This is a genomic window from Bacteroides oleiciplenus YIT 12058, assembly GCF_000315485.1.
GTDB lineage: Bacteria > Bacteroidota > Bacteroidia > Bacteroidales > Bacteroidaceae > Bacteroides > Bacteroides oleiciplenus.
Map to the genome: position 1 here is coordinate 207,452 of NZ_JH992944.1, position 57,671 is coordinate 265,122.

Here is a 57,671-nt window from a genome sequence, read left to right on the forward strand (position 1 = left end):
GTAACCCACCACCACTACTTCTTCCAAAGCCTGGGCGTCATCCAGCAGTACTACATCAATCGTACTCTGTGAACCTACCACAATTTCTTGTGCCACATATCCTATATAAGAAAAAACAAGAGTGATTTTTCCTGAGGGAACAGGCAAAGTATACTTACCATCCATATCGGTAATTGTTCCTACGCTTGAATTACCCTTTACAGTAACATTCACACCAATCAGCGGCTCTTGCTTCGAGTCAGTCACCGTTCCCGTAATTGTCTTGTTTTGTGCGTACAGGCATTGTGTCAATATCAATGCCAATACCAAACATAACTTTCTAAAATCAAAATGCAGTTTGTTTTTCATATTAATACATTTGGAGTTAATAAATAAAGATTCAAAGTTTCTCTATAAGGTTTTGTCTTTCACCTTGCCATGCAAAGGAGGGGATTATCTTGATTTTTAAGGTGAAAAATATGCTCAAATCGGTTAAAAAAATAGTCCAACTGGCTTGGAGCATCTTTATAGAGGGGATTTAAACAATTATTCCACATGTTTTCTGCACTTTTTTACCCTTCGGCAATCGATTATTCTACAACGGAAGAATTTATAAAAAATCCTCTCCGGTATATTTTCAAAGAAAGTATATCAGAGAGGAAAGAACATAGAATAATTCCTGTTTATTTCAGGTGTTTCAATATCCACTTCAACTGCCCGTATTCTGTGTCATTGGAAGTCCAATGTTCATTAATCGGAGTAATCAAAGCTTCTTTCGGACAACCCAACGTATTATAAACAGCGTAACTGGTGGTAGGCGGACATACATCGTCGTTATATCCCCAGGTTATGTAAGTAGGCACCTTTATCAGACGGGCAAAGTTCACCACATCATAATATGCCATTGTTTTCAGTTTATCAGGGGTATCCATACCTCCCGTCCGGAAGAAGTGGGGATAGCCGCCTGCACGTCCGGCTTTATAACCGGCCATATCACTCAAAGCAGGATGATTGGCAACACAAGCGGTAACACGGTTATCCAAACCTGTAGTAATCAGAGCCAAAGCTCCACCCTGGCTACCACCCTGGACAATGACATTCTTGCCATCCCATTCCGGTAATGAAGTCAGCAGATCAATGCTACGTACACAACCCAGATAAACACGCTTCATATAATAATTATCACGATTATCCAGCCCATTGTTCAGATAACCGTTTTCTCTACCGTTAAAGGCATTACTGATTTCCTTGAATTCTTCCTCAGACATTGTCGGGTTCAGTCCATGTATCTCGATTTCAAAACGGATGCATCCTTCTTCCGCATAATACTTATGACGCAGAGGTTCCTTGATGGTTTTGATACCTGCTCCCGGAGGGCAAAGCACAACCGGACAAGAACCTTTCGCTGCGTTTTTCGGATAGAAAAGATAGCCATAGATACTCTGCCCACGGTTATTCAACATCAACTTAATAAGGTAACAATCCACTTTATCAGTGCAATAGTCCTTTGCCAGCTCTTTCGTATAAGTCAATGGATACCTGGCAGCTTCCGCTTTATTGTTATCCCAGAACTCATTAAAGTCTTTGGGCATCTGCGTATAAGGCTTGATGTTTTCCGGAGAAAAACCGACTTTCACGTGATGCTTATAACTCTTTCCATCCACAGTTGCCGTCATCCGGCAGTCACGAAAGCCCGGTTCTTTCATTGTTCCGATAGAAATTACGGCTTTACCCTGTTTCAAGGTAACAGAGCCAGAGGTTTCAGCAGGCATCATGTCTCCACCTATCTCATAAGATACGGTCACACCATCCTGTGGAATACCATATTTATAGAATTGCACTTCAACCGTAGCTTTTTCTCCGGTCTTATAAATCCAGTCAGCATGATTGGGCACAGTAACCCAAAGCACATCGCTCCGGTACGGGTAGTTCTCCGCAGATACAAACGACAGCGGAAATATCAAGGCGAACAACAGTACTAATAAACTCTTCTTCATCATTGTGTTCTAATGTTTTTCAGATTTTTAATTGATTTCAGTTCTAATCAGCGTTTTATATCCAATAGTTCATTACCGTTTTTCACCGGATTCCATCCGTCGTTTCCGGCAAGAATGGTTTCTATCTCATAACCTTTGATACTTTTCAGTTGATGAGAGAAAGGTGCACGCGCCTTCGGATTGGCTCCTTCACCCGTACTTTCATATTCAGCATAAAACACGGTTTTCTCAGCTTCTTTCTTCCCCCAATTATTCCAACCGGCAGGAACAATATGCTTACCTAAATAGCAACGGATAAAGACAGCCTGCGCATACGAACGCCAAGGACGTGATAGATACACCTCCGTTACACCCTCGTCAGCCGTCAGCCGGCAATCATAGAATACATAACCATACTTCTGCCCCCGGTCAGTAGAAGGTGCCGTCACATAACCACCTCTTTTGCTATGGATATGGCAACGGTTGAACACTGCCGTAGACCAACCAAAAATGAAATCGACCGTACCTTCTATGTAGCAACCTTCATAATACTGACGACAATCTTTTCCGTAAGTATAGAGCGTATCCTGGAAACCGAGGAAACGGCAGTTCTTGAAGTAAACGCGATCAGCACTTATAAAACAGGCCACAGCCTGCCCCACCGGTCCGGAAGAATTTTCGAACGTGATATTCTCCGCATAAAAATCGGGAGCGTAAATATAGCAGGAAGATGAACCGGAAGTACCTTTTTCCTCACCGAAGCAATTCTTCTTCTGTGCGTAATCATCATAAGAAAGTACTGCTCCCTCCTGTCCAATCAGGGAAATATTAATTTTACTTTCCGGAACTACAATTTTTTCTTTATACACACCTTTGCGAACCAGTATAGTAGTGCGCACATTCTTACGGAAATCAGGCACGGCATCAATAGCCTCCTGTACCGTGAAGAAATCTCCGCTACCATCCTGTGCCACCACGAAATCATAGTGGCGGACATACTTCGCCAGTTCCGGAACTTCCTTGGCAACCGCATCCATAGCCAGACCAGCCACTACACGACCACCATAAACATTCAGGTGCGTGTTATCTTCGCGGCCTTTCGGTATGGCAGCAACCTGATTGGCAGGCACCCACATGAATAATTTCTTCGACTCTACCGGCCCCATGCCTTCCACAAAGTCATGGGTAACCTTATTCATATCCACAAAAGCCACACCCAACTCTTTCGCCACCTTCCGCGGAGAGTCCAGATAAGCTCCGTGCGTATCAATCAATTTGTTTCCGTCTGCCGTACCGAAGTTACGGCGCACGATGGAATTGAACAAAACCGGAATACCACCTTTGGCACGCGTTTCGTTCACAAAGCGTTTCAGGTTCTCATCAAAAGTAGTACCCGGAGCTGTATATCGTTTCGGGTCCGACTTCTCATCATTGTGCCCGAACTGGATAAATACATAGTCCCCCTTCTTCACCTGCGAGATCACCTTTTCCCATCGCCCTTCATCAATGAAGCTCTTGGAACTGCGTCCATTCACAGCATGATTGTCCACGCGGATTTCCTCCGAGAGATAGCCGGGCAACATCTGTCCCCAGCCACGCTCGGGGTTCCCACCTGTCAGTGACTTATCAGCCATAGTGGAGTCACCAATCATAAAAATAGTAATCACAGGTTTATCAGCTGTGAAAGCCGAGAGCAGAAAGAACAACCCCAGCAGTAATGTCAACTTATGTTTCATAGTTCATAATATATAAATAGTATTATTATTTTCCGGGTGCAATATTACCTAAAAACAGAGGGTTTGAAGTGTAAAAAAAGTCGCAATCGGTAGAAAAATTAATATTAATCGTATATTTGCCAACAAAATAACTAATCTGACTGGCAAAATGAAAAAGACAAGAAGTAACACCTTCATTCTCGAAAAAGAAATCGCCTGGGAACCCGCAGGCGAAGGAATAGTGCGCCAAATCATGGGCTACGACGGACAAGTGATGCTTGTAAAAGTGAAATTTGAGCAAGGTGCCATCGGCACACCGCACACCCATTATCATACACAAACCACCTATGTGGCAAGCGGTAAATTTGAATTTACCGTGAACGGTGAAAAACAAATAGTAGAAACCGGAGACGGCGTCTACATTGAACCGGATGCAGAACATGGCTGTGTATGCTTGGAAGCAGGTATCCTGATAGACTGTTTCAGCCCCATGAGAGCCGATTTCCTAAAGCACTAATACCTTGTCGACAAGAAGTTAAGAATTTGTCAACAGACTCTTAACTTTTTGTCGACAAACTCTTAACTCCTTGTAAGAGGCTGATAACTATCACTTCGCAGGCTTCCAGTCGCTACACATTCCATAGATGTAGCTTAGCTCACTATATGGGGCTACTTCCTTTTTAGTCAACTGCTTCGCCCACTGCACACGACCAGCCACCGAAGCACCTTCTCCCGTACTTCCATACTCTGCATAGCGGGCTGTTTTCTCATTTTCCACATTCCCCCAGTTGTGCCACCCTTCGGGACGGATATGTTTTCCCATCTCACAGTTGATGAATACGGTAGCGGCATAAGGTCGCCAAGGACGCCCCAGGTATACTTTGTCCACTCCCGGTTCGGCAGTCAGCCTGCAATTTCTGAAAACATAGCCTACTGCAATATCCTTAGGGGTGGAAGCTGCCGTCACATAAGAATTGGTTTTACTACGGATTTCACAATTCTCAAATAAGGCGGTAGAAGGGCCGAAGATGAAATCGGTGGTTCCTTCAATGTAGCAATCCACAAAATAGAGGCGCGTACCTGCAACACCAGTATAGATAGTATCCTGATTTCCCAAAAGGCGGCAATTTATAAATACCAGTTTGTCACCCTCCGTATGGAGTGCAACGGCCTGCCCCAGTCTGGCTGCATTATTTTCTATAGTCAGGTTCTTAAAAGTGATGCTGTTGCCCTGCACCTTCACCGTATAGGTACGGAAAGTTCCCATCTTATTTATATTGGCATGATCATCATAAGTGATAATGGTATTTTCCACGCTTTCACCGATGAAATCCACATTCTGAATCCAAGACGGGATAACCACTTTCTCTTTATAAATACCATTTTTTACCAGCACCGTTACTTTATAATCCATAAAGGCGCGGATACCTTCCATTGCTTCTGTCAGCGTACGATAGTCACCCGAACCATCGCGGACCACTACAATCGTATCCTTCCATTGAGTCTGTGCCGACAGCGGCATAACGCTCACAAGGAAAAGAGCTACACCGCATAAATAATATGTCAGTCGTTTCATTGTCTTATTTTTGATTTACAATTTCCCTTACTTGTTGCAGACGCTCCCACTCCAAGCTTGCCATGATAAACGGACCTACTGCTTTGGGGTCGTTACTGCGGATTGTTTCATTAATATAATAGGTGTAGTCACCCATACGGTAGTCCTTACCACCCAAACCGGCAACAGCACAAGCTTTAGTAATGGTCACAACACCGTCTTTATCCACTTCGATGAAATTATCGAGAATACCTTTATAGCCTTTCAGAGCCACTTCCAGATAAGATTTATCAATATAGCCTTTACGCACAGCCTTGAACAAGGCATATACGAACATGGTAGAACAGGAAGACTCCAGATAGTTGCCCTTTTCACCACTCTTATCCAGCACCTGATACCATAAACCTGTCTTCGGATCTTGTATACGCTTCAATTGGGTAGCTATATTATTAAGGATAACCAACATGGAATCACGTCCAGCCTCATGCTTCGGAATAAAATCCAACGCATCTACAAATGCCATAGCATACCAGCCCATAGCACGTCCCCAACTGTGTTGCGATTGTCCCGTCACAGAATCTGCCCAACGCTCCTTGCGACTTACATCGCAAGCATGGCGATAAAGTCCGTTTTTCGGGTCGTATGTATGGCGCGCCACGGTAATGAACTGATTTACAACGTCCGGATAATCCTGCACGCGATCATTGCGGAAAGCATATTCAGCATAGAACGTTGACCCCATATAGATGCCATCCAGCCACATCTGGTTCGGATAAATCTTTTTGTGCCAAAAACCACCATCTTCATTACGCGGATGCGTATCGAGTTGGCTACGTAGCAAGTCAATAGCTTTCTTGTATTTCTCATCCTTCGTCTGTTCATAGATACGGAACAGAAACTTTCCCGAATTCAAGCGGTCAATGTTATATTCATGCAATTTATAAGTTTCAATGCTTCCATCCTTGTGTATCATTGTGTCTGCATAAGCCAAGGCATAGTCGAACATTTTCTTGTCCCCATACGTATCATATACATCCAGCATGGCTTGTAATTCCAGTCCGTGACAATAATCCCATTTCAGTTTCGGTTGGAAATCCAACTGCCAGGATTCCGGGCAACGAATCATTTCCGATTCTACCATACGTACCGACCACGGTTGCTTATCGCTTACCTTCTGAGCGGCCAAATGGGTGGAGCAAATCAGTGCTCCCATAACAAAAGTTTTACAAAGCAGATTGTTCATCATTCTGTTCTTGTTTTTAGGTATATAGATTATTTTAAGTAATGTGACAAAGATAGCGGTTCTCCCCTAATCCGTTGTGTACTTTTCGACCGAAAAGGTGCATTATTTATTTTCGTCCTCCACAAGCTTAGTTTTTCGTGTACGAGAACAACCGTTTTCGTGCGCGATAACGAGTTTTTTTGCCATTTATTTGCATTTGGAACAAAAAATGCAGGAAAATAGACGAAATTTGTATTGATATACATCAAATAATGTGTATTTTTGGCCCCAGAAATAAGAATTAATAATTTTAAATCAACGTATCATGAGTTTAAATCAAAATGCAGTGGGAAAGATGACCAACTACAGATGGACCATCTGTGCCATGTTATTTTTTGCGACAACAGTAAACTACCTTGACCGTCAAGTGTTGTCATTGACGTGGGATGAATTTATCAAACCCGAATTCCACTGGGACGAATCACACTACGGAACAATCACTTCTGTCTTCTCTATTGTTTATGCAGTCTGCATGTTATTTGCCGGTCGCTTTATTGACTGGATGGGTACTAAAAAAGGGTTCCTCTGGGCTATTGGTGTATGGTCGGCAGGTGCTTGTCTTCATGCTCTTTGCGGTATTGTAACCGAGCATTTCGTAGGTTTGCACAGCGCAGCCGAACTAATGGGAGCTACAGGTGATGTAGTGGTAACAATTGCAACTATCAGTATGTACTGTTTCCTTGCTGCACGTTGCGTACTGGCACTCGGTGAGGCTGGTAACTTCCCCGCAGCTATCAAAGTAACTGCCGAATATTTCCCAAAGAAAGACCGCGCGTATGCTACTTCTATCTTTAATGCCGGTGCTTCTATCGGTGCTTTGGTTGCTCCGTTGACTATTCCTTTGCTTGCCAAAGCTTGGGGCTGGGAAATGGCTTTCATTGTAATTGGTGGTCTCGGATTTATCTGGATGGGATTCTGGGTATTTATGTATTCCAAACCTTCTGAAAGCAAGCACGTGAACAAAGCTGAGCTTGAATACATCGAACAGGATAAGCATGAAGAAGGTGCGGCTCCAGTTGTAGAAGAAAAGGATGAGAAAAAGATGAAATTCTGGCAATGTTTCAGCTATAAACAAACCTGGGCATTTGCTTTCGGTAAGTTCATGACTGACGGTGTATGGTGGTTCTTCCTATTCTGGACTCCTTCTTATCTGAATACACAATTTGGTATCAAAACTTCCGAAGGATTAGGTATCGCACTAATCTTTACTCTGTACGCCATCACAATGCTTTCAATCTATGGTGGTAAACTACCTACCATCATTATGAATAGAACCGGATTGAATCCCTATGCAGCGCGCATGCGTGCAATGTTGATTTTCGCATTCTTCCCGCTGGTAGTGTTATTAGCACAACCTTTGGGTACAATTTCACCTTGGTTGCCGGTTATCATGATTGGTATCGGTGGTGCAGCTCACCAATCCTGGTCTGCCAATATCTTCTCTACTGTAAGTGATATGTTCCCGAGAGCAGCAATTGCAAGTATCACTGGTATCGGTGGTATGGCTGGTGGTTTTGGTTCTATGATCCTCCAGAAAGTAGCAGGTAACTTGTTTGTATACTCATCCGGAAGTACGATAGTAGACGGAAAAGAAGTAGAAATGACTCATGACTTATTAGAGCAAGGTGCACAGTTCGTACGTCCCGCCATGGAATTCATGGGATTCTCCGGTAAACCGGCAGGATACTTCATTATTTTCTGTGTATGTGCAGTAGCTTATCTGATTGGTTGGATCGTAATGAAGGCATTAGTTCCGAAGTACAAACCTATTACATTATAATATTATACCGTAATAGTATAAAATAACAAAAGGTGCTCCTCATAGGGGCACCTTTTGTAGTATATATAAATAAGAAACGTACAGGTACAAAAAAAGCCCCTTCTCACGAAGCGACTCTCTTCTGCACTCTCCCGTGAAACATATGAACCTCGGCATACTTTAGCAAATTTACCTCAAACAGCCCATATAGATACAGGAGCGCAATAACTTTAAGATGAAAAAAAGGGAAGTCTCACGACTTCCACAATTCTTCTAACCTTAAATCTAAATCTCTATGAAAAAAACGTTCGGCAAATATAGGGGTTTATCATATATCAAGATATTAATAAAAGATATAAAGAAATGAGGAACATTTAAGATTTACTAAATGGGAGCAATAAAGCCTTAGAGAACCGTATCCAACAGGTCGGCGTAGATAGGATTTTGTCGTAACAAATGAGGTACTCCTGTCATAAACAGTTGCTTACGGGCACGGGTAAGAGCTACGTTCAATTTACGGTCAATCCAGACTCCCCCTTCTTCCGTAAGATTGGCAAGGAATTTTAGTTGATAACTACGGTTCACACAGAAGGAATAAATAATCACATCCCGCTCGCTCCCCTGAAAACGTTCGACAGTATCCACCAAAATATCATCCAAAGCCGGAATACCTAAAGCAGCTATCTCGCTCTTAATAAGAGCTATCTGACTACGATAGGGAGTAATGACACCCAACGTCAAAGCAGGCTGAAAGTCAAAACCGGCAGCCTCGTATTGCCGATAGACAGCGATAGCTAACCGAGCTACGAGCTGGGCTTCGAAATGATTCGTCTTTGCCGATTGTGAAGCAGCCTCCGCCACAGAGGGGAGGAAAGCCACGCGACGCACCAGTATATCCGCAAATTCATCGTCTTCCAATCCCGGAGCAAGAGTAAGTTCGCCTTGTTGGTGGGGCAAACCGACAATTTCCAATAGTCCGCCATAAAAAGCACGGTTGGGAAACCGGGCTACTTCCACATTCATGCGCCCCTGGCGACAAAGAATGTCATGGAAGTGATTAGTGGTAAGTGATAGGTGATTAGTAGTACTGGCAACCTTCCGATAGAGGCGTTCAAAAAGGGAATCTTTCAGGTTGTGCAGGCCGATGCTATGCAGACAGTCCTCACAGACTTCGGATTGAGATTCGGATTGGAGCACAACGGCAGGCAGTTGTTTATGGTCACCAATAAGAATAAACTTACCGATAGCATTTTCACCGGCCACATTCCGCGCACAGAGAAGCCCTAACAGTTGCGGTTCCAATATCTGGGTAGCCTCATCCACAATAGCCACATCAAAAGTCTTCAAGCGGAAAAGTTCTGTTTTAGAAGAGAATGTGGAAACAGTGCCGACAAAAACACGACAACGGTCTATCCGCACATGTACTTCACGGCGTGTGGAACAGGGTTCCAGCACATTCTCTATCAAATGGGAACGGAAAGGAGTATCACAGGACAGTTCACTTCCGATACGAATAAAGTCGATCCCGGGCGTTATGGCAGAGAGGGTTTTACAGATTTCATCTACTGCACGGTTCGTATATGAGAGCAGTAATATTTGTTTTCCTTCCCGATAGAAGGCTTCCACCATGCCTCTCAGGGCACGGGAGGTTTTTCCGGTGCCCGGAGGACCTACCAGAAGGAAATAATCTTTTGCTGCCTGGGCTTTCAGGGTGATACGTGAGAAATCATCCGGAGCAGCCGCAATTCGGGCATCGAAAGAGGCATCAAACTCTGGTTCACGCTGAAATAACAATAAATCCCTACGATTCTTGTTTGCAGAGAGAAAAGCGGAAAGCCCCAGATACATACTGCGGAAAGAAGTATCCATAAAATCGTGCTCTATGGCATAACGGCTGTCAAGAGGAAGCACGGAAGTATTTTGTTGCGAAGCACGAAGGCGGATACGAATGTCCCGGTCGGTGATTCGCTCTATATTTCCTTTGAACACCATTTTATTGGTTACATTGTCCGCATCGTTGTTGCGCTGATACAGGACGATGGCATCACCCTCGCGGAAATTCGGCAGGGCTTGCGGGGAGCAGGCAAATGATGATTCGCTCCTGCAAGTTCCGTGTTCGGCATCATGATTCGTCCGTGCCAATATAAGATATGCTTTATGCAAATCTGCGGCATGGTTTTCTTTGATTGTCAGGTCATATAATATCTCTCCCGATTCACATTTCTCTTCGAGCGTAGAAAGCCACAAGGCAGCAGCACCTGCACGCCCCTCATAGTCAATATCTCCCGATTTGGAGGTATACAGTTCTTTTGTGATAAAGTTATACAGCGTATAAAAATAGCACTGTTCCAGCGGAGTAAGTGTCCGAATGCGTTGCGCCACGGCATCGATAGACGGATAAAGGAAACGCTTCCACAGCGTATTGTCCAAATGGCGTTCATTTAGTGTATCCGGATTAATATCTTTCAACCGCTCCGCCGTGTAATGCGGACTGTTACGCAATTGCATGCCATATTCATTCGCCACAATCCGATTGCGTACATCCATCACGCGCCGCACCATCGCCCACGACGGGCGGGCAGGATACAATAACGGATAACGTGTATATAGCAGATATGCCTTTACCTTGCGGTGGTCCATTCCCATGGAATATTCCAGCACCGCCTGATAGAGCAGCATCTGCACTTTATTATTTTCTTTCGGTTCCACTTTGCCCCGGATGGAATATTCGTCCGCTTTACCCGACTTCATTTCTATGAAAGAAGACATGTCGCGCTGCATATAGTCCAAACGCCCTTGCAGGCCCAGTGCTTCGCAAATATACGTAGGTTCCAGCACCGCATCGGTCTTGTCCAGTTCATAGCCGGGAGCACGGAATGTCTCCGTTACTGTCTGCCTGATATGGTCAAAGTGCCGCTTACAATCGGCAAAAAATTCCTTTTCTTTCTCCCTGTCCAGCAAATCGGCACAAGCAGCCAGCTCGATGGAATAAGTACGGAAGGCTTTTTTCATGCAAGTCAGATAGTCCGGTTCCTCTTTGGCATAAATCCATTCGTCCAGAAAAAGATTGGCAATGTTACCAAGTAAGAGAGGACGCGTATTGTCAGGAGTCTGCAAACGTGCCAGCAGATAATTGGCAGGATGGTGCCCATAGTCTTTGAAGCACTCTGCAAGTGAACTGATATCCAGCAGATAATCAGGTTCGAGAATAATGAAGGAAGGCGTCAGTATGCCCGCCTCGTCCACAGCCACATCGAGCAGGTTGACCTGTGCATGGCGCCATAGCAGTTGGCAGGTTTCGGCAAACTCCTCATTCACCTGCGGCACATTATAGCGCACGCGCAACGGTTCGTCGGCAACGGTATCTACGGGAGATACATATAAATAGGTGTCGTCAGCACACTGGAAGCAGACGCGCATCCGGCGTATCCGTTCTTTGGCAGGGGGAGCAACAATATAAGTAGCATCCGCACGGGGAAGCAGGCGATAGAGTGCAACGGGAATATCTTCTCCTGTCAGACGTTTCACAAAGAAAGCCAGCGTCTTGACGTCCCGCAAGAGGTTTTCGCGCAATGGTTCGGCCTGTCGGTTCAGTACGGCATTGGAAGTCAGGCGAAAAGTGTGCAGGCGGTTCTGTTCCACTACGGATAATCCGGCTTTGGAAGCCACAAAACTGATGCGTGCGGAAAGGTCGGTCATTTGCAGACTGCCATCCGGCATTTGTGTGCGACAAAGACGTTCCAGAAACTCACGAAGCTGGCGGTAAGCTGCCGTCAACGGGATGTTTTCGTCCTGACAGACAGTGAGTAAGAAGTGGTAGTCTTCTTTCATTCTTCCTCCTCGACTTCATCAGCCTCGTCCGCGTCGGTCTTCTTGTCCTTAATCATCAGGATACTCAACTCATAAAGCAGATAAAGCGGAACGGAAACCACGGTCAGGGTGAAGGGGTCGCCAGTCGGTGTAATGATGGCTGCGACAATCACGATAATCACTATCGCATGGCGTCGATATTTACGCAGGAAGGATTTATGCACCACTCCCAGGAGCGAGAGCAGCCAGGTCACCAGCGGCAATTCGAAAGCCAGTCCCATGCAAAGCACCAGCATCATGAAATTGTCGATGTAAGAATTAAGGGAAATCTGATTTTCGATAGCCGCACTCAGTTCATAGGTAGAAAGAAAACGCAACGTGAGCGGATAAACCATGAAATAGCCCAGCAATACGCCGAGGAAAAACATCGCCGTACCGATACAAAGGGCTTTCTTCACACCGTGACGCTCGTTAGGATAGAGCGCAGGACTGATAAATCGCCAGATTTCAAAGAAAATATAAGGCGTAGCCGTCACCACAGACATCAAAAAAGCGGTGGACATGTGCACAAAGAACGGGGCGGCCAGATTGATATTGATAAGTTTGATATGAAATTCCTGCGTAAAGAATTCATCGTGAAGGTCAAAGACCTTGCCTACGTAACGCAACAGGTCATAGAAGATGAAATCGTTGTGACAGGGTGCCAGTATTACGTTATCAAACAGCCACGGCATTGCAATGAAGTAACCGACAGCCAATACAAACCACACACCAAGTACGCGAAACAGCACACGGCGCAATTCGTCCAAATGGTCCCAAAAGGTTAGTTCTTTATTTGCCATAATTGAGTGATGAGTACAAACTACGGGGCTACGAGCTACAAGTGCTGTTCAGCCTCAATAGCACAGCCACTTGTAGCCCGTAGCTTGTAACTCGTAGCTAATTTATTTGCCTTTCGATGCCGGCTCGTCTATTTCCTCTTTGGTTTTATTGATTTCTTCTTTTGCTTCGTTCACACCGTCCTTGAAGCTCTTCACACCCTTGCCAAGTCCTTTCATCAGTTCGGGAATTTTCTTGCCACCAAACAACAAGAGGATTACCAGAGCGATAATAATCCATTCGGAACCGCTGGGCAGGAAGCCTAATAAAAGTAAGTTTGTCATATCCGTAGTCTTTTTAAAATTTGTTGCAAATATAATAGTTTCACCACAGAATACACGTTTTTGAATGAATTAAAACGAAAACAATGGAGATGAAACCGAAAAACAATGCTATCGTTTACCTAATATCAATCCTGATAATACACTCTTTTCACCCGCGTCGAAATGCTTGTCAACACTTCGTAAGGAATGGTTTCAAGTATATCAGAAAGCACCGTGATGGGTAAGTGGTCACCAAAAATCTCTACCGTATCCCCTTCCTTGCAATCTATATCCGTCACATCAATCATGCAGACATCCATGCAGATATTGCCTACATAAGGTGCACGTTGCCCATTCACCAAACAGTAGGCATGACCGTTGCCAAGATGGCGGTTCAATCCGTCGGCATACCCGATAGGCAATGCAGCAATGCGCGAATCACGAGTCAAGTGTCCCTTGCGGCTATATCCCACTGTATCTTCTCCGGGAACCTCCCGTATTTGCAGGATAGTCGTTTTCAGCGTACTGACATTGTTTTTAATGCTGTTATCAATCGGACTGACACCATACAACCCGATACCCAGACGCACCATATCAAACTGTGCTCCCGGGAAACGCTCAATACCTGCCGAGTTGCAGATATGCCGGAGTATCTTATGAGGAAATGCTTCCTGCAACTGCATGGATGCCACCTCGAACGTGTCTATCTGTTCACGTGTAAACGCATCGAACTGCGATGCATCACTGCCCACAAAGTGGGAGAACACCGACCGTGCAATCACTGCATCCTGCCCCTTCAACCGCTCAATGAGCCGCGGCATATCTCCGGCAGCAAATCCCAGGCGATGCATCCCCGTATCCAATTTGATATGAATAGGGAAATTAGTGATACCTTCTTTCTCAGCCTCCTTAATTAGCGCATCCAGCAGATGGAAGCTATATACTTCCGGCTCCAGTTTATAGTCGAACATCGTCTTGAATGCCGTCATCTCCGGGTTCATGATGATAATACTTGCCGTGATTCCCGTCTTGCGTAGTTCAGAGCCTTCGTCCGCCACAGCCACAGCCAGATAATCGACATGATGTTCCTGCAATGTCTTGGCAATCTCATACGAACCCGCACCATAGGCGGAAGCCTTCACCATGCACACCATTTTCGTCTCCGGTCTCAACTGGCTACGATAGTAGTTCAGGTTGGCTATCATGGCTCCAAGATTCACCTCGAGGATAGTCTCGTGCACCTTCTTTTCCAGTTCTTCCGTCAACGCATCGAAACCAAACTGGCGGGCGCCTTTTATCAATATAATCTCATTTTCCAGTCGCAATTCTCCGCGTGAGATGGCATGCAACAATGCCTCTGTGTTAGGATAGAAAGCCTTTTCCATATCAAACCGTGCGGCGCACGAAGATATTTCACCACCCACACCGATGATGCGTTCAATGCCACGGCTACTTGCCAGTTGCGAAACTTTCCGATAGAGTGTCGGCGCATTCTGCCCCGTCTCCAGCATATCCGAGAGAATGAGTGTACGTTTCAGTCCGTTGCTCTGCGAGCGGCGGTAAAGAAAGTCGAGCGCAATATCCAGCGAAGCAAGATCACTGTTATAACTATCATTTATCAGCAGACAACCGTTTTTGCCTTCCTTCACTTCCAAACGCATAGCCACCGGTTCCAGGGTCGTCATACGCTCCGTAATCTTTCCGGCAGGAAGCATCAGATAGAGGCAAGCCGCCAGGCAGTTCAGCGAATTTTCAATAGAAGCATCGTCAATGAAAGGTAACATAAATGTGTTGTCCATATCCAGGTAACGATAGGAAATAACGGTACAATCCTCCTTTTTCTCCACCTTACTTATAAATAACGGACGCTCCATATCCTTCCGGCTCCACGCTATTTCACGGGCGCTGAGCATGGACTTCGCTACACAATTGCTGATGAACTCATCGTCTCCGTTATAGATAATCACATCACAGTTCTTGAACAGGGTCAGCTTCTCCATGCACTTTTCTTGCAGAGAAAAGAAATTCTCCTGATGAGCACCACCGATATTGGTCAGTATACCAATAGTAGGTTTGATAATATTCTGTAGGGCACGCATCTCTCCCATTTCCGAAATGCCCGCTTCAAAAATAGCGAGTTCAGACTGTTCGTTCATTTGCCAAACGGACAGAGGTACGCCAATCTGAGAATTGTAGCTACGCGGCGAACGAACAATCACACGTTCGGGACTAAGCAATTGGTGTAGCCATTCCTTTACAATGGTCTTTCCGTTGCTGCCCGTAATACCAATTACCGGTATCTGGAACTGCTCACGATGTTGCTCAGCCAACTTCTGCAAAGCTTTCAACGGGTTAGAAACAACTAAGAAGTTGAGAGTTGAGAATTGCCCCAACTCTCCACTCTCCACTTTTTTATAGGTTTCCTTGCTGACCACAAAGTTGCGGACGCCACGTGAATATAAATCAGGTATATAGCGGGCGCCATCATTGCGCTTGGTGGTTAAAGCAAAGAACAACGTTTCTTCGGGGAAACTCAAGGAACGGCTGTCGGTAAGTAACCAGTCTATGGTTGCCGGCGTGTCCCCCACACGTCGTGCACCGATGCGTTCAGCTATTGTTTCAATCGTATATGACATATTTCTTTCTCGTTTTGGAAATCTAAGTACGGGTATTTTTTGTTAAGTCGGTCTATTTTTAACACAATTTGTCCTAAAAAACGCTTATACTCGTCTGACTCCGGATGGAAAGGCTTATGAGATAGCGCTTTATTGATATTTTCACTTTCCTGCATAATCTCTAACGCATCCTCGGAGAGGCAGGTCTGCACAAACTTCTCCCATACGTAGCGTACCGCCTGGGGGGACGGGTGCACCATGTCGTCAGCGTAAAAACGATAGTCGCGCAACTCATCAAGAAGAAGTTCGTAAGCCGGAAAATAGAAGACATGTTCGGGAAAAGCAGCTTGTAGCTGGTCAATAGCAAGCAGAAGGATAGCTTTGCTCAGTTGGTTGGCATGCATGCCGTCGCGCACGTGTCGGATGGGGCTGACAGTGAAAATGACTTTCAACTTCGGGTTCCGGGCTATCAGACCGGAGAACAGGGAGGTATAGTCCGATACGATCTCCTGCACGCTGAGTTGGCGGCGAGTGAAAACAGACTCCGGCTGTTTATGACAGTTTGCCACAATGTGTCCTGTTTGTTCGTACACCCACGACGTGCCGAAAGTCAGCAGCAGGCACTCCAATTGATGGATGCGTGCGTGTGCCGCCTGCAGACGGGTATTGATACGCTGCAATGCTTCTTCCGCCGAGGGCGAAGAGAAGTCTCCGTGATGCATCGGACTATGCCAACATTCACGGAAGAAGAACAAATCCTCTTCTGTATAAATCTTGCCTGCCGCCACCTCGCGCAAGGCTGCCGAAACGGACAGCGGATTATAAAGAACACCGAAAGGATTGATATCCGGACGAAACTTGGCATCCGCCAGCAGCGCGCCCATGTTGGTGGCAAAGCAAGAGCCCATCAACAAGAGTTCGTCCGACTGGGTCAACAGAGGTAAACCGGAAGGTAATTCAACAGGAGTCAGAAAATTCATAAATAAATCGTAAGAGTTGGATGTAGCCTACATCATCATATTTTTCCGGATAGAGAACTTCACGATAGCCATCGCCTGGATGGAAGTGAACGGAATATCCATCGGCTCATGGTGCGGGTTGTAGCTCACCAGTTTGATGCAACCTTCCACATCGGAACGGTTTATGTATTTCGCCGCCAAGTATTCATCGCCATCAATATTGAATGAGACCAGATACATCTCACCATAAATGACGCTGTTGAAGTTGCTGATTTCCTTGAAACCTACAATGTCCCCCGACTTCAAGATGGGATACATACTGTCTCCACTGATATAGAGCGCACCATCGCACATAGGGATGCTGGGAATTTGTATCTTTCCTACTATATACTGATGCTTATTGGCAAGCAATGTGCGCAGGTTGGCAGCGGCAGTGATATCATACAACGCCACGCTGCGGTCTTTCATCGCATCGGGCGTTTTGGGATTGTGTATCATCTCAACCTCGCCGTATACCAATTCACCATTGTAGTTTCTTGATTGAGGCATGGGCCTCCCTTTTCCCAGCAGCAACCAGTTATAGTCCACGTCTTTCAGTTTACTCAGCAGCAACGGGAAGTCAATGCTATTGCGCGCAACCCAGTTGCTGAGTGTGGAACGCGACACACCCAGATAGCCGGCCAGGTCGGCATCAGTCTTAAAGTTCAATACGCGTTTGGCGCGTTTCACAATGTCTGCTACGTTAAATAAGAGGTCTTTTTCTTTTTCCATTTTAAATCAAGTTCTAATGCCTGTTGTTTTCTGTACGAAAACCAAATTATATTTGCAGCAACAAAACTAATCAATTTGTTCCTAACCAAGCAAACAAAAGTATGAAAGTTCTGAAAAAGAAAAAGTGTTTCATCAGATACCTGGAAGAAACAAGTAGGTACAAAAAATCACCTGCCATGGTTTTCAGACCATAAATAATGGTCTTAGAACCATGACAGGTAACTAACAAACTCTTAGAAAAAAGAGAAAACAGTCTAGTCAATTCTTGCTATTAACAATTAATGTTGCGTGGGAGATATATAAACCCACTTTGGAAATTCTTTATAAACGTTTATAATATCGCAACCTTCTACCCCCAACCCATTTCTACAGGGTGGTTAATACTACCAAGGCTTGATATAAAGATTAGCATTTGGGGTTAAATATTGATTTCTGTACCATACAATATTATCGACATTATTCACTAAATCGTCACTACCTCTTTCAATCCACTCGCTAAATTTCGGATAAACCCCTGTTATATCCTGACGTTCAACAGGCCAAGCTATTTCTTCAGGAACTTTCAGCCCCCACACAAACCGCTTATCACTGCAATAGTAGATACCTGCAGAAGTTGTTGCACCAGCATCTTTATCATAAGTCGTATACAATTCTGTAGGCATCCAATCTATCAAATGTATCTCACGGTTGGAACCGTCTGTTTTCTGCAAGAAATAATCGAAAGCGGATTGGGCGCCAAAACCGTCAAAGAAAGGTCTTCTCCTCGGGTTCTCTGTCTTATGTCTCTTTTCATCAATCTTCAAAGTAAAAGTTATGGTCGGAACTTCCCCAGTATACAAGTGCGTCTTTTCTGTATTATAGAAGCTACCTCCATTTATTCCTCTTAATCCATCGAATCCGTTAAGCGCGAGAATCACATATTTAGTACCCTCAATTAACTCCACACTTCCACCGCCAAAATTACTCTTAACTCCAGTAACTTCTATTATATCCTTTCTAAGGATTTCCATTGATGTTTCACTTAGTGTCCCGGGGGCAGCATCTGTAGCAAGCCTATGTCCTATCTGCATACAGAATCTATAAGGCAAACTTCCTCCCATAGCACGAATCTTCAAGGTCACAGTTAAATTGGTATAATCAAGACTTTCATAATTAGAAGTAGGCACCCCTTGAGCCTTTATATTATAATTTACTACAAAGTCATTAAAATCATAGTCTGCCGTCTCAGGCCAACGGTCTTCAAACATAAGAGTCCCAAAACCATTCTTAGACGGTTGATAGTACACATAATTAGGATAATTAGCTTCTGAAGCATCAATTTTGTCAGGGAATATTGCACTGGCAGCCCACGTCGCCGCATCAGCTCTTGTTACAGTCTTTTGAATAGGCACCTCCATAACTTCCTTTCCTCCGGAGGCCAAAGCATATTCAAACCAAATACTGGAGTTTGCCTTAGGAACTTCCAGCGTTATGGAGCTTTTACCTTCCGCCACAGGCAGTTCGGCTATTTGCTGAGTACAGGATTTATCAGTGTAAACAGCCACTGAAGCTGCATGAGGAGAAGTCATAGCAACAGTCACATCTTGTGAGGTTTTCCAGTCAAATCCTTCCGGCACAACCAAGTCTTCGGTCTTCTTCGGTGCCTTATCGGGATCATACACATCATTTTTTACGCAAGAGGCGAGCATCATAATGCTACTGCCTACAAGCAACATGTTTAATAAATAATTCTTAGCGTTCATGTGTCAGCTTATGTTAATTGATTAATTAATGCCGTTGTATTAAAGGCATAACGATATTCTAATATTTCATTTGTCGTTAAAGGCATTCATCGTGTCATTTAATGGCGTAGCATATCAATATCGTCAGTATTCATTGCAAATATAAAGGCTTATTTCCAACACGGCAATCATTAGAATAGGGTAATTGAAATTATATTCAGAAAGTTGCAAATTTAGAATACTATTGATAAAGAATAGAACATCTGCCTTCATGATCTTCACTCTGCTTAAGCCACATTTGTTTCTATTTGTGCGGAAAGGAACAAAAGTGATTAGTGATTAGCGTTTAGTGATTAGTGATTAGTAATGAGGCAAATGATAAACAGCACTATCTCAATTCTCCTCCTCCAACTGGAGGAGGGGAGTTAAGATAGTCCGCCTAATTAATTGAGATACTCAGTAAATCATCATTTCATTCAAAACCGCTACAGAAAGAAACTAATCCCGACATTGCAAGAAACTAATTCCTCGTGTGCTAACAACTAATATTTTCCTTGCATCTTATTATTCATACGACAATTACATAAGTTTCCTACAATAACTGTTGTAAGAAACTTCTATAGATATTGTAGGAAATTATCATATCTGTTGTATGAATAATAAGATGCAAGGAAAATATTAGTTGTTAGCACACGAGAGATTAGTTTCTTGCAAGCACAGGAATAGTTTTCAGTACCACGCAACTTGATTGCCAGCGAGCCACCTTTTCTTCACACAAACCGCACCCCACGAAGCACCGGAGAAGTTAAAGAACAGAGGATTGAGTTTTTTTTCCCGAAAAAGGAAATACCTTCCGTTTTCTTTTACTAATTTTGCAATTTGTAATCCTCAGAACGAGATGAAGACAGAGCCAACAACATATAACTTGCTAAATTCTATTTTTGACCCCGAAGACCTGCGAAAACTTAGTGTCGAGCAACTTCCGGAAGTCTGCAAAGAATTGCGGCAGGACATTATAAAAGAAGTTTCGTGCAACCCGGGACACTTTGCAGCCAGTTTGGGAACGGTAGAACTAACCGTTGCCCTGCATTATGTGTTCAATACCCCCTACGACCGCATTGTGTGGGACGTAGGCCATCAGGCTTACGGCCATAAAATACTGACCGGACGCCGGGAAACATTCTCTACAAACCGGAAACTCAAAGGCATCCGTCCCTTCCCCTCCCCCGATGAAAGTGACTATGACACTTTCACCTGCGGACATGCGTCGAATTCCATTTCGGCCGCGCTGGGCATGGCAGTGGCTGCCGCCGAAAAGGGTGAAGAAGACCGCCACGTGGTTGCCGTAATTGGCGACGGCTCAATGAGCGGCGGTCTGGCTTTCGAAGGACTGAACAACGCCTCCACAACTTCAAACAATCTCCTCATTATCCTCAACGATAATGACATGGCGATAGACCGTAGCGTAGGCGGCATGAAACAGTATTTGTTCAATCTGACGACTTCCAACCGCTACAACCAGTTGCGTTTCAGAATATCCAAGATGCTCTTCAAAATAGGTATCCTCAACGAGGACCGCCGCAAGGCACTCATCCGCTTCGGAAACAGCCTGAAGTCGATGGCCGCCCAGCAACAGAACATCTTCGAAGGAATGAACATCCGATACTTCGGTCCCATCGACGGACACGACGTTAAGAATATCGCACGGATTCTGCGGGATATAAAGGACATGAAGGGCCCGAAAATCCTGCACCTGCACACCATCAAAGGAAAAGGCTTCAAGCCTGCCGAAATAGCACCGGGCATCTGGCATGCACCGGGCAAGTTCGACCCCGAAACAGGCGAACGCTTCACGGCGGATACACACAACCTGCCCCCACTCTATCAAGACGTGTTCGGTGAAACCCTTGTGGAACTCGCCAAACAAAACCCACGCATTGTCGGTGTTACTCCCGCCATGCCTACAGGCTGCTCCATGAACATGCTGATGCAGGCAATGCCCGACCGCGCCTTCGATGTAGGTATTGCCGAAGGCCATGCAGCCACCTTCTCGGGAGGTATGGCGAAGGAGGGAATGCAGCCATTCTGCAACATCTATTCCTCGTTCATGCAGCGCGCTTACGACAACGTGATTCACGATATTGCCATCCTCAAACTTCCCGTCGTACTCTGCCTTGACCGCGCCGGACTGGTGGGTGAAGACGGACCGACGCACCACGGTGTGTTCGACCTGGCATACTTCCGCCCCGTACCCAATCTGACCATATCCTCACCCATGAACGAACACGAGTTGCGCCGACTGATGTACACGGCACAATTGCCGGACAAGGGCCCATTCGTTATCCGCTATCCACGTGGACGGGGTGTACTGACGGACTGGCAATGCCCGTTGGAAGAAATACCCGTAGGCAAAGGGCGCAAGTTGAAAGACGGCAAAGATCTTGCCATTATCACCCTCGGTCCAATAGGTAATGTCGCCACAAAGACCATAGAACAGGCAGAAAAAGAAAAGAACATCTCAATAGCACATTATGACCTGCGCTTCCTCAAGCCGCTGGATGAGGAGATGCTGCACGAAATAGGACGCTCATTCTCCCGCATCATCACCATTGAAGACGGCATACAGAAAGGCGGTATGGGTACTGCCATACTGGAATTTATGTCGGACAATGGGTATACACCACATGTAGAACGCATAGGTGTACCGGATAAGTTTATTGAACACGGAACGGTACAGCAGTTGCACCACTTGTGTGGAATGGATGAAGAAGGAATAATGGCTGCGATAAATAAGTAAAAATATAAAATGGCTACAGTTTGTTGCCAGTTGAATAGAGTAAAAGAAGAGCAATGAAAATCATTATTGCCGGTGCCGGCGCAGTAGGCACACACTTGGCAAAATTGCTGTCCCGCGAGAAACAGGACATCATACTGATGGACGACAACGAGGAAAGGTTGAGTACGCTCAGTTCCAACTTCGACTTGATGACGGTTACAGCATCGCCTACTTCCATTCAGGGATTGAAGGAGGTAGGAGCTAAAGAGGCGGACTTATTTATAGCTGTCACTCCTGATGAAAGCCGTAACATAACCGCTTGTATGCTCGCCACCAACCTGGGTGCGAAGAAAACCGTTGCCCGCATCGACAATTACGAATATCTCCTGCCCAAGAATAAGGAGTTCTTTCAGAAACTGGGCGTTGATTCGCTGATTTATCCCGAAATGCTTGCCGCCAAAGAAATCGTATCTTCCATACGTATGAGTTGGGTGCGCCAATGGTGGGAGTTCTGCGGCGGCTCACTGATACTTATTGGTACCAAGATGCGCGAAAAGGCGGAGATACTGAATATTCCCCTGCACCAGCTTGCCGGAACAGACAAGCCCTATCACGTGGTAGCCATCAAGCGCGGTAATGAAACGCTCATCCCCCGTGGTGACGATGTAATCAAACTACACGATATTGTTTATTTCACCACCACCCGCAAGTACGTACCTTATATACGTAAGATAGCCGGCAAGGAAGATTATGCCGACGTGCGCAACGTGATGATTATGGGCGGAAGCCGCATTGCCGTGCGCACCGCGCAATATGTGCCCGACTATATGCAAGTGAAGATTATAGATAATGACTTGAATCGTTGTAACCGCCTGACGGAAATTCTTGACGACAAAGTCATGATTATCAACGGAGACGGACGAGACATGGATTTGCTTATCGAAGAAGGTCTGAAAAATACGGAGGCTTTCGTTGCCCTGACTGATAATTCGGAAACGAACATTCTTTCCTGCCTTGCCGCCAAGCGCATGGGTGTCAGTAAAACGGTGGCAGAAGTAGAAAACATAGATTATATAGGTATGGCGGAGAGCCTCGACATCGGTACGGTAATCAACAAAAAAATGATTACTGCCAGTCACATCTACCAGATGATGCTGGATGCCGACGTCAGCAACGTGAAGTGTCTGACTTTTGCCAATGCCGACGTTGCGGAATTCACCGTGAAAGCCGGTTCCAAAATCACTAAACATCAGGTGAAAGACCTCGGACTGCCGAAGGGAGCCACCATCGGAGGATTAATCCGTCAGGGCGAAGGTGTCGTGGTGATGGGTAATACACAGATATTGCCAGGCGACCATGTGGTGGTATTCTGCCTGAATATGATGATTAAGAAGATTGAGAAATACTTTAATTAAATGAAGAACTAAAAAATATTCTTCATTCATATAATATGATTAATTTCAAAACGGTTATACGGATTATCGGCATCCTCCTATTGCTGGAGACAATGATGCTGTTGATTTGCTCGGGGGTTTCATTCTACTATCAGGATGAGGCACTGGTGGACTTCTGGGTATCGGCAGGTATCACAGCAGGTGCCGGATTGCTTCTGGCAGCCATGGGCAAAGGCGGTAACCGGCAATTGACACGCAGGGATGGCTATGTACTCGTCAGCTTCGCCTGGGTGGCATTTTCTCTTTTCGGCATGCTGCCATTTTATATCAGTGGATACATACCCAGCATCACCAATGCTTTTTTCGAAACAATGTCCGGCTTCAGCAGTACGGGCGCCACCATACTGGACGATATTGAAGCGCTGCCCCACGGATTGCTCTTCTGGCGCAGCATGACGCAATGGATAGGTGGTTTGGGAATTATCATGTTCACCATCGCCATACTTCCGATATTCGGTGTCAGTGGTTTGCAGGTATTTGCCGCCGAAGCCAGCGGACCGACGCACGACAAAGTGCACCCGCGTATCGGTATCACCGCCAAATGGATTTGGAGTATCTATGCAGGTATCACCTGTATCCTTGTGGCTTTATTGATGCTGGGTGGAATGAACTGGTTCGACAGTGTTTGTCATGCCTTTGCCACTACCGGAACAGGCGGATTCTCAACCAAACAGGCCAGCGTAGCCTATTATAACTCTCCGTATATCGAATACGTCATATCCATCTTCATGTTTATTTCGGGAATCAACTTCACATTGCTGCTGTTCTTCGTCAACCGGAAATTCAAGAAAGTCATCAATGACGCTGAGTTGAAATGGTATTTCTGGTCGGTGGTGCTATTCACCGGAGTAATAGCAGTGATACTTTTCTATTCCAAACCGATGGGAATAGAAGAATCGTTCCGCCAATCACTGTTTCAGGTGATTTCCCTACATACCTCCACCGGATTTGCTACTGCCGACTATATGCTATGGCCTGCTGTGACGTGGGGATTACTGACCATCGTCATGCTGATGGGTGCCTGTGCGGGAAGTACGACAGGCGGTTTGAAATGTATCCGCATGGTTATCCTCGGCAAAGTGGCCCGCAATGAATTCAAACATATCCTCCACCCGAATGCCATATTGCCGGTACGGCTCAACAAACAGGTTATTTCACCCTCCGTACAATCTACAGTGTTGGCTTTCTGCTTTATATATGCGGTCATTATCATCATCAGTGTACTGATTATGATGGGACTGGGTATCGGATTTGTGGAATCTGTGGGTTGCGTAGTTTCCAGTATCGGTAATATGGGTCCCGGTTTGGGAGAAACGGGTCCCGCTTTCTCATGGAATGCACTGCCCGACATCGCGAAGTGGCTGATGGCGTTCCTCATGCTCCTGGGACGTCTCGAGTTGTTCACCGTATTGCTGCTTTTCACCCCCGAATTCTGGAAGAGGAGTTGATAGAAGGTCAAAAAGTGCTAAAAACTGAACATTTTGACATCTCTGTATAACAAAATAGCCAATAATTGTTATACATTTGCAGCCGAATGAAAAAGTAGTTGTATGAAACAGTGTATAAAATACCTCATGATCCTCTTACTCGGCGTATTGCTGTACGACGGTGCAGCACAGGCGGCGGGTATATCATGCACCTTCATACGCAACGATGACGAGCGTTGCATCTTGTCTCAAGCTCCTACTACACATCAACAGAACATCCGTAACATATATAATCGTTTCCTTTCCACACCTCTTTATATAGATAACGTGGACAGTACACAAGTGCCCGGTAACAAGAGTGTCTTGCTGTTACTGAATTATTTCCGGATGCACTGGCTGGCTGATTCTCCAGCCTGCAACTCATTGTTGCACTCCTCTTTCTATCCTGTGCCCGACCCGCTCTCTTACTATGTCTTCGGGTTGAGAAAGATAATTATTTAATAAAATAAGTCGGGCAGACTGCAAAGTTTGCCAAGGTCCGTCGAAGGCGATTCAGAGGGATTGCTCCCTTCGGCCAACTATCCTATTATATACATCTAAAAGATAATTAGATTTATGAATTTTACTTTGTTAGTAGTCGTCTTACTGACGGCAATTGCTTTCGTGGGTATTGTTATCGCGCTGTCCAAAGCGATATCACCCCGTTCGTACAATCCACAGAAAATGGAAGCGTACGAGTGTGGTATTCCTACCCGTGGTAAATCGTGGATGCAATTCCGGGTGGGTTACTACCTGTTTGCCATCCTGTTTCTGATGTTCGATGTAGAAACGGTATTCCTGTTTCCGTGGGCAGTCATCGCCCGCGACCTGGGAATAACGGGATTACTCAGTATCTTATTTTTCTTACTCATCCTGGTATTAGGACTTGCCTATGCATGGCGGAAAGGAGCATTGGAATGGAAATAAAGAAAAAGCCAAAAATAAAATCTATCCCGTATGAAGAATTTACGGATAATGAAACGTTGGAGAAACTCGTTCGCGAACTTAATGCCGGAGGTGCAAATGTTGCCCTCGGTGTACTGGACGACTTCATCAACTGGGGACGTAGCAATTCGCTGTGGCCGCTTACGTTTGCAACAAGTTGTTGCGGTATCGAGTTCATGGCACTGGGTGCCGCGCGCTACGACATGGCGCGCTTCGGATTTGAAGTAGCCCGTGCCAGTCCGCGACAGGCAGATATGATTATGGTGTGCGGAACTATCACCAACAAGATGGCGCCCGTACTGAAACGTTTGTACGACCAGATGCCTGACCCTAAATATGTGGTTGCCGTGGGTGGATGCGCCGTTAGTGGCGGACCATTCAAGAAATCGTACCATGTAGTGAACGGGGTTGACAAGGTTTTGCCGGTGGATGTATACATCCCGGGATGCCCGCCTCGTCCGGAAGCATTCTATTACGGTATGATGCAGTTGCAACGCAAAGTGAAGATAGAAAAATTCTTCGGTGGAGTGAACAGAAAAGAACCCAAACCGAAAGAGGAGACAGAAAAATAATCAGAATATGGATAATATACGATTTATAAAACCTGCGGACTTACATGCCGAAATGCTCCGTTTGCATCGCGAAGAGCAGATGGACTTTCTGAAATGCCTTAGCGGTATGGATTGGGGAGAACCCGCCGATGGTGACGCACCGGATACTCCACGTGGACTGGGTATTGTCTACCTACTGGAATCCACCGTCACCGGCAAACAGGCAGCAGTGCGCACTGCCACCCTGGACCGCGAGAATCCTGAATTGCCCAGTGTCAGCGACATTTGGAAAGCAGCAGACTTCAATGAACGTGAAGTATATGACTTTTACGGCATCATCTTCATAGGACATCCCGACATGCGCCGCCTCTACCTGCGTAACGACTGGGTAGGCTATCCAATGCGTAAAGATAATGATCCCGAAAAGGACAATCCGCTGCGCATGGACAATGAAGAAACAATAGATACCACCACCGAACTGGAACTGAACCCGGACGGCACGGTGAAGAATAAAGAGCTCATACTTTTCGGCGACGAAGAATATGTGGTGAACATCGGTCCGCAGCACCCCGCAACACACGGTGTAATGCGTTTCCGTGTATCACTGGAAGGTGAAACCATTGATAAGATAGATGCCAACTGCGGATACATCCACCGGGGTATTGAAAAGATGTGCGAAAGCCTCACCTACCCGCAGACACTGGCACTGACCGACCGCCTTGATTATCTGGGCGCTCATCAGAACCGCCATGCCCTGTGTTCGTGCATTGAACAGGCAATGGGTATTGAAGTGAGCGATCGCGTGAAATACATTCGTACCATTATGGACGAATTGCAACGTATCGACTCTCACTTGTTGTTTTATTCTTGTCTGGCAATGGACCTCGGCGCACTGACCGCCTTCTTCTACGGTTTCCGTGATCGCGAGAAGATACTCGACATCTTCGAGGAAACCTGCGGCGGACGCCTCATCATGAACTATAACACCATCGGAGGTGTGCAGACTGACTTGCATCCCAACTTCCAGAAGCGAGTGAAAGAGTTTATCCCCTACCTGCGCGGCATCATCCACGAATATCATCAGGTGTTCACCGGCAACATTATCGCTCAGCAACGTCTGAAAGGCGTGGGTGTGCTAAGCCGCGAAGATGCCATCACCTTCGGAGCCACAGGCGGCACAGGACGTGCCAGCGGCTGGGCTTGCGATGTGCGTAAACGTCATCCGTATGGAGTATATGACAAGGTGGACTTCAAGGAAATCGTCTACACCGAAGGCGACTCATGGGCACGCTACATGGTTCGTATGGACGAAATCATGGAAAGCATGAATATCATCGAGCAACTCATCGACAACATTCCCGAAGGACCCTACCAAGAGAAGATGAAACCCATTATCCGCGTACCGGAAGGACAGTATTATACTGCCGTAGAGGGTAGCCGTGGCGAGTTTGGCGTCTTCCTGGAAAGTCACGGAGACAAAACGCCTTACCGCCTGCATTTTCGTTCCACAGGATTGCCACTGGTGAGCGCCGTAGACACCATTTGTCGCGGAGCAAAAATTGCCGACTTGATTGCCATAGGTGGAACGCTGGATTATGTAGTTCCGGATATTGACAGGTAATTAACGATTAACGGTTAGTGATTAGTGATAAGCAGGCTACGCTGTCACGCCGCAAGGTACTAATCACTAATCACTAACAACTAATAACTAAATAACGTGTTTGACTTTAGTATAGTAACTAACTGGATTCACCAGACGCTGACCTCCTTCATGCCGGAAGGTCTGGCGATATTCCTCGAATGTGTAGTGATAGGCGTATGTATCATTCTGATGTATGCCGTACTCGCCATCATTCTTATTTATATGGAGCGCAAGATATGCGCCTTCTTCCAATGCCGCCTCGGTCCGAATCGTGTGGGTAAATGGGGTAGTATTCAGGTCATCTGCGACGTATTGAAGATGCTCACCAAAGAGATCTTCACTCCGAAAGAAGCTGACCGTTTCCTTTATAACCTGGCACCGTTCATGGTGATTATTGCTTCATTCCTGACGTTCGCCTGTCTGCCTATCAATAAAGGTATGGAAGTGTTGAACTTCAATGTGGGTGTATTCTTCCTGCTAGCAGCATCCAGCATAGGCGTATTAGGAATTTTGCTGGCGGGCTGGAGCTCCAACAACAAGTTCTCTCTTATCGGCGCTATGCGAAGTGGAGCACAGATCATCTCGTATGAATTGTCTGTAGGATTGAGCATATTGACAATGGTGGTGCTAATGGGAACCATGCAGTTCTCCGAAATCGTAGAAGGACAGGCCGACGGCTGGTTCATCTTCAAAGGACATATCCCGGCAGTGATCGCCTTCATCATCTACCTGATTGCCGGAAACGCTGAATGTAACCGTGGACCGTTCGACTTGCCGGAAGCAGAAAGCGAATTAACGGCTGGATACCACACCGAGTATAGCGGTATGCACTTCGGTTTCTTCTACCTGGCCGAATACCTGAACCTGTTCATCGTGGCCAGTGTGGCTGCCACCATCTTCCTGGGTGGTTGGATGCCGTTGCACATTGCAGGACTGGACGGCTTCAACGCTGTGATGGATTATATTCCGGGCTTTGTCTGGTTCTTTGGTAAAGCATTCTTCGTAGTGTTCCTGCTGATGTGGATTAAGTGGACATTCCCCCGCTTGCGTATCGACCAGATTCTGGCGCTGGAATGGAAGTACCTGGTACCTATTTCAATGGTGAACCTCATCATCATGGTACTGATTGTTGTATTTAAACTGCACTTTTAGATTATGAAAACATACAGTTATTTGGGCGGACTCGTGCATGGCATCAGCTCCTTACTGACAGGTATGAAAACTACCATGACCGTCTTCTGCCGCCGGAAGGTGACGGAGCAATACCCCGAGAACCGTGCGACATTGAAGATGTTCGACCGCTTCCGTGGTTCGCTGACCATGCCTCATAACGACCAGAACGAGCATCGCTGCGTAGCGTGCGGACTGTGCCAGATGGCATGTCCCAACGATACCATTACGGTGACGAGTGAAATGATAGAGACTGAGGACGGCAAGAAAAAGAAGATATTGGCAAAGTACGAGTACGACCTCGGTTCGTGCATGTTCTGCCAGCTTTGTGTAACAGCTTGTCCGCACGATGCGATTACGTTTGATACTGGCTTTGAACATGCAGTCTTCGATCGCACGAAGCTGGTGAAGACGCTGAATCATCCGGGCAGTCACGTAATAAAAAAATGATTAACGATTAGTGATAAGTGATTAGCACCGTGCGACATATATGCGCTAATCACTAATCACTAAACACTAAAAAACTAATTCAAATGGAAATGACCCTTGAAACCGTAGTATTCTACTTTCTGGCAGTGTTCATCACCGCGTGTTCCATTCTCACCGTGACCACACGTCATATGGTACGCTCGGCAACGTATCTGCTGTTTACGCTTTTCGGCACGGCAGGCATTTACTTCCTGCTGGGCTACACATTCCTGGGCTCGGTACAAATCATGGTTTATGCCGGCGGTATAGTTGTACTCTACGTCTTCTCCATCCTGCTGACCAGTGGCGAAGGAGACCGTACTATCGACAAGTTGAAGCGTAGCAAACTGCTGGCTGGGCTGGGTGCCACCGTGGTGGGAGCTATCATCGTAGTGTTCATCACACTGAAACATAAGTTCATCGTCACCACTGACCTTGCACCTTTGGAAACCAACATCAAAACCATCGGAAACGCAATGCTGAGTAGTGATAAATATGGTTATCTGCTTCCCTTCGAAGCCATCAGTATCCTGCTGCTGGCATGTATCGTAGGCGGACTGGTGATTGCACGTAAACGATAAAAAAGAATTGATTATGATACACATGGAATATTATCTGATAGTTTCGGCTATCATGTTTTTCGCCGGTATCTACGGGTTCTTCACCCGCCGCAACACACTGGCCATACTTATCAGCATTGAGTTGATACTGAATGCTACGGACATCAACTTCGCAGTGTTCAACCGTTTCCTTTTCCCCGGCGGACTGGAAGGGTATTTCTTTGCCCTGTTCTCCATCGCCATCTCGGCAGCCGAAACGGCAGTGGCCATTGCGATTATGATTAACATCTACCGTAATATACGAAGTATCCAGGTGAACAAGCTGGACGAGTTAAAGTGGTAACACTTAAAATATGAAATATGAAATATTAGGTATTAATTAGCTGCGCTGTGATGCTGCATAGAATTAATATTTAATATCTAAAACCTAATAATTAGATAAATATGGAATATACAATTCTAATCCTGCTCCTCCCCTTGCTCTCCTTCCTCACGTTGGGAATCGGTGGCAAATGGATGACGCACCGGACGGCAGGCATCATCGGTACCACGGTATTGGCTGTGGTGACCGTACTGAGTTATGCCACTGCCTGGCAATATTTCTCCGCTCCGCGCCTGGCGGATGGTACCTTCGCCACACTTATGCCTTATAATGTGACGTGGCTGCCTTTCACCGAGACGCTGAGTATCGACCTGGGTATTTTGCTCGACCCAATTTCAGTGATGATGCTCATCGTCATCTCCACTGTGTCGCTGATGGTACATGTCTACTCTTTCGGCTACATGAAGGGCGAACGCGGGTTCCAACGCTATTATGCATTCCTCAGCCTGTTCACCATGTCCATGCTTGGCCTGGTGGTGGCTACTAATATCTTCCAGATGTACCTGTTCTGGGAGTTGGTGGGTGTTTCATCCTATCTGCTCATCGGTTTCTACTATACGAAGCCGTCCGCTGTTGCAGCAAGCAAGAAGGCATTCATCGTCACCCGCTTTGCCGACCTGGGTTTTCTGATCGGTATCCTTATTTATGGTTATTATGCCGGCACATATACCTTCCAGCCCAGCGAAATGGCATTGTTGAAAGGTGGTGCAGCAATGATTCCCCTTGCCCTCGGACTGATGTTCATCGGTGGTGCCGGAAAGAGCGCGATGTTCCCGTTGCACATCTGGTTGCCGGATGCTATGGAAGGTCCTACGCCTGTCAGTGCATTGATTCATGCGGCTACGATGGTAGTAGCCGGAGTTTACCTGGTGGCGCGGATGTTCCCGCTGTTCATCGGTTATGCACCAAATGTGCTGCATTTGGTGGCTTACATCGGAGCATTCACGGCGTTTTATGCCGCTTCGGTAGCCTGCGTGCAGAGTGACATTAAGCGGGTGCTTGCATTCTCTACTATCTCACAGATTGGTTTCATGATGGTGGCACTGGGAGTTTGTACTTCTGCCGATCCGCATCATGGAGGTCTGGGATATATGGCGGGAATGTTCCACCTATTTACACACGCTATGTTCAAGGCGTTGCTCTTCCTCGGTGCAGGTAGCATTATCCATGCGGTACACAGCAATGAGATGTCCGCTATGGGTGGCTTGTACAAATATATGCCTGTGACACACGTCACGTTCCTGATTGCGTGTCTTGCCATCGCGGGTATTCCCCCGTTCTCCGGTTTCTTCTCCAAAGATGAGATATTGACGGCATGCTTCCAGTTCAGCCCTGTCATGGGTTGGATTATGACAGTGATTGCGGCAATGACGGCGTTCTATATGTTCCGTCTTTACTACGGTATCTTTTGGGGTAAAGAGAACAAGGAACTCCATGCTGAACACACGCCTCATGAAAGTCCGTTAGCGATGACTATCCCGTTGATGTTCCTTGCTGTTGTAACTATCGTGGCAGGTTTCATCCCCTTCGGGAAGTTCATCTCTTCCAACGGCACAGCTTACGAAATTCATCTCGATTGGGCGGTAGCGGGTACCAGTATTGCTATAGCTGTTGTCTCTATCGCAATTGCTACAGCCATGTATGCACGTGCAAAACAACCCGTTGCCAATGCACTTGCCCGCCGCTTCCGTGGATTGTGGACGGCTGCTTATCATCGTTTCTACATTGATGATATATACCAGTTCATCACCCACAAGATTATCTTCGGTTGCATCTCCCGTCCCATCGCCTGGTTCGACCGCCATGTAGTGGATGGCTTCTTCAACTTCCTTGCCTGGAGTGCCAATGCTACCAGTGATGAGATACGCGGTTTGCAAAGCGGACAGATTCAACAATACACCTATGTATTCCTGTTGGGTACACTGGCACTGATTCTGCTGTTGTTGCTGTAGTAGAGAAATGTCAATCCTAATTCGTAAATAGTAAAAACGCAATATAAAGATGAACATATTAAGTATTTTTGTTCTCATCCCCCTGCTGATGCTCCTTGGCCTTTGGCTGAGCCGCAACCTTCGGCAGATACGCACGGTGATGGTGGTAGGTGCATCGGCACTGGTGCTGGCCGCAGTAGGCCTGACTATTGCCTACCTGCAAGCCCGTGCCGCCGGAGACACTGCCGAAATGCTTTTCCGCGCAGATGTGCCTTGGTATCCGGCACTCAACATACAGTATTCTGTCGGTGTAGACGGCATCTCAGTAGCTATGCTGCTGCTTTCCGCTATCATCGTCTTCACCGGAACATTCGCTTCCTGGCGTCTGCAACCACTGACGAAAGAATATTTCCTTTGGTTCACCCTGCTCTCCCTCGGAGTATTCGGCTTCTTCATTTCCACGGACCTGTTCACCATGTTCATGTTCTATGAAGTAGCGCTTATCCCGATGTACCTGCTTATCGGTGTATGGGGTAGCGGACGCAAAGAATATTCTGCCATGAAACTGACGTTGATGCTGATGGGCGGTTCTGCCTTCCTGCTGATTGGTATCCTTGGCATCTATTACGGTGCCGGCGCCACGAGCATGAACCTACTGGACATTGCCGCATTGCACAATATCCCCATCGAACAACAACGTATCTGGTTCCCGCTTACGTTCCTCGGTTTCGGTGTGCTGGGTGCCCTGTTCCCGTTCCATACATGGAGCCCCGACGGTCACGCCTCGGCGCCTACTGCCGTAAGTATGCTCCATGCAGGTGTACTGATGAAACTTGGTGGTTACGGTTGCTTCCGTATCGCCATGTATCTGATGCCCGAAGCTGCACAGGAACTGGGCTGGATATTCCTGATACTGACGGGTATCTCCGTTGTCTACGGTGCTTTCTCGGCCTGCGTACAAACGGACTTGAAGTATATCAATGCGTACTCCTCCGTATCTCACTGCGGTCTTGTACTTTTCGCCATCCTGATGATGAACCAGACCGCCTGTACAGGTGCCGTCCTGCAAATGCTCAGCCACGGATTGATGACAGCCTTGTTCTTCGCCCTTATCGGTATGATATACGGCCGTACCCACACACGTGACGTACGCGAACTTTCAGGACTGATGAAAATCATGCCTTTCCTCGCCGTGTGCTATGTCATTGCCGGACTTGCCAACCTCGGACTTCCGGGCCTCAGCGGTTTCGTTGCCGAAATGACTATCTTCAACGGTGCTTTCCAGCATGCAGATGTTTTCCACCGCACATGGACGATTATCGCCTGTACCTCGATTGTGATTACCGCAGTCTATATCCTTCGGCTCGTCGGTAAGATACTTTACGGTACCTGCACCAACAAGCACCATCTGGCACTGACTGATGCTACCTGGGATGAACGCACTGCCGTGATTATTCTCATCGTCTGCGTTGCAGGTCTCGGTCTTGCTCCGTTGTGGATCAGCAATATGATCGGAGACAGCGTATTGCCTCTGGTAAGTATATTTCAATAATGGTATGCTAATAACTTATAACTAATAACTTATCATTCAATAGATATGGATTATTCCCAATTCCTTATTCTCAAAGAAGAGCTTTCGCTGATAGCTGTCATCGTGATCCTCTTCGTGGCCGACCTCTTCATGAGCCCTGACGCTCATAAGAAGGACGGTAACCCACGACTCAATACCATGTTGCCCGTCGTGCTACTCACGATACACACGTTGATTACCATCATCCCCGGTCCGGCTGCCGATGCTTTCGGTGGCATGTACCATAACGCCCCGATACAAAGCATCGTGAAGTCCATCCTCAGCGTAGGTACGCTGATTGTTTTCCTGATGGCACACGAGTGGCTGAAGCTGCCGGACACCATCATCAAACAAGGTGAATTCTATATGCTGACACTCTGCACGTTGCTGGGTATGTACTTCATGATTTCCGCAGGACACTTCCTAATGTTTTTTATCGGACTGGAAACAGCAAGTATCCCGATGGCTGCATTGGTTGCTTTCGACAAGTACCGCCATCACTCTGCCGAAGCTGGTGCCAAATACATCCTCACCGCACTTTTTTCCAGCGGACTGTTGCTTTATGGCATCTCGCTTATTTACGGAACAGTAGGTACTCTTTATTTCGATGATATCCCGGCCCACCTGGATGGCAACGCCCTGCAAATAATGGCATTTGTCTTTTTCTTCTCCGGCATGGGATTCAAACTTTCCCTGGTTCCCTTCCATCTCTGGACGGCAGACGTGTACGAAGGTGCCCCGAGCGTAGTAACTGCTTATTTGAGTGTTATTTCTAAAGGATCGGCAGCTTTCGTATTGATGACTATCCTTATCAAGACATTCGCCCCGATGGTGGATCAATGGCAGGAAGTTCTTTATTGGATTATCATAGCTTCTATCACCCTTGCCAACCTTTTCGCCCTGCGCCAGGAAAACCTGAAACGATTGATGGCATTTTCCAGTATTTCGCAGGCAGGCTATATTATGTTGGGTGTGATTGCCGGAACGCAACAGGGTATGGCATCATTGGTGTATTATGTACTTATTTACATGTTCGCCAACCTCTCTGTATTTGCAGTGATTACGATCATCGCCTTGCGTGCCCATCGCTTCACTCTTGAAGAGTATAACGGACTGTACAGTACCAATCCGAAACTGGCATTCCTCATGACACTTGCCCTGTTCTCATTGGCAGGTATTCCTCCGTTCGCGGGCTTCTTCTCGAAGTTCTTTATCTTTGCGGCAGCTTTCCAGGGTGGTTTCCATCTGCTGGTATTCATCGCATTGGTGAATACGATTATTTCACTCTATTACTATCTGAAGATTGTGAAGTCCATGTATATCAACAAGAGTGATGAGCCTATCGCAACTTTCCGCAGCGATAACTACACGCGTGCCAGTCTTGTCATCTGTACACTCGGTATCATCGTACTGAGCCTTGCGAGCGTGGTTTATCAATCCATCGACAAGTTCTCGTTCGGACTATAAACGAACTATTCAATTCTTATTTCACTAAAGTGTGTACCGGATGGATAAAATCTCCGGTACACACTTTTTTTATTCCTGTATTTTCATACCTTTGTCACATTAACAAAAAACATCTTCACTATGAAGAAGCTGACTACTCTTCTATTTTTCAGCCTGCTCTGCACTGGCATACAAGCACAAATCATGTTGAAAGACTCCACCGTCCAAGTCATTGGTTACTGGGAACTGGGAGACAAGTATGAATATGATTACATCAATCTGGAATACGATATTATAGACGGCGATACCCTCCCGGATAAAAAGACCACAGCACGATACAGTCTTGAAGTTGTGGATTCTACAGCCAACAGCTATACATTAGAGCTTCGCGAGATATCTAGCAATTACCAGTTCAAGGACACACTCTCACAACAAATCATGTATAAAGTGATAGATAACCTCAAAAAAACTCCGAATATACGTATTCTTACCAACGAATATGGACGTTTCCAGAATATTGCTAACTGGGATGAAATACAGAATGCCATAAAACCTCATTTTTATAATCTACAAGAAGAGATTAAAAGTCTTTTCTCACAGCATATGATAAAAGACCAAATAGAAGGTAGCAAACGTGATTCAATTAATCAAATGATAAACAATATGGTACAATATATGCTACAGGTATACAGCAACAAAGAGCTATACCTGAAAGGAATAGAATACATCACCGATATGTATGCCTTCCACGGTAATATATATGATATAAACAAGCACCATTATACCGACAATAAAGTAAAGCTTCCTTTCGAAGGCGCCCAACCTATCGATACCCAAGCAGATTTCTTTATCTATGATTATAATACGGAAAGTTCCGAAGTAGACTTCACTATCAATCAATATTTCGATACCGACCAACTTTTGGAAGAGTCGAAACGTTTCCTGTCAAAAATTTATGGGTTAGGCGAGCTGCCACCTGCAATGCCAGACAAGCAACCTTACCTCTTTATGGAGAGTTACACCAATTACGGCATTCATACCAATGCAGGATGGATGCTTTGGATGTACCATAAACATAGTCTGTTTCAAGGAACTACACAAAGAGTAAATACTTGGCAGGTAGATATGGTATTTGATTAAATACTTTATTCCAACGGCAAAATAAACCAGAATGTTGAGCCTTTGCCCAACTCACTATCTACCCCAATCTTGCCACCCAGTTGCTCGATAATACTCTTGCTTATGGAAAGTCCCAATCCTGTGCCCTGAACAAAAGAATTCAGTTTAATGAAACGGTCGAACACTTTACTACAGGCTTCCGGAGCAATACCAATACCCGTATCTGCCACATACACCCGCAGGTGTTTTTCATCTGGTTTATCGTATCCAATCCGGATGCTGCCCGTGGTAGTGAACTTAATGGCATTGTTTATAAAGTTGGAAACCACCTGGTGCAAGCGGTTAGGATCGCTAACGATGACGCATTGCGGCAATGTAGGTTCAAAAATAAGCTCCACTCCCGGCTTTACCCTCAACTGCATGGAGCGTGCAAGATCTCCGCACAAGGTATTAATATCAAAATCCTTGAATTTGAAATCAAAGGTTCCCGCCTCTATCTTCGACAGGTCCAGAATGTCAGAAATCAGTTGAAGCAACAGTTCATTATTCTCCTCCACCATCTTGGCGTATTCCTGCTTTTCCTCCGGCTCGTCTGTCTCCACCAACAGGCTCGAGAATCCGACAATAGCGTTCAGAGGTGTACGTATCTCATGACTCATATTTGCCAAAAACGCACTCTTCAGACGATCAGCTTCTTCTGCTTTCTCCTTGGCAACAATCAGTTTCCTTTCAGTTTCCTTCAACTCAGTGATATCGTAATTGACGCCGATTAACTCAATCAGACCATTCGCCGGATCATAACGATTGAGTACTACATTCATGCGCACCCAGTTCCATTTATTCAGCGTTCCGGATCTCAGTACACGCATTTCACTTTTGAAACTTGTCTCCTCTCCCAGTTTAGCTTTTTCAAAGAAAGTCAGTACGCGCACCCTGTCCTCCGGATGCATCTTATTATATATTCCTACTACCTCTCCCAGAGGTGTTTCTTCATCCTCACCCATATTTTTATACCATTGTTTGATGGCATAGCCCTCTTTGGTGAGTAAGTTCAACTTGGCATAGCCCACTTTGGCATAATCGGAAATCAACAGGAAGAAATTCTCAAAGTCACGGATACGGTTAATAGAACTTATCCTTTCTGTATTGTCGATATTAATAAGTACAAAGCCACTACAATCACCTTTGCTATCATATATCTTGTTTACTTTGGTATAGAGTTCTATACCCCCTTTTTTCCCCGATTCATAATAGTCGCTTATCTTGGTAAACTCATAATCCTGTGAAAAGTCAAGTTCATCTTCAACTTGCATTCTTTCACGTATATCCAGCGGCACATTCGGATTCTGATAGAAGTTTACACCAACGGTATTCGCCTTATCCTTGACGCCGAATATTTCTAAATCTCTATTGTTGAGGTCAATCAGAAATCCGTCCTTATCATAGATTTCAATGCCTACCGGAATATTAGAGAAGAGATTACGCAACAGTTTTTCGCTATGGTCCAGTGCCATGTAAGTCTGCTGCATTTCTGTGATGTCCATGTAGAGACACACCAGTTCTTCCGGGTCGGGTGAATAAATGACGCAATGGCAAGTCTTACCTGTAAGTTCAAAATACTCGTCCAGTTCCCTGTACGTATTCCTGTTATGTATTTCGGCCAGCCCCCTTATCTTTTCTTTCATTCTTTCCTCCGAATAAATCTCCGAAGCCAAACGCCCTTTGTAACTATCCAGTGGTGCACCACATAGATCGGCACTGAACTGGTTGGCATCCGTGATGAGATAATCAGTCGGTTTCCCCTCCCCATCGAAAATAACGGAAAGGCGCACATATCCCATAGGCATATACTTATATAGGTTACGCAAGAAAGAACGCTCACGTTCCGCCTCATCTCTGGCACGGCGCAAGTTGATGCAGATACTGATGATATTGGCAAGGGAAGAGAACCATTGATAGTCTTCATTATCCCATCTGTGTTCCTGCTCTACCAGATCGATACCTATATATCCCCAAATGCGTTCAGTATTCCGCAAAGGAATCACCATCAATGACTTGATATCTTGTACAGACAATATTTTACGCTCCAGTTCAGCTTCATCCGGCAATTCGGTCAAGGAATTCAGCAAGATAGGTTTATCCGCCAATATATGACTATGCCACCATTCCATACCCTGAGTATCAGTGGCCTGCAACAACTCTATTTCCGGCTCTACGCCTTGGGCAACTACCTCGTATGTACAACTCTGAGTATGGTAACCTTCATCATATTCAATGATGTATACGCGTCCTCCATGAAAAAGTTCCAGTACATCTTTCAGTACCTTCGGGATTACCTCGTCCAGGCATTTATCTTTCAGAAAATTACGCAGAGAGTTTGATACGGAATGTTGCCGGAACAGCAAAGCATTGAATTGCTTCAGGATATCCGTAGACTCCATATTCTCCGGAGCATCAACCACCTGGAGAATACCAAAAGCTTTTAAGTGCCCGTCTTCCGTCATCCACTTCTCACCCAGACGAGAACACACCCAAACCACGCCACGTGTAGTAAGTATAGGGAAAGTCTGTTCATAAATCTCAACTTCTTCTATTGAGATAAACTCACGGCTAATACGTTGACGATAGTCTTCACGAATATACAGTCCGAATTCACGAAAGGTCAGGGTATCACTTTTCAGCCCCAGCAAATTACATACATACTCAGAACAAAGATAATCCCGGGTAGTAAAGTCAGCTTCCCACCATCCTATCTGGCCGATAGTAGAGAGGCGGCGAAAACGTTCTGATTCTTGTGAATGTGAAGAGACAACACTCATATCAATGTCTATTAAGATTCTAAATAGCGCAAAGATAACGTTTACTTCTTGAATTTGTTCCCATTCCCATCAACAAAAAAACTAAAGCATATTTAAATAGGCATCCGCCATTATCAGGGCATTCTGTCACCAAAATGTAATCATATTGAGAATCAATTGTATGACATGTGTATTACGGTTGTAATTCCGTTGCCGCATCTTTGCATCGGAAATAAGAAACTATAAAAGATGAGCATGAAACTGGATTTAGGAAAAGTATTTTTCTTCATTTTATTACTGGTACTTTCCACCATGACTGCCTTGGCTGGAAACATCAAAGGAATCGTCCTCGACAAGCAGACGAAAGAACCGCTGACCGGAGCTACCATACAGATAACCGGGACAGCGCAGGGTGTGGTAGCCGACATTGACGGTAACTATACGCTGAATGTAAAAGACGGTACATACACCATAGCAGTGAGATATATAGGATACAAAGACATCCTGCTCAACAGTGTAAAAGTTAAGGCCGAAACTCTACTGAACTTTGAGATGGAAAGCGATGCACAAGCATTAGGCGAAGTATCGGTCACCGCACAAGCCAAACGTAACAACGAGGTAGCGCTGATACAAGAACAACGTCGCAGCCTTGTGGTACAGAGTGGGGTTTCCGCCCAACAAATCGCCAAAACCCAGGACAGTAATGCCTCGGAAGTAATCAGTCGCGTACCCGGCATCAGCATCATCGACGAAAAGTTTGTAATGGTGCGCGGCCTGTCGCAACGGTATAATAATGTATGGATGAACGGCAGTGCCGTGCCCAGTTCAGAAGCCGATTCACGCGCCTTTTCATTCGACATCATCCCCAGTTCACAACTGGATAATATGGTAATCGTAAAAAGTCCCGCTCCGGAATATCCCGCAGACTTCACAGGTGGATTCATCCTGATAAATACCAAAGATATGCCCAGCGAGAACAGCTTCAACATATCAATAGGAGGAGCTATCAATGACCAGACGCACTTCAAAGACTTTCGTAAAGCCAAAGGCAGCAGCATGGACTGGCTCGGCTTCGGAAACGGTTTCCGTAGTCTGGATGCCGGCATGAAGGGCACTCTGAACATGTATCCCGGATATGAAACCGGAAACACAGCCCGCATAGATGTATTGAACAACGGTTTCAACAACGACTGGACACTGAAAACCATCAAACCCGTAGGAGACTTAAAACTGAATATGGCATACAACCGCAAGTGGGAAACCGAAAGCGGACGTGCCATCGGTATGCTGGCTGCTGTGAATTACAGCAATTCCTATAAGACCTATCTCGATATGGAAAACTCTCTCTATGGTCCTTATGATACCAACAATGACAAATACGTCTATCTGCGGAAAGCGACAGACAACCAGTACAGCAATGATATCCGCCTCGGTGCCCTGCTGAACCTGACCTTCCAGCCACGCAACAGCAACCACCGCTATGAGTTCAAGAATATCTTCAACCAGATATCCAAAGACCGCTACTCGGAACGTACAGGTTTCAACGCACAACCGGACAACATCAACAACATGGAGTACTACTACTCCAGCCGCACGACCTACAACACCCAATTCACAGGCAGACACAGCTTTGATGACAGTCGTTTCGACTGGAGTGTAGGTTATGCTTATGCCAACCGTAACTTGCCGGACCGTCGTCTCATTGAACGTACCGACCGCACCAATGAAACCATGGGTATTTACCGTATCAGCCGTGAATTCACCAAACTGGACGAACACATCGGCTCAGCAAATATAAACTATCGCCAGGACTTCCAGTTCGGTGACATCGCCCCCACTTTGAAAGCCGGCGCTTATGGCGAGTATCGTACACGTACCTACAACACCCGCCAGTTCCAGTACGGCTGGCAACCGAATAACAGCTTGCCTAAGGGATTCCAGTTTGACAATGATGTGGCAAACAATGTATTGATAGACTCTAACTATGGAATTGACAAGCTCTACATGCAAGAAGAAGTCAACTACATGAACAACTATGAGGGTAAAAATACTCAATTGTCCGGCTATATCGGTATCAACGTTCCGATAGGCCCCTTCAGTCTCTACGCCGGAGCACGCTATGAATATGCCCGTCAGGAACTGATCATGAACACCCGTTCGTATGAAGAAAGCCTGCAAAGCACTTTCTATGACTATAAAGACCTGTTCCCCTCCGTCAATGCCACTTACAAACTGAATGAAAAGCATCAGTTCCGCCTGGCTTACGGTAAATCGGTAAACCGTCCTGAGTTCCGCGAACTGTCCACCTCCGTCTACTATGATTTCGATCTGGGAAGCAGTGTCATGGGTAATTCATCCCTGCAGGCAGCTTACATACAGAACGTAGATTTGCGCTACGAATGGTACCCCAGCAACGGTGAACAAGTCTCTATTGCCTTATTCTACAAACATTTCGAAAATCCCATTGAATGGACCTACACCATGTCGGGAGGAACCGATCCGATCTACTCTTACGTCAACGCCAAAGGTGCCAACAACTACGGTATCGAAGTAGATATCCGCAAGAATCTCGACTTCATCGGCATGCGTAATTTCAGTTTTTCATTCAACGGCGCATGGATTAAGAGTAAAGTACAGTTTAAAGAAGGTGGCAATAACATAGACCGTCCCATGCAAGGACAATCGCCTTACCTCATCAACACGGGCCTCTTCTATAACAATCCGGATAAGGGATGGAACGCCGCCGTACTCTACAACCGTATCGGAAAACGTATCATCGGTGTAGGCAACCGCTACGGCAGTTCTTCCGAAGGTGATGCACGCAACATACCAAACTCTTACGAAATGCCGCGCAACAGCATCGACCTTTCGGCAAGCAAAAAGTTTGGCAAACTGGAAATAAAAGCTACCGTACGTGACTTGCTGGCCGAACGCTACTACTTCAAACAATTTGAAGACGTCACCGTAAACGGACAAGCCCGCACCATTGAAGAGGTGACCCGCAGCTATAAACCGGGAAGAAGCTACAACCTGGCCATAGCCTATAGCTTCTGATATTTCACCCTTTCAGTTTATAAAGTACTAACAAAACCTGAACATAAAGAAGTTTAATTCCCAAATTAAGAAAAGTATGAAAATGGAAATTAAGAAGTTTGGCTGGATCATTATGATGTGCACAGCCATTGCAATTGGAAATGTGATGTCTTCCTGTTCTGACGACTCCAACGGAGAGAATGGAGGAAACGGAGGCAATGGAAATGGAAACGGAGGTACAGACCCCGAAGTAACCTACGATGGTACAACAGCCTACAGCAAAGGTGTCCTGTTCAAAGGTGGAACAGAACTGGGCAATGGCGATCAACATTTCGTATTCACCGGTGACGTAACTCTGGAAAAAGGAACCTACCTGCTGAAAGGCTGGGTATACGTAGCCGATGGCGCTAAACTGAGAATTCCCGCAGGTACTATTATTAAGGGTGACAAACAGACAATGGCTGCCCTTATTATAGAACCGGGTGGATATGTAGAAATGAAAGGAACCAAGGAAGCTCCCATCGTCATGACTTCCGAGGAGGCTCCGGGACAACGCAGACCGGGTGACTGGGGTGGTTTAATCATTTGCGGTAAAGCCAAAAACAATCAAGGTACGCAGCAAATAGAAGGTGGACCGCGCACCATACACGGAGGCAGCAATGATGCCGACAATTCCGGTATCTTCCAGTATATCCGCGTGGAGTTTGCAGGTTATCCCTTTGAAACTGATAAAGAAATCAACGGTATTACATTCGGCTCCGTGGGCAGTGGTACCACTATTGACCACTTACAGGTATCGTATTCTAACGACGACTCTTTCGAATGGTTCGGTGGCGCAGTGAGTTGCAAATATCTGGTAGCTTATAAAGGTTGGGACGATGAATTCGACACGGACAACGGTTTCAGCGGAACTGTACAATACTGCCTGTCGATTCGTGACCCACGTATTGCCGACACGTCGCAATCCAATGGTTTCGAAAGCGATAACAACGGAACAGGTGCAGACATCGCTCCATTCACAACCGCGACATTCAAGAATGTAACGTTCATTGGTCCTATGACTGCCAAAAACACTGATTTCCGGAACACTTCCGAATACATCACTGCCGGTGACATGTATCCGGATAATAAATCCAAGCTGGGTCTGTTCCAATCAGCCATGCAGATACGTCGCAGCAGTAAGCTGAATTGTGAAAACACATTGGCAGTAGGTTATCCTATCGGTCTGATTGTGGATGGCGAAAAAGGAAATACGGTTCAATATTCTAAAAACGGTGATTTCTATCTGAAGAATATCATCTTTGCCGGTATGGGTGTAGTTGGCTCGGACAATAATAAGAAATACGAAGATTATCTCTACAACAAAGAAACCGGAACGTATGATGAAAGCCAGATTTCTTATTCACACACTTTCTTCAAAAGTGAGGCTTCGAACAAAGTGATGACTGAGGCTGAACTGGGATTGACTGACCCGATGAATACCGGTCAGAATTACTGCCCCACTACGGCTATTGTGGGAACTGACGGGAACTATATTGGCGCTTTCCGAGACACCAATGATAATTGGCTGGAAAGCTGGACGAACTTCGACCCACAAAACACAGTATATTAATCACTCATTGAAATACACACGCCGAAGCTAAGCTTCTACAACAGCAACGCCGGGCAGGTTCAGGGGAACCGCCCGGCGTTTGCTCGTTTAAGAGCCTGTCACTCTTTCCCTTTCTTCTTCTGTTCCTTCTTCAATTCCCGTACCTGGAAGCTAAACAAATCCAGATTCTTATAGATACGCTTCACAAAACTGCTCGCTGCCTTGAAGCAAATGCGCGATATGCGCACTTTGTCCGCCGTGCAGTCCTCCACCCGTTCCACCGGTTCGCTGGTGATGGCGGGAAAGAAGTTGCCCAATCCACGGATGTTCACCGTACGCCCACTGGCAAGGAAGTCGGCAATGATATCCGGCAACTGTACCAACACGGACTGCGCATCGCCCACCTGCAACGAACTGATTTCGGCCAATCGTTTCGCAATCTCCTCGTTGCTCACCGGCTCCGGCTGCAACACCTTCGAAGCAGCATAGTAGCGCACCACTGCTTTGCCCTTACTCTTGTCCACCTTCTTGCGGACTACATAATTCATTGTCATGTCTTTCTTCCCTTTCTTTATTATTAGTTTATTATCAATGCCTTACATCAGGCACACCTATACATAATATCCATCATACCTATACTTAACGACCTACACATAAGGACTGAGCACACATCACTTTAGGACTGAGTATCGAAAACACCCGGATGTTTCACCCTAAAACATGGGGATGTTTTCACCCAAAACACCCGGATGTTTTACCCCAAAACATGGGGATGTTTTCGGGAAAAAGATGGGGATGTTATATCCTTTCAAAGTAGGACTCAAAAGTACTAAGTCCAGATGAGAAATGCAATGAATAAGTATGCTTTGTGAGATGAAGATATAACGCAAATCATTTAGTCCTTCAGGATTGTCTTTCGGAAATCATCTCCGGATGGCGACTGGAACACGTGCAGGTCGAACTCGGAAATAATAGCCAGCAGATGGTCGAAGACATCGGACTGCAAGTCCTCATAAGGTATCCAGGACGTGGTTGAAGAGAAGAAGTAAAGTTCCAACGGAATACCGTGGTCGGTAGGCTGAAGCTGGCGTACCATACAAGTCATATCATGGTTCACGCCCGGATGACTCTTCAGATAACAGTTCAGATAAGCACGGAAGACACCGAGATTCGTCTGACGACGGCCGTTCACAAGGATGGAATTGTCGATGTGATGCTCTTGGTTATACTCCTTTATGACTTCCTCTGTCTGTTCCACATAGTCTGTCAAGAGTTGTATCTTGCGATATTTAGCCAGCATTTCGGGGGTACAGAACTTCACGCTGTTCATGTCGATGTTGATGGAACGCTTGATACGACGTCCTCCACTCTCCTGCATGCCACGCCAGTTCTGGAAAGAGTCGCTTACAAGCAGGTAAGGAGGAATGGTAGTGATGGTCTTGTCGAAATTACGTACCTTCACCGTATTCAGTGACACTTCTATCACGTCACCGTCCGCACCATACTTGGGCATCGTAATCCAGTCGCCTACTTTCAGCATATCGTTGGCAGAAAGTTGCACACCGGAAACAAAGCCCATGATGCTGTCCTTAAATACCAACATCAGCACAGCTGCCGAAGCTCCCAGACCGGTGAGCAATACACCGGGCGAGCGGTCTATCAGTATGCTGACAACGATGATGCCGCCAACGAAGTAGATAATGACCTGTGCCGTCTGCAAAAGTCCTTTCAGAGGGCGGTCGCGGAACTGCTCCTTCTCACTGTAAACGGTGTAAACAGCCGTAAGTAGGGAACTGATGAAACTAAGGAACATGATAATGATGAAGATAAGACAGAAGCGCTGGATAAGCGCAAGCGTTGCCGAATCAGCATTGGAGAATGCCAGAGGAATCAGAATATAAATAAGGATAGGCGCCACCATACGACTGAGATGCACCATGACCTTACGGTCGAAAACGATGTCATCCCAAGTGGCCTTGGTTTGTTTTACCAAACGCGAAACAACTTTCAACAGTAGTTTCCGGCAAGCGGCATCTGCCAAATAAGCCACCAGGAGTACTCCCAGAAAAGCTAAGAATTGGTCTAACTGATCGGCCAATGACTGGCTGAAACCTAATGTCTGAAGTCCTTCATTGATTTGTTGTACAATGCTCATGATACTAAGGGTTTATTATTATATTAACGTGTAAATAACAGTATCCTAATTCTCTTCCCCCAGGGAAGACGGGTGTCCTGAAAGGGAGGGGTGATAGGTTTGAGACCTTCACTTCTCTTTTTCCAAAAAGTCTCTTATATCTTCTTTCAACCACTGATACAGATAAAGGTTCTTGTATCCACTGTTCTTTTTCAGCATCAGACTAACGTTGACCTGGCTGTTCTCATAGCTGGTCAACTCGTTATGGAATTGCACGTTGTGGGCGGCCAGACGCTTAATCTCCTGTTCGCGTTCACGGCGCAGCACGGTGCAGACAGGAATGAGAAGTTTCATCACAACGCTATCCATGAGGTGGTGCCCCTGTATGTAGAGGTAAGCAGTGTCAGGGTTCAGCCCCAGTCTATCCAATTCTACGGCTAGGTTGTCCACAGGTTTTATATACTGCGGGAAACGCTTGCGCAGTTCTGTGAGTTTTGTCGAGACGGCACGTTGCACAGGTTCCAGCGTCCGTTCGGGATGATGTACATTAACTTCTTGCAAGCGGGTGCAGGCATTGAAGTCGTACATCGGGAAAGTAGACGTATCGCGCCGGCGATAGAAGAAGACATTCCACAGGAAAAGCGGATAGACAATCTGCGAATAGCTTTTCAGGAAAATGGGGAAGTCTATCAGCTTACGGTCGTTCAGCGTGGCCTGTACACAGACTTCATGCAGGCTTTCGGCATAACAATGGAAGTTCTCAATGGCATAGGCATATGTCTGAAATATATAGGGACTACTGTTTATTTTATGGGAAACGTTCGTTTTGCCCTGCAACAGAAAGTCGTAGTCACTGTCCACACAAGCTATCAGGCTTTTGCCCAGTTCGGCAGTATTCAAAGTATTCATCAACACCATCTTCTTACCTTTCGCAAGGGAAGTAGCCGAGGGCAACATCACCTGAAAGTAACGTTCATCTGTCTCGAACTCCGCCAGCAACGTACGCCAGAAAGCTACATCATCGTAACTCTCTACATAAGCCACAATGCGCCGCCGGGCTTTCTTTGGATAGAGTTTGTTGGCAGCATTGAAATAGGCAGAAGTAAGATTATGTTTTAAAGAAGTAGCCACTTTTTTAGTTATTAGTTATAACTGAAGAAATTTCATCAACTTCCGTCACCGCATCCAGCCAGCCTTCCATAATGACAGCGGGGGAATGGGTGGTGAGTATCAGTTGCACATTGGGATTCAACTCTCGTATCATGCTGATGAGCTTCTGTTGCCACTCGATATGCAGGGAGGCTTCGGGCTCGTCCATGAAGAGAACACAGTGGGCATCATCGCGCACCAGTACGGTGAGGAGGATGATAAGCATCTGTTTCTCACCGGAGGAGAGCTTATAGGGCAAGAGGCGTTCGCCATCTTGATAGAAAATGATTTCATTGCTACGACGGTCTATGGTCTTGCGTGTATAGCTAAACAATTGGTCCATCATGTCCTGGAACTTCCGCTTAGGAACGGATAAGGAGGCGGCTTGCGCGCGCTGCTGCTCATCACCGGAGAGAAGTTCTATCATCTTGTTACCAATGTTTACCTGATAGTCGAGGTAGCGGCGTTGCAAGAGGTAGAGTTGCCAGTCGAGTTCGGACTTAACGTTCGGGTCGGCCATGCGAGCAGTGAAGTCGCCCATTATCAGGGGGCGGTCATAGCTGCGGATGACGTCGTAAGGGATGTAAGTAGCATCGGGACGGTCGAAGGTGATGCGTACACCTTCTATCTCGCCGTTCTTTATTTCACCCGAGAGTTCTTCCAGATAGTGGACGGAACGGTTGAGGATGGTGGTCTTCCCTACTCCGTTGATGCCGGAGAGAATGTTGACATCGGGACGCAGATCCCAGGCTATGTTATAACGGTCCCACAACCCGTGTATCTCGATTCGTTGGATGTAATTGGCTTGTTGTTCCATAGTTCTTGCTTTTAATCAGAAACAAATATACGTGATAATCTCTGATTTCCACGCCCTCCGGATAGAAAAATCACTCTTCGACAGGCAAATCTATGCAGAAACGGGCACCATCCTGATAGGATGTATCAAGATAAATGGAGCCGCCCAGACGGGTGACTATGAGGCGACAAGAATAAAGTCCCAGTCCGGTACCGGGCGTAAATTCATCCAATTTGGTGAAACGGTCGAAGATATATTCGGCCTTGTCAGCCGGAACACCGATACCTGTATCGCTCACAGCAATGTGCACCTTGCCCCCGGCATGTGACAGACTCATGCGGATGGTTCCGGCAGTGGTAAACTTTACAGCATTGTTCAGGAGATGTTCCACGACACGTTGCAGATATTGCGCATTTGTTTTTACGGAACATTCGCTCAATGCAGATTCAAATATATAGGTAAGCTTGGCTGCGACAGCTCTTTCCTTGCAGATATCAAGAAGTTCCACACAAATCGGTAACACATCTACCTGCTCCATGGGAAACAACTCCAATGAACTGCTTAAATCCGACACCTGCAGAATGTCTTCGAACAATTCAGTCAGTTGATTAGAGTTCTTTTCAATGATGACCGGAAAATCCTTTTTCTCTTCCTGGTCCAAATCTTCATTCAGCAACAGGGTGCTGAATCCACAAATGGCATTGAGCGGAGTACGTATCTCGTGGCACATGGATTGGAGGAACTCCGTCTTCATGCGGTCGCTTGCCTTGGCGCGTTCACTCTCCTCAGCCACTTTCTTGTTCGAAAGGATTAATGCCTGTTTAGTGGCTTTCAATCGTTTCGTCAGGCGGTACTGATAGAGACTCCAGATAAAGAATATGAGCAGCAGGACAACAAGCACAACAAGAGTGATACGATGATAACGTGCCTGAAGTTCGGCCTGCTCTATTTTCAGCTTATCCACTTCAAACAACGAACGCATCTCAGCCAGTTGCTTGTTCGTTTCTTCCACATGACTATCTTCCATCAGGTTGGTGTAGTCCCAAAAGGCTTCAAAACCTTCTTTGTAATGTTGTTTCCATTGGGAGATCAGGCTAATCTTCTTTGCCAGCAACTCGGTGCGCCTATTCGTGTCGGCCGAATCGGTTCGTTCCAGCAATTCATTGACAGTCTGCATAGCAAGGTCATATTGTGTAGTATAAAGATAGTAACGGAAAGCAGCAGCCCCAAACGTCTCTTTACTTTCTACTGAGGTCTTATCTTGATAATACTCCTTCATTCGGAAATAAATTTCATCAGCCTTCTTTCTACCTATAATTTCTCCGAAATAAAGCATTTCGCTATAAACGCCCATACGCAATGCTTCACGACTGCGAATACGGATGTATGCACGCCTCTTATAGAAAGGTAATTCAAACTGATTGTCATAAAGTTGCTCCAATTGTTCCAGAGCTTCCACTGCCTTAACGTTCTCGTCTCGTTTTCCTTCGGCACGATGAAGGAACTCAACACGGGTCAGGTAATACCAATCGAACTTATAGCTGACTTCGAAAGGTAAACCGCTAACCAACTGGTGAATGTTTTTCAAATGAACAATGCGGTCTTCCGAATTAGCTACAGACGGTGAAAAGTAACTGACGCACTCCATTGCCGAACAAAGAATCATCTCCCATTGCACTTCCTGCGACTTATCGGAAAGATTGGCTTTGTGATGTTTATAGCGTGTGATTTCTTCATTGGCTTCATCCGGTTTTTCAGCCTCATCCATCTTACAAACAGAAGGAAAGGCTTTGAGCCATGCCATATAAAATCCCTTATAAGGTCCTTCCAGATGTTCCTCCCCTATCCGCTGATAGTAGTGCAGGGAATCCGGTTCATCCTTGTAATTGCGACAAAGGATGTCAAGTGTCTCAAAAATATATATCTGGTTTTTCAACTGAATGGCCAACTTCAATGATTCGCGGATATAAGCACACTTAGTTGCTGCGTCGTCGGACAAGTCATACAGGTCAACGTACAGTTCCATCTTCTGCTGTGGGGCAATGGCATTGTTTTGCAGTGTTTCCAGCAAATTCTTCCTGGTCTGGTTTATATCAATCTCCTGAGCACTATTGATTCGCAGGCAGAAAAGCACCAGCCAAAATACCATTATTGTTCTTACCAAGTAGTTTATCATATCCGGACAATTTGAGTAACTTGTCGCTTTTGTTGCAAATATAGAACAATTTGAAGGTTAGAGCAAATTTATTTGTATTTAACTGTAATAAGAAGCCTCCCAACGACTTCACCACAAGTATATAAAAACAGAAAAGACTTCCTGGTTTCAAAAAATAGTTGTTCTTTTGCATCCTCAAAAGAAAAAAGAGTATGAACAAGAATGTACAAGGGCATATATTCGCCCTGACTGCCAATATTTTATGGGGACTAATGGCTCCTATCGGTAAATCTGCACTTATGGAGTTCTCGGCCTTATCGGTAACTACGTTCCGCATGGTGGGCGCGGCGGCTTGCTTCTGGTTGTTGTCTGCTTTTTGTAAACGCGAACACGTAGATCATCGGGATATGCTAAAGATATTCTTCGCATCACTCTTTGCCTTAGTGTTCAATCAAGGGGTTTATATCTTCGGGCTTTCAATGACTTCGCCCATTGATGCATCCATTGTGACGACAACGCTGCCCATTGTAACCATGATAATAGCTGCCATCTATCTGAAAGAGCCGGTTACGAATTTAAAAGTGCTGGGTATTTTTGTGGGTGCCATGGGGGCACTGATACTTATTATGAGTAGCCAGACTGCGGGTGGTGGCAACAGTAGCATCATCGGGGATTTACTCTGTCTGGTTGCACAAATCAGCTTCTCCATTTATCTGACTGTATTCAAGGGTCTGTCACAGAAATATTCACCTGTCACGCTGAATAAGTGGATGTTCGTGTATGCATCCATGTGTTATATCCCATTCTCTTATCATGATGTGGCAAGTATTCAGTGGGCGGAAATCTCTACGGCAGCATTCGTGCAAGTAGGATATGTAGTAGTGGGAGGTAGTTTTCTTGCTTACATCTTTATTATGACGGCGCAAAGACTGATGCGCCCGACAGTGGTAAGTATGTATAATTATATGCAGCCTATCGTAGCTTCCATTGCTGCCATTATTATGGGACTGGGAGTATTCGGATGGGAAAAAGGAGCTGCTATCGCTCTGGTGTTCCTTGGAGTATATATCGTGACGAAGAGTAAATCAAAGGCGGACTTTGAAAAGGCGGGGAAAGAGGTGTGAAATAGAGTGATTAACGGTTGATGATTAGTGATTAGTAGGCTGCGCTATGATGCCGCAGGGTACTAATCACTAATCACCAACCGCTAATCACTATTTTTTCAGTTCTCCAAAATACGTATCGAGAAGGCTCTTTGCTGCCACAAAGGAGGTGAGTTTACCTTGCAACACTTGCTGTTCCTTGTCTGTCAGCATCGCTTCTATGACCGGGTTGTGATAGAAACTATCGCGCAAGCGTTCATTGATACTTTCGTACATCCAATATTTGCTTTGCTCATTACGGCGATACTCAAAGTAACCATTATCTTTCACAAAGGCGATGTATTCGTAAATCATATCCCAAATTTCCTTCACACCCAAGTTATAGAAACCGGAATAGGTCATCACCTGCGGCGTCCATCCAGACTCAGGAGCCGGGAATAGATGCAATGCATTACGGAATTGCGTTGCAGCCAGTTTGGCACGATCCAGATTATCGCCGTCCGCCTTATTGATTACAATGCCATCCGCCATCTCCATAATGCCGCGTTTGATGCCTTGCAGTTCATCCCCCGTACCAGCTAACTGAATAAGCAGGAAGAAATCGACCATAGAGTGTACAGCCGTCTCGCTCTGCCCCACACCTACTGTCTCTACAAATATCTTATCGAAGCCTGCCGCCTCACAAAGAATGATCGTCTCACGCGTCTTGCGAGCTACCCCACCAAGAGAACCTGCCGATGGACTGGGGCGAATAAAAGAATTGGGGTGAACGGAAAGTTGCTCCATACGCGTCTTATCCCCCAGAATACTGCCTTTGCTGCGTTCGCTACTGGGGTCGATGGCAAGTACTGCCAGTTTACCGGCATATTTCTCTAATACATGCAGACCGAAAACATCGATAGAAGTACTCTTTCCTGCTCCTGGCACACCACTGATACCTACACGGACTGAGTTTCCCGAATAAGGCAGGCACTTCTCAATGACTTCTTGTGCCACTGCTTGATGCTCGGGTTTCACACTCTCCACCAAAGTCACCGCCTGGCTCAGAATGGTTACATCCCCTTTTACGATGCCTTCCACAAACTCTGCTACAGAAAGCTGACGTTTCTTAGGTTTCAGACGACGATAGGGATTGACAGATGAAGGTTGCTCAATGCCTGCATTGACAACCAGCCCTTTATAGGATTCATTGTTTTCAGGATGTTCCATCATGATTTATAGTTTTAGTTTTTTGCCTTAATATTAATCTCTACTTTCGGCTGAGTCGGGTCATTCGTTATCATCAGAATGCGCAGATGGCGTTTCTTCTTGGCTATATTCTTCTTATCTACCATCACGCGCAAACGGGTAGTTTCACCCGGCTGCAACACACTCTTCTTCAAGCTTACCCCCAAAGCAGGATTGAACACTTGCAACTTACTGATCTGCAACGGAGAACGTCCGGCATTGGTAAGCTGTATATCATGTTTCACCTTATTCTTCTTTGCCAGCAAGGCACTCAGGTCTATATCAGTTTCCGAAAGACGAACAACGGGAGCATTAGCCATATCCGAAACTGAAAGGCCAGAGAAATCGGGCAAGAGAATGGCAGAAAGCGGTATTTCATTTTCATCGCTCACTTTATCGCCCGTGAAACGGGAAAGATAAACGGACGATTGGGTCAATCCCAAATCTGTCAATTTCTCAGTGTTAAGAGTCAAGGTGATAAGACCTCTCTCACCTTTTTGAAGTACATTCGGTTCTACCTCCATATCCAGATAAGAAGGCAGGTGCATCAATACGGGTTCATACGAACGGTCCGACTGGTTCACTACGCCGATACGTATCACTGGCTTCTCACCACGATGAGTATCCGGAAAATCAATCTCATTCTTGTCGATGCGTATCTGACCGATCAGATAAGGATAGGCATTCGTAAAGTCTTTTATTTCACGCACCACCTCACCCGTAAAATGCAGGTAAGCCAGATTAGGCTCTGCATTCGTGTAAACGGCTACGGACTTGTCAAAGTGTCCCAATGCTTTCGCATCAAAGTCCACAGTGATAGTACCTTTATCACCGGGTGCAATGGGTGTCTGCGTCCATTGGGCTACGGAACAGGCACAGGAAGGGTCCACATCAGTAAGCACCAGAGGCTGGTCGCCCGTGTTGGTGATGACATACTGCACACTGACGGGATGTTTCCACTCTATCTGTCCGAAGCTATGCGTTTCTTTATTGGACGAAAAACGCGGTTGCGCCATGGCGGTAAGTGCTGTGGCGGCAAGCGCGTATATACATATCAGGGTTCGTTTCATTCGTTTCTCTTTTTTAGGATGCACAAAAGTAGGTGTTTTAAATGAGAGTTCCTAAAAGGCTGTTTTAAAATTTCTTGTATTATATACAGAGACGCGGGGTTCTTTCGCATATTTCGAAAAGAACCCCGCACTTCTATATCTCTACATGCAATACTATTCTACATCTACTTTCATGGATGTCGAATGAGCGGCATATTCCGGTGCATAAGCACATTGTATGGTTGCCAGTCCGGCTTCATACTGACCGCTGCGGGCAACACGATAGCTGTATTCCAGCACATATACGCCTTTACTCAAACTGTCGAAGAAGAAATTAGTAGAAGCGTCTTCTATCTCCACATAATAACCTGTTCCGCTATTCCAGCGATAACCGGAGATGGAATTCATCGGTTCGAAGCAAGCGCCGCGTTGGTCTTTCAGCTGAACGAAGTCCATAGCACGGTCGAGGCGTATCGTCAGGCGGGAAACTACTTTATCACCTACATTCAGACGGGTGGAAGCAGTAATCGGCTGCAGTTCGGCCTTTCCACCGGGCAAGGTACGCTCTACGTAGAGTTTCTTTTCTACTGCCAACTCGCCTCCCTGTTGTTTCACGTCGGAAATTGGAGATAAATATTGTGCATAGACTGCGCCCCATGCAATGCCTGCGTCCCGTTTTTCTACCGTAATGGACTTGGCACGCAATTCAGGGCTGCCTTGTGCAAAGCTCTCCTTGATATATCCCAAACCGGGAACAGTAGTTTTAGCAGGACTGTATGTTTCCAATACTTTATTGCCAAGTACAATGCGTACATCACCACGGGATGCCAACAGATCGCTGCCTTGGCAGAGCAATGCATAAATGGCATCGGCTGTTGCCACGGACGAATTCCAGCTTGTAGTTTGTTTCTGCTTCAGCAACCAGAGTTTCATTTCTTCTACCAATGCATCGTTGCCACCTGCCATACGCAGAGCTTCCATTACCTCCACATGAACGGAAATCGGTTGAGTTCCCCAAAGGAAAGACTTTTCATTGAAAGCAAAGTAAGCACCCCGCTCATTTGTCTGCACCAGATGCTCTTTGATGGAGGCGATGAATTCATTAGCCTCGGACGCACGGCCTGCTTTTTGCAGAATGACGGCGGACTGTGCCTTGATGCCCATTGCATTTGAATTCAGGTTCTTACCAACCATAGATAGGAAGTAGCGGTAAGCTGCTTCATTGGCAGCGGGAACTTTCTCACCGGAGATAGCTACCAGATAGAGATACTGCATAGCCGGGTATGAAAGAGTAGTTATCTTGGCACCATTCTTTTCGGCTTTACGGATATTATTGTATTCTTCCAATGCCTGCTGATGCAGATAGTTGAAAGCATTTTGTTGCATGGAAAGGGCATCATCGGAATTCTTGGTTCCGGTGAGCAAAGGCAGGCGGACGAGAAGTTCGGTTATATACCCCGTCATACTACGGCTGCCGGGCATGCCTTTGTACCAACTCCAGGCACCGTTTGACTCTTGCAATTCCTTCAATTTAGTAAGAGCGGTTATATTTCCGTTTGCCAGATTATTAAGATCGAACAAGGTGGCAATACGTGCCTGCTGTTCAGCTTCTGTGGTGGCTTCCATCAGCCACGGGCTTTCTTCAAGAAGGATATTCTTCACATCCTGGTTCTTCTGCAATTGGCTGAGGAAAGTTTCTTTCTTACCACCTTGCATACGCCAGCTATCGAATACGGCTTTGATGCGCGGCTGACTGTTGGCGATATAAGAAGCAAGGGAATTGGCATAATAAGCGGCAGCCCAGGCTGTAGCATTGTCTGTGCGAGGCTGGCTCAACGTAGGCAATGCCTGAACGGCATACCAAGCCGGATTACCGGTGAACTCTACTGTCAGTCGACGGTCGGTAGCGGTACGGCTGTTATAATTGAACAGGCTGTCCAGAGAGAAGGTACGGGTTTCTTCACCACGTATCGGCATGGCGAGGGTTTCGGTGATATATTCCTTGTTGCTCAATACAGGCAACAAGTGTTGCTCACCATCACTGAATGTGCCGCCATCGGCAATCATCCGGACACCTAAGAAATCGTACTTGTCTGTCACGGTAAAGCGGAAAGTTACAGGAACGGTCTTTCCAGCTTCCACAGTAAAGGGGTGGCTTTGAGTAGAAATCACTTTCTCTGTTATCGGGTCGAAAAGGATGAATTTAGTGGTTCCCTTCAGAGTTTTACCTGTCAGGTTAGTTACGGTTGCGGCAATACTCGTCTTATCCCCTACCCGCACGAAACGCGGCATGTTGGGGGACAACATAAATTCCTTAGACGTAACTGCTGAAGCATCCAGTGTGCCTGTGAACATGCCTTTCGTATGGGAATATCCACGGAAATTCCAACGCGTCAGGCTTTGCGGCATGGTGAAGGAGAAGGATATTTCACCTTGCGCATTAGTACGGAGTTGCGGATAAAAGAAAGCTGTTTCGGCAAAGTTAGTGCGAAGTTCAACAGTAGAAGATTCATCTGCTTTACCGGCCATTACAGCTTCTACCATCTCTTCTTCATAAAACACCTCTTTGGTATCTGCATCATCACTTACGGCAACCATATCTGCAGAATTCTTTGCCATAGCCCTGCTCTGAACAGTTGCCATTCCTCGTACAGAACCTGTCAAAACTGATTTCGGTGCAATGCCATAGCCTATCACTACTGCCTCTGCAAGCTCCGATTGAGTATCATAGAAACGGTCATATATCATCATAGGCACCTTCCAATTCTTCATCGGAAAATTGCAAGAGTAATACAACCAAATCGTATATCCTTCACGCCAATTGGGGATGGATATATGGCGGGAATAGTCTACAAAGAAATTCTGACGATTGGGATATATCTTATCCAGAGAAGCATCATACATTGTAGCAAGCATTTCAGCCGCAGCCGGAGTGCCTTGCGGAGTCTTTATCGTCAAGCGCCATTCTTCTTCCTGTCCGGGACGTAGCTTGTCACGGAAAACATCCCATTTCATTGTCAGTTTCTTGTCCGGCAAACGTTTCCTCAAACTCACAGTTCTCGAATAAACATTGCCGTCTTTGACGACAGTAAACAGATATTCTATCCCATCGCCATATGCATCCAGATAAGGAACATCGAAACGGACAATGGAGTCAGATAACTGAAGTACCTTGCTATCCAGACGCTGTTTGTCGCTGAATATATCCAGCATCACATAAGCGTCTTTATAGGAAGTTCCAAAGCAGAACTGTGCCGGATGTCCGGCGTCAAACTCTTCATTACGAGCATAGAACCAAACGTCGGACTTCACCACAGGACGATTATCATTATAAGAGAAAAGAACGATTGTCTTATCAAAGTCCACGTTTCTACCCTGGTCGTCTTTAGCTTTCAGTTGCAGTTCATATTCACCGGAAGGCAAATTCTTCCATTCCGGCAACAGAGTTGCTACATTCGATTCAAAAGTGCCACTGATACGAACCAATGAATCTCCGTTCACTACCTGCACCAGTCGATAATCCCCTTTCAGAGCTACCGGTTCTCCATTGAGGTTCTTTGCATAGAAAGTAAGACGAATACTGTCATCCTTGCAGATACAGTCTTCGTCATCAACAGAGAGAACCACCGAACGACTTCCTGCTGCCAATGATGTTACGGCTGTTTGCGTTTCACCGGCCTGGTTTGTGACGGATGCTTCTATCCAGTAGGTATAATATACGTCGTTATTGTCTTCTTCATCATCACCTTCCAAACGAACGGGAATAGTAAAATCTCCATCATCACCTATGATAACATCACCGGAAGCAATAGGGATGCCTCCATCTTCATAGCCCCACCACCACGAATAAATATTCCGGGTGATCGTATAGT

At 45.9% G+C, this 57,671-nt stretch carries 41 protein-coding genes (2 of these 41 running past the window's edge); 20 read left to right on the forward strand and 21 right to left on the reverse strand.

The genetic code is table 11. The features are described from left to right. The 3 genes from HMPREF9447_RS20535 to HMPREF9447_RS20545 all read right to left on the reverse strand — a co-directional run. Positions 1-348: the start of a SusC/RagA family TonB-linked outer membrane protein gene (locus HMPREF9447_RS20535; RefSeq protein ID WP_009131707.1), read on the reverse strand. It extends 2,646 nt beyond the left edge of the window; 348 of the gene's 2,994 nt are visible here — the first part of the coding sequence; its start codon is at positions 346-348; the stop codon falls past the left edge of the window. 314 nt (positions 349-662) lie between these two features. Further along, positions 663-1,979: an acetylxylan esterase gene (locus tag HMPREF9447_RS20540; protein WP_009131709.1), complete on the reverse strand. Its 1,317-nt coding sequence runs from the start codon at positions 1,977-1,979 to the stop codon at positions 663-665. Between the two features lie 44 nt (positions 1,980-2,023). Next, entirely contained in the window at positions 2,024-3,691 is a 1,668-nt protein-coding gene (locus HMPREF9447_RS20545) for a pectinesterase family protein (protein ID WP_009131710.1), read from the reverse strand. 148 nt (positions 3,692-3,839) lie between these two features. On the opposite strand from HMPREF9447_RS20545, the gene HMPREF9447_RS20550 reads away from it, so the two are divergent. Beyond that, a complete protein-coding gene (locus HMPREF9447_RS20550) occupies positions 3,840-4,187 on the forward strand; it encodes a cupin domain-containing protein (protein WP_009131711.1) in 348 nt (115 codons plus the stop codon). Between the two features lie 90 nt (positions 4,188-4,277). Here the strand turns inward: HMPREF9447_RS20550 and HMPREF9447_RS20555 are convergent, their stop codons facing one another. Together HMPREF9447_RS20555 and HMPREF9447_RS20560 are read right to left on the reverse strand one after the other, a co-directional pair. After that, positions 4,278-5,246, reverse strand: coding sequence for a pectinesterase family protein (locus HMPREF9447_RS20555; protein ID WP_009131712.1), 969 nt, complete (start codon positions 5,244-5,246; stop codon positions 4,278-4,280). Positions 5,247-5,250: 4 nt separating this feature from the next. After that, positions 5,251-6,471 carry a glycoside hydrolase family 88/105 protein gene (locus HMPREF9447_RS20560; RefSeq protein ID WP_009131713.1) on the reverse strand — a complete coding sequence of 407 codons (1,221 nt, stop codon included), beginning with the start codon at positions 6,469-6,471 and terminating at the stop codon, positions 5,251-5,253. Positions 6,472-6,772: 301 nt separating this feature from the next. Between HMPREF9447_RS20560 and HMPREF9447_RS20565 the strand changes: the two genes are divergently transcribed. After that, positions 6,773-8,287, forward strand: coding sequence for an MFS transporter (locus HMPREF9447_RS20565; RefSeq protein WP_009131714.1), 1,515 nt, complete (start codon positions 6,773-6,775; stop codon positions 8,285-8,287). A gap of 384 nt (positions 8,288-8,671) precedes the next feature. On the opposite strand, the gene HMPREF9447_RS20570 is transcribed toward HMPREF9447_RS20565, so the two are convergent. The 7 genes from HMPREF9447_RS20570 to HMPREF9447_RS20600 all read right to left on the reverse strand — a co-directional run bounded on the left by HMPREF9447_RS20570 (position 8,672) and on the right by HMPREF9447_RS20600 (position 19,305). Beyond that, the gene (locus tag HMPREF9447_RS20570; protein ID WP_009131715.1) at positions 8,672-12,097 is read right to left on the reverse strand and encodes a DEAD/DEAH box helicase; all 3,426 of its coding nucleotides are present in this window, start codon (positions 12,095-12,097) and stop codon (positions 8,672-8,674) included. Next, positions 12,094-12,918 (reverse strand): twin-arginine translocase subunit TatC, encoded by an 825-nt coding sequence (gene tatC, locus HMPREF9447_RS20575; RefSeq protein WP_009131716.1) that lies wholly within the window; start codon positions 12,916-12,918, stop codon positions 12,094-12,096. Before tatC ends, HMPREF9447_RS20570 begins: the two co-directional genes overlap by 4 nt. Before the next feature lie 102 nt (positions 12,919-13,020). After that, positions 13,021-13,239 carry a Sec-independent protein translocase subunit TatA/TatB gene (locus HMPREF9447_RS20580; protein WP_009131717.1) on the reverse strand — a complete coding sequence of 73 codons (219 nt, stop codon included), beginning with the start codon at positions 13,237-13,239 and terminating at the stop codon, positions 13,021-13,023. A 125-nt stretch (positions 13,240-13,364) separates the two neighbouring features. Continuing rightward, positions 13,365-15,854, reverse strand: a complete 2,490-nt coding sequence (locus HMPREF9447_RS20585; RefSeq protein ID WP_009131718.1) for a bifunctional UDP-N-acetylmuramoyl-tripeptide:D-alanyl-D-alanine ligase/alanine racemase — start codon at positions 15,852-15,854, stop codon at positions 13,365-13,367. After that, a complete protein-coding gene (locus HMPREF9447_RS20590; protein ID WP_009131719.1) occupies positions 15,830-16,813 on the reverse strand; it encodes a GSCFA domain-containing protein in 984 nt (327 codons plus the stop codon). The genes HMPREF9447_RS20585 and HMPREF9447_RS20590 overlap by 25 nt, the downstream gene beginning before the upstream one ends. Positions 16,814-16,840: 27 nt before the next feature. Next, positions 16,841-17,563, reverse strand: coding sequence for a LexA family transcriptional regulator (locus HMPREF9447_RS20595; protein WP_009131720.1), 723 nt, complete (start codon positions 17,561-17,563; stop codon positions 16,841-16,843). Positions 17,564-17,946: 383 nt separating this feature from the next. Beyond that, positions 17,947-19,305 (reverse strand): LruC domain-containing protein, encoded by a 1,359-nt coding sequence (locus HMPREF9447_RS20600; protein WP_009131721.1) that lies wholly within the window; start codon positions 19,303-19,305, stop codon positions 17,947-17,949. 877 nt (positions 19,306-20,182) lie between these two features. Here HMPREF9447_RS20600 and dxs point away from each other — a divergent pair. The 15 genes from dxs to HMPREF9447_RS20675 all read left to right on the forward strand — a co-directional run bounded on the left by dxs (position 20,183) and on the right by HMPREF9447_RS20675 (position 36,785). After that, positions 20,183-22,081 carry a 1-deoxy-D-xylulose-5-phosphate synthase gene (dxs, locus tag HMPREF9447_RS20605; RefSeq protein ID WP_009131723.1) on the forward strand — a complete coding sequence of 633 codons (1,899 nt, stop codon included), beginning with the start codon at positions 20,183-20,185 and terminating at the stop codon, positions 22,079-22,081. Between the two features lie 53 nt (positions 22,082-22,134). After that, entirely contained in the window at positions 22,135-23,475 is a 1,341-nt protein-coding gene (gene trkA / locus HMPREF9447_RS20610) for a Trk system potassium transporter TrkA (RefSeq protein WP_009131724.1), read from the forward strand. 35 nt (positions 23,476-23,510) lie between these two features. Next, a complete protein-coding gene (locus HMPREF9447_RS20615) occupies positions 23,511-24,962 on the forward strand; it encodes a TrkH family potassium uptake protein (RefSeq protein WP_009131725.1) in 1,452 nt (483 codons plus the stop codon). 102 nt (positions 24,963-25,064) lie between these two features. Further along, positions 25,065-25,442, forward strand: coding sequence for a hypothetical protein (locus HMPREF9447_RS20620; protein ID WP_009131726.1), 378 nt, complete (start codon positions 25,065-25,067; stop codon positions 25,440-25,442). A 114-nt stretch (positions 25,443-25,556) separates the two neighbouring features. Then, the gene (locus tag HMPREF9447_RS20625) at positions 25,557-25,907 is read left to right on the forward strand and encodes an NADH-quinone oxidoreductase subunit A (protein WP_009131727.1); all 351 of its coding nucleotides are present in this window, start codon (positions 25,557-25,559) and stop codon (positions 25,905-25,907) included. Continuing rightward, entirely contained in the window at positions 25,898-26,497 is a 600-nt protein-coding gene (locus HMPREF9447_RS20630; RefSeq protein WP_009131728.1) for an NADH-quinone oxidoreductase subunit B, read from the forward strand. Before HMPREF9447_RS20625 ends, HMPREF9447_RS20630 begins: the two co-directional genes overlap by 10 nt. Before the next feature lie 7 nt (positions 26,498-26,504). Further along, positions 26,505-28,097, forward strand: coding sequence for an NADH-quinone oxidoreductase subunit D (locus HMPREF9447_RS20635; RefSeq protein WP_009131729.1), 1,593 nt, complete (start codon positions 26,505-26,507; stop codon positions 28,095-28,097). Positions 28,098-28,193: 96 nt separating this feature from the next. Then, entirely contained in the window at positions 28,194-29,270 is a 1,077-nt protein-coding gene (gene nuoH / locus HMPREF9447_RS20640) for an NADH-quinone oxidoreductase subunit NuoH (RefSeq protein WP_009131730.1), read from the forward strand. A 3-nt stretch (positions 29,271-29,273) separates the two neighbouring features. Further along, a complete protein-coding gene (locus HMPREF9447_RS20645) occupies positions 29,274-29,738 on the forward strand; it encodes a 4Fe-4S binding protein (RefSeq protein ID WP_009131731.1) in 465 nt (154 codons plus the stop codon). 83 nt (positions 29,739-29,821) lie between these two features. Then, positions 29,822-30,337, forward strand: coding sequence for an NADH-quinone oxidoreductase subunit J family protein (locus tag HMPREF9447_RS20650; protein WP_009131732.1), 516 nt, complete (start codon positions 29,822-29,824; stop codon positions 30,335-30,337). A gap of 13 nt (positions 30,338-30,350) precedes the next feature. Continuing rightward, entirely contained in the window at positions 30,351-30,659 is a 309-nt protein-coding gene (gene nuoK / locus HMPREF9447_RS20655) for an NADH-quinone oxidoreductase subunit NuoK (protein ID WP_009123012.1), read from the forward strand. A gap of 101 nt (positions 30,660-30,760) precedes the next feature. Next, positions 30,761-32,650 (forward strand): NADH-quinone oxidoreductase subunit L, encoded by a 1,890-nt coding sequence (gene nuoL, locus HMPREF9447_RS20660; RefSeq protein WP_009131733.1) that lies wholly within the window; start codon positions 30,761-30,763, stop codon positions 32,648-32,650. Positions 32,651-32,699: 49 nt separating this feature from the next. Beyond that, positions 32,700-34,181: a complex I subunit 4 family protein gene (locus HMPREF9447_RS20665; RefSeq protein WP_009131734.1), complete on the forward strand. Its 1,482-nt coding sequence runs from the start codon at positions 32,700-32,702 to the stop codon at positions 34,179-34,181. 45 nt (positions 34,182-34,226) lie between these two features. Further along, complete coding sequence (locus HMPREF9447_RS20670; protein WP_009131735.1) at positions 34,227-35,666, forward strand: NADH-quinone oxidoreductase subunit N; 1,440 nt, start codon at positions 34,227-34,229, stop codon at positions 35,664-35,666. Between the two features lie 120 nt (positions 35,667-35,786). Further along, a complete protein-coding gene (locus HMPREF9447_RS20675) occupies positions 35,787-36,785 on the forward strand; it encodes a hypothetical protein (protein ID WP_009131736.1) in 999 nt (332 codons plus the stop codon). Between the two features lie 5 nt (positions 36,786-36,790). On the opposite strand, the gene HMPREF9447_RS20680 is transcribed toward HMPREF9447_RS20675, so the two are convergent. Then, on the reverse strand, positions 36,791-39,583 hold the full coding sequence (locus HMPREF9447_RS20680) for a sensor histidine kinase (protein ID WP_009131737.1): 2,793 nt from the start codon (positions 39,581-39,583) through the stop codon (positions 36,791-36,793). Between the two features lie 228 nt (positions 39,584-39,811). On the opposite strand from HMPREF9447_RS20680, the gene HMPREF9447_RS20685 reads away from it, so the two are divergent. Both HMPREF9447_RS20685 and HMPREF9447_RS20690 read left to right on the forward strand, forming a co-directional pair. Continuing rightward, positions 39,812-42,616, forward strand: coding sequence for a TonB-dependent receptor domain-containing protein (locus HMPREF9447_RS20685; RefSeq protein ID WP_085938354.1), 2,805 nt, complete (start codon positions 39,812-39,814; stop codon positions 42,614-42,616). Between the two features lie 76 nt (positions 42,617-42,692). Continuing rightward, entirely contained in the window at positions 42,693-44,207 is a 1,515-nt protein-coding gene (locus HMPREF9447_RS20690; protein WP_044138499.1) for a hypothetical protein, read from the forward strand. Between the two features lie 98 nt (positions 44,208-44,305). Here the strand turns inward: HMPREF9447_RS20690 and HMPREF9447_RS20695 are convergent, their stop codons facing one another. The 5 genes from HMPREF9447_RS20695 to HMPREF9447_RS20715 form a co-directional block, all read right to left on the reverse strand. Next, positions 44,306-44,740 carry an HU family DNA-binding protein gene (locus tag HMPREF9447_RS20695; RefSeq protein ID WP_009131740.1) on the reverse strand — a complete coding sequence of 145 codons (435 nt, stop codon included), beginning with the start codon at positions 44,738-44,740 and terminating at the stop codon, positions 44,306-44,308. A 341-nt stretch (positions 44,741-45,081) separates the two neighbouring features. After that, the gene (locus HMPREF9447_RS20700; RefSeq protein WP_009131741.1) at positions 45,082-46,341 is read right to left on the reverse strand and encodes a mechanosensitive ion channel family protein; all 1,260 of its coding nucleotides are present in this window, start codon (positions 46,339-46,341) and stop codon (positions 45,082-45,084) included. 108 nt (positions 46,342-46,449) lie between these two features. Then, a complete protein-coding gene (locus HMPREF9447_RS20705; RefSeq protein ID WP_009131742.1) occupies positions 46,450-47,451 on the reverse strand; it encodes a DUF4435 domain-containing protein in 1,002 nt (333 codons plus the stop codon). 4 nt (positions 47,452-47,455) lie between these two features. Further along, a complete protein-coding gene (locus HMPREF9447_RS20710) occupies positions 47,456-48,286 on the reverse strand; it encodes an AAA family ATPase (RefSeq protein ID WP_009131743.1) in 831 nt (276 codons plus the stop codon). Positions 48,287-48,356: 70 nt separating this feature from the next. Further along, a complete protein-coding gene (locus tag HMPREF9447_RS20715) occupies positions 48,357-50,441 on the reverse strand; it encodes a sensor histidine kinase (RefSeq protein WP_044138501.1) in 2,085 nt (694 codons plus the stop codon). A gap of 191 nt (positions 50,442-50,632) precedes the next feature. On the opposite strand from HMPREF9447_RS20715, the gene HMPREF9447_RS20720 reads away from it, so the two are divergent. Continuing rightward, a complete protein-coding gene (locus HMPREF9447_RS20720) occupies positions 50,633-51,544 on the forward strand; it encodes a DMT family transporter (protein WP_009131745.1) in 912 nt (303 codons plus the stop codon). A 90-nt stretch (positions 51,545-51,634) separates the two neighbouring features. Here the strand turns inward: HMPREF9447_RS20720 and meaB are convergent, their stop codons facing one another. The 3 genes from meaB to HMPREF9447_RS20735 form a co-directional block, all read right to left on the reverse strand. Next, positions 51,635-52,732: a methylmalonyl Co-A mutase-associated GTPase MeaB gene (gene meaB / locus HMPREF9447_RS20725; protein WP_009131746.1), complete on the reverse strand. Its 1,098-nt coding sequence runs from the start codon at positions 52,730-52,732 to the stop codon at positions 51,635-51,637. Between the two features lie 14 nt (positions 52,733-52,746). Further along, positions 52,747-53,820 carry a DUF1573 domain-containing protein gene (locus HMPREF9447_RS20730; protein ID WP_009131747.1) on the reverse strand — a complete coding sequence of 358 codons (1,074 nt, stop codon included), beginning with the start codon at positions 53,818-53,820 and terminating at the stop codon, positions 52,747-52,749. 153 nt (positions 53,821-53,973) lie between these two features. Continuing rightward, positions 53,974-57,671, reverse strand: the 3' portion of a protein-coding gene (locus tag HMPREF9447_RS20735) for an alpha-2-macroglobulin family protein (protein WP_009131748.1). Its footprint extends 2,098 nt past the window's final position; the window shows 3,698 of its 5,796 coding nt (coding positions 2,099-5,796); its start codon lies beyond the right edge, outside the window; its stop codon occupies positions 53,974-53,976.

What these genes read in the sequence shown, in the direction of transcription:
- HMPREF9447_RS20585 (WP_009131718.1), bottom strand. Translation starts at nt 15,854, where the DNA reads ATGTCATATACGATTGAAACAATAGCTGAACGCATCGGTGCACGACGT.
- nuoK (WP_009123012.1), top strand. Translation starts at nt 30,351, where the DNA reads ATGATACACATGGAATATTATCTGATAGTTTCGGCTATCATGTTTTTC.
- HMPREF9447_RS20650 (WP_009131732.1), top strand. Translation starts at nt 29,822, where the DNA reads ATGGAAATGACCCTTGAAACCGTAGTATTCTACTTTCTGGCAGTGTTC.
- HMPREF9447_RS20710 (WP_009131743.1), bottom strand. Translation starts at nt 48,286, where the DNA reads ATGGAACAACAAGCCAATTACATCCAACGAATCGAGATACACGGGTTG.
- HMPREF9447_RS20620 (WP_009131726.1), top strand. Translation starts at nt 25,065, where the DNA reads ATGAAACAGTGTATAAAATACCTCATGATCCTCTTACTCGGCGTATTG.
- HMPREF9447_RS20680 (WP_009131737.1), bottom strand. Translation starts at nt 39,583, where the DNA reads ATGAGTGTTGTCTCTTCACATTCACAAGAATCAGAACGTTTTCGCCGC.
- HMPREF9447_RS20625 (WP_009131727.1), top strand. Translation starts at nt 25,557, where the DNA reads ATGAATTTTACTTTGTTAGTAGTCGTCTTACTGACGGCAATTGCTTTC.
- HMPREF9447_RS20540 (WP_009131709.1), bottom strand. Translation starts at nt 1,979, where the DNA reads ATGATGAAGAAGAGTTTATTAGTACTGTTGTTCGCCTTGATATTTCCG.
- HMPREF9447_RS20715 (WP_044138501.1), bottom strand. Translation starts at nt 50,441, where the DNA reads ATGATAAACTACTTGGTAAGAACAATAATGGTATTTTGGCTGGTGCTT.
- HMPREF9447_RS20700 (WP_009131741.1), bottom strand. Translation starts at nt 46,341, where the DNA reads ATGAGCATTGTACAACAAATCAATGAAGGACTTCAGACATTAGGTTTC.
- tatC (WP_009131716.1), bottom strand. Translation starts at nt 12,918, where the DNA reads ATGGCAAATAAAGAACTAACCTTTTGGGACCATTTGGACGAATTGCGC.
- HMPREF9447_RS20545 (WP_009131710.1), bottom strand. Translation starts at nt 3,691, where the DNA reads ATGAAACATAAGTTGACATTACTGCTGGGGTTGTTCTTTCTGCTCTCG.
- HMPREF9447_RS20555 (WP_009131712.1), bottom strand. Translation starts at nt 5,246, where the DNA reads ATGAAACGACTGACATATTATTTATGCGGTGTAGCTCTTTTCCTTGTG.
- HMPREF9447_RS20670 (WP_009131735.1), top strand. Translation starts at nt 34,227, where the DNA reads ATGGATTATTCCCAATTCCTTATTCTCAAAGAAGAGCTTTCGCTGATA.
- HMPREF9447_RS20570 (WP_009131715.1), bottom strand. Translation starts at nt 12,097, where the DNA reads ATGAAAGAAGACTACCACTTCTTACTCACTGTCTGTCAGGACGAAAAC.
- HMPREF9447_RS20685 (WP_085938354.1), top strand. Translation starts at nt 39,812, where the DNA reads ATGAGCATGAAACTGGATTTAGGAAAAGTATTTTTCTTCATTTTATTA.
- HMPREF9447_RS20635 (WP_009131729.1), top strand. Translation starts at nt 26,505, where the DNA reads ATGGATAATATACGATTTATAAAACCTGCGGACTTACATGCCGAAATG.
- HMPREF9447_RS20665 (WP_009131734.1), top strand. Translation starts at nt 32,700, where the DNA reads ATGAACATATTAAGTATTTTTGTTCTCATCCCCCTGCTGATGCTCCTT.
- HMPREF9447_RS20550 (WP_009131711.1), top strand. Translation starts at nt 3,840, where the DNA reads ATGAAAAAGACAAGAAGTAACACCTTCATTCTCGAAAAAGAAATCGCC.
- HMPREF9447_RS20590 (WP_009131719.1), bottom strand. Translation starts at nt 16,813, where the DNA reads ATGAATTTTCTGACTCCTGTTGAATTACCTTCCGGTTTACCTCTGTTG.
- HMPREF9447_RS20720 (WP_009131745.1), top strand. Translation starts at nt 50,633, where the DNA reads ATGAACAAGAATGTACAAGGGCATATATTCGCCCTGACTGCCAATATT.
- dxs (WP_009131723.1), top strand. Translation starts at nt 20,183, where the DNA reads ATGAAGACAGAGCCAACAACATATAACTTGCTAAATTCTATTTTTGAC.
- HMPREF9447_RS20630 (WP_009131728.1), top strand. Translation starts at nt 25,898, where the DNA reads ATGGAAATAAAGAAAAAGCCAAAAATAAAATCTATCCCGTATGAAGAA.
- HMPREF9447_RS20615 (WP_009131725.1), top strand. Translation starts at nt 23,511, where the DNA reads ATGATTAATTTCAAAACGGTTATACGGATTATCGGCATCCTCCTATTG.
- HMPREF9447_RS20580 (WP_009131717.1), bottom strand. Translation starts at nt 13,239, where the DNA reads ATGACAAACTTACTTTTATTAGGCTTCCTGCCCAGCGGTTCCGAATGG.
- HMPREF9447_RS20560 (WP_009131713.1), bottom strand. Translation starts at nt 6,471, where the DNA reads ATGATGAACAATCTGCTTTGTAAAACTTTTGTTATGGGAGCACTGATT.
- HMPREF9447_RS20595 (WP_009131720.1), bottom strand. Translation starts at nt 17,563, where the DNA reads ATGGAAAAAGAAAAAGACCTCTTATTTAACGTAGCAGACATTGTGAAA.
- nuoL (WP_009131733.1), top strand. Translation starts at nt 30,761, where the DNA reads ATGGAATATACAATTCTAATCCTGCTCCTCCCCTTGCTCTCCTTCCTC.
- HMPREF9447_RS20645 (WP_009131731.1), top strand. Translation starts at nt 29,274, where the DNA reads ATGAAAACATACAGTTATTTGGGCGGACTCGTGCATGGCATCAGCTCC.
- HMPREF9447_RS20695 (WP_009131740.1), bottom strand. Translation starts at nt 44,740, where the DNA reads ATGACAATGAATTATGTAGTCCGCAAGAAGGTGGACAAGAGTAAGGGC.
- HMPREF9447_RS20675 (WP_009131736.1), top strand. Translation starts at nt 35,787, where the DNA reads ATGAAGAAGCTGACTACTCTTCTATTTTTCAGCCTGCTCTGCACTGGC.
- HMPREF9447_RS20600 (WP_009131721.1), bottom strand. Translation starts at nt 19,305, where the DNA reads ATGAACGCTAAGAATTATTTATTAAACATGTTGCTTGTAGGCAGTAGC.
- HMPREF9447_RS20690 (WP_044138499.1), top strand. Translation starts at nt 42,693, where the DNA reads ATGAAAATGGAAATTAAGAAGTTTGGCTGGATCATTATGATGTGCACA.
- HMPREF9447_RS20565 (WP_009131714.1), top strand. Translation starts at nt 6,773, where the DNA reads ATGAGTTTAAATCAAAATGCAGTGGGAAAGATGACCAACTACAGATGG.
- meaB (WP_009131746.1), bottom strand. Translation starts at nt 52,732, where the DNA reads ATGGAACATCCTGAAAACAATGAATCCTATAAAGGGCTGGTTGTCAAT.
- HMPREF9447_RS20730 (WP_009131747.1), bottom strand. Translation starts at nt 53,820, where the DNA reads ATGAAACGAACCCTGATATGTATATACGCGCTTGCCGCCACAGCACTT.
- trkA (WP_009131724.1), top strand. Translation starts at nt 22,135, where the DNA reads ATGAAAATCATTATTGCCGGTGCCGGCGCAGTAGGCACACACTTGGCA.